Genomic DNA, 57,365 nt, shown 5'->3' with positions numbered 1-57,365 from the left:
GGCAGCGCGGCCGGTGGATCGCTTCTGAGCTCGGGCAGTGCCCGGTAGATCACGGCGGCGACCGGCACCGCCACCGCGGCCCCGGCGATGCCGGCCAGGATGCCGCCCACGGCCAGCACCAGGATGATCGCCAGCGGGTGGAAGCTCAGCGCCCGGCCGACGATCAGCGGCTGGAGCACGTGGTTCTCCAGCTGCTGCTCCACCACCAGGATGCCGAGGAAGATCAGGGCGTAGATCGGGCCCTTGGCGCCGAGCGTGACCAGGGTGGCGATCGCGCCGGCGAAGAAGATGCCGACGATGGGGATGAAGCTGGCCAGGAAGATCAACACTGCCAGCGGCGCCCAGAGCGGCACCCCCATCCCGGCGAGCACGATGCCCATGATCACACCGTGCACGGCGGCCACCGCCACCGTGCCCTGCACGTAGTGGGAGAGTGTCACCCAGGCGGCCCGCCCGGCCCGGTCGACGCGGGGCGCGGCCCCGCCGAAGCCCCCCAGGAACCACGACCAGATCCGGTCGCCGTCCTTGAGCAGGAAGAACATGACGAACAGCAGCAGCACGATGGAGGCCAGCACCTCCATCGCCACCGTGGCGCCGGTGAGCACCGTCTGGGTGATCTGGTTGCGCTGCGCGGTGACCTGCTGGGTGATCTCGTCGATCCACGTGGTGATCTGGTTCCGTTGCAGGTGCAGCGGCCCGGTGTAGAGCCACTGCTCCACGGTCTTGGCCGTCGCCCGCACCTGCTCGACCAGGCGCGGGAACTCGTCGTTGGCCCGCAGCCCGATGAACCAGCCGGTGCCGCCCAGCACCGCGAGCGCGACGAGCATGGTGAGCCACGTGGCGTAGATCGGCCGCATGCCCATCGCGCGGAGCCTGCGGGTGATCGGGAACAGCAGCGCGGTGAGCAGGAGCGCGACGGCCACCGGCAGGACCACGATGCGCAGCGTCGCGATGAACTGCGCGAAGTAGAAGACGGCCCAGCCGATGATGATCAGGCACAGGCACCATGTGGCCAGGCGGAGCAGAGTGCGCGGCACCAGCTGTGTCAGACGTTCCCGATCGGAGAGCACCCCTCCAGAGTGTCACGCCGCGGCCGACAACGCGCGCGGTTATCGGCCGGACACGGGAACGGGGACGGGAAAGGAGGGGCCGGCCGGGCGGCCGGCCCCTCCGCGACGCGTGGTCGCCCGGTCCGGGTCAGCGCTCTCCCGGTGGCCGGGAGAGCACCCTGTCGTCGAGGTAGCAGCTACAGCTGCCGCAGCCTGGAGTCATGCCCTGTCCTCCCCTCGCCTGTCGTGTCTCGACCGTACGGCAGGACCGTCCGACCGGAAGGACAGACTTGTGTGGGGTCAGGCGAGGGTGACCTCCACCCGCAGGTCGCCCTCGCCGTCCTGCAGCACGAACTCCTCGATGACGCCCGCACCGCACAGGTCGTCCTGCGCCTGCCGTACGAGGTCGGCCTGGGCGCCGGTGACGGTCAGCCGGGAGACCTCGCCGCGCATCGACAGCTTGGCGTCGGACTTGGCCTTGCGCACCCGGCCGAGGACCACCGCCACCACCGGGAGCAGCTCCGCCTCGCCGCCCCGCGCGGAGGCCGTGGGCCAGGGCGCCCGGTGCACCGACCCCGCACGCCACCAGGACCAGACCTCCTCGGTGACGAACGGCAGGAAGGGGGCGAACAGCCGGAGCATGACGTCGAGCGCCTCGCGCAGCGCCGCGTGGGCCGAGCGCGCGGCGCCGCCCTCGCCGTAGGCCCTGGCCTTGACCAGCTCCAGGTAGTCGTCGCAGAACTCCCAGAAGAACCGCTCGGTCCGCTCCAGCGCGCGGGTGTAGTCGTAGTCCTCGAACGCCTCGGTGGCCTCGCCGACCACCTGCGACAGCCGGGCCAGCATCGACAGGTCGATCGGCTCGGTGACCTCGCCGCCGTCCTCCCCCATGCCCAGCACGAACTTGGAGGCGTTCAGGATCTTGATCGCCAGGCGGCGGCCGATCTTGATCTGGCCGGTGTCGAAGGCCGTGTCGGTGCCCGGGCGGCCGTGCGCCGCCCAGTAGCGGACGGCGTCGGAGCCGTACTGCTCCAGCAGGCCGAGCGGGGTGACGACGTTCCCCACGGACTTGGACATCTTCTTGCGGTCCGGGTCGAGGATCCACCCGGAGATGGCGGCGTTGCGCCAGGGCAGCACGCCCCGCTCCAGGTGCGCCCGGACCACCGTCGAGAACAGCCAGGTACGGATGATCTCGTGGGCCTGCGGGCGCAGGTCCATCGGGAAGACCCGTTCGAACAGGTCCTCGTCCCGCTCCCAGCCGCCCGCGATCTGCGGGCTCAGCGAGGAGGTGGCCCAGGTGTCCATGACGTCCGGGTCGCCGGCGAAGCCTCCCGGCTTGCCGCGCTGGTCCTCGGTGTAGCCGGGCGGCACGTCCGTGGAGGGGTCCATGGGCAGCATGGACTCCTCCGGCAGGATCGGCGAGGAGCGGTCGGGCTCGCCCGCGCCGTCCAGCGGGTACCACACCGGGATCGGCACGCCGAAGAACCGCTGCCGGGAGATCAGCCAGTCGCCCGCCAGGCCCTCCACCCAGTTGTCGTAGCGGACCTTCATGTGGGGCGGATGCCAGGACAGCTCCTCACCGCGCGCCAGGAGGGCCTCCCTGAGCCCGCGGTCGCGCCCGCCGTTGCGGATGTACCACTGGCGGGTGGTGACGATCTCCAGGGGCCGGTCGCCCTTCTCGTAGAACTTCACCGCGCGCCTGACCTGCCGCGGCTCGCCCTCCATGTCGCCGGACCCGCGCAGCAGCTCCACGATCCGCTCGCGGGCGCCGTGCACGGTCCGGCCCGCCAGCTCGGCGTACGGCTCGGCGGGGACGCCCTCGGGCGCCTCGGGGAGCATCCGGCCGTCCCAGCCGATGACCGCCCTGGTGGGCAGGTTCAGCTCGCGCCACCAGGTGACGTCGGTGATGTCGCCGAAGGTGCAGATCATCGCGATGCCGGACCCCTTGTCGGGCTCGGCCAGGTGATGGGCCAGCACCGGCACCTCGACGCCGAACAGCGGTGTCCTGACCGTGGTGCCGAACAGCGGCCGGTAGCGCTCGTCGTCGGGGTGGGCGACCAGCGCCACGCAGGCGGGCATCAGCTCGGGGCGTGTCGTCTCGACCCAGACGCGGTCGCCGAACCCCGCGGCCCGCTGCTCCGGCGACAGCGTGAAGCCCAGCCGGTGGAAGGCGCCGGGCCACTCCCTGTCCTCCAGCTCGGCCTGGGCGACGGCCGTGCGGAAGGTGACGTCCCACAGCGTGGGCGCCTCCGAGAGGTATGCCTCGCCACGGGCCAGGTTGCGCAGGAACGCGCGCTGGGAGGCGGCCCGCGCGCCGCCGTCGATGGTGGCGTAGGTCAGCGACCAGTCCACCGACAGGCCCAGGCGGCGCCACAGCTCCTCGAAGGCCTTCTCGTCCTCGAGGGTGAGCCGCTCGCACAGCTCGATGAAGTTGCGGCGCGAGATCGGGATCTGCCGCGGATCACCCCCGCGGCCGCGGGGACGCTCTGCGGGCGGCTCGAACCCCGGATCGTAGGGGATGGACGGGTCGCAGCGCACGCCGAAGTGGTTCTGCACCCGGCGCTCGGTGGGCAGGCCGTTGTCGTCCCAGCCCATGGGGTAGAAGACCTCGCGGCCGCGCATGCGCTGGAAGCGGGCGACGGTGTCGGTGTGGGTGTAGGAGAAGACATGGCCGACGTGCAGGGACCCGGAGACGGTCGGCGGCGGGGTGTCGATCGAGTAGATCTGCTCCCGCGTGCGCGTCCTGTCGAAGCGGTAGGTGCCCTCGGTCTCCCAGCGGTCCACCCATACGGCTTCCAGCCCGTCGAGAGTCGGTTTCTCGGGCATGGGCGCATGGCGCAGTCGCTGTTGTGTCATGCCTCCCTATGGTATGGCTTCACGCGATGCGACGCTGGAGGGGACTAGTGTTCCTGTGCGGAGCGGAAGCGGAGAAAAGGGAGGGACCCATATGGCCGACAAGACCGAGAAGCAGGACATGGCGTGGCGGGCCATCGGCGGCCTGGTGGGGCTGGCCACGGCCTGGGCCGCCAAGAAGGTCATCGGGTTCGCCTGGGAGAAGGCCACCGGCAAGAAGCCGCCGGCCGACAGCGAGTCGCTGGACATCAGCCTCGGTGAGGCGATCGGCTACGCCGTGGTGATGGGGGTGGGCATGCAGGTCGCCCAGATCGTGGTCGGCCGCACCGCCAAGAAGCGCTACAACGCCTGGAAGGCCGTCAAGGACACGGCCAGGGAGGTCGCCTCCTGACCCGGCGGCGGGGTGCGCCCCGCCGCCGTCAGAGGCCGTGACAGGACCCCGGAGGCGCCCGGGACCCCGGAGGCGGCCGCCGCGCGGGCTCTCGGGACCGGGAGGCGGCCGGGCGCGCGGGCCCCGGGCCCCCGGAGGCCGCCGGTGCGGGCTCTCAGGATTCCCGGTGCGGGCTCTCAGGATTCGAGGGCGGCGAGAAACTCCTTCGCCCAGCGGTCCACGTCGTAGGTCGCCACCCGTCTGCGCAGCGAGCGCATCCGGCGCGACAGGTCGTGCGGCGTGGCCCGCATCGCGGTCAGCATCATCCGCTTGAGCCCGTCGATGTCGTAGGGGTTGACCATGAAAGCCTGCCGCAGCTCGTCGGCCGCCCCGGCGAACTCGCTGAGCACCAGGGCGCCGCGCAGGTCGTTGTGGCAGGCGATGTACTCCTTGGCGACGAGGTTCATCCCGTCACGCAGCGGCGTCACCACCATCACGTCCGCCGCCAGGTAGAGCGAGGCCAGCTCGTCACGGCCGTAGGACTGGTGCATGTACTGCACCGGCTGCAGGCCCAGCTCCCCCTGCTCGCCGTTGATCCGGCCGACCTGCAGCTCGATCGAGTCGCGCAGCCGCATGTATTCCTCGACCCGTTCCCGGCTCGGCGTGGCGATCTGCACGAACGCCGCCTCCCCGGGCTTGACCGAGCCCTCGCAGAGCAGCTCCTCGAACGCCTTCAGCCGCTGGCCGATGCCCTTGGTGTAGTCGAGCCGGTCCACGCCGAGCAGCATGCACTCGGGGTCGCCCAGCTCCGCGCGGATCTCCTTGGCCCGTTCGATGATGTGCGGCTCCCGGACCAGGGAGTCCAGCTCGCCGAAGTCCACCGAGATGGGGAAGGCCCCGGCCCGCACGACCCGGTCCTCCACGTATATCTCGTGCTTGTGGTGCTGGAGGCCGAGCAGGCGACGGCAGAGCCGGATGAAGTTGGAGGCGCCGCCGGGGCGCTGGAACCCGACGAGGTCGGCGCCGAGGAGACCCTCGACGATCTCCCGCCGCCAGGGCAGCTGCGAGAACAGCTCGACCGGCGGGAAGGGGATGTGCAGGAAGAAGCCGATGCGCAGGTCGGGGCGGAGTTCGCGCAGCATGGCGGGGACGAGCTGGAGCTGGTAGTCCTGGATCCACACGACCGCGTTCTGCGCGGCCTGCTCCGCGGCGGCCTGGGCGAAGCGCTCGTTGATCGTGCGGTACGCCTCCCACATGGCGCGCGAGTAGACCGGGGGGGCGACCACGTCGTGGTAGAGCGGCCAGAGCGTGGTGTTGGAGAAGCCTTCGTAGTAGAGCTCAACCTCCGACTCCGACAGCGGCACGGGGATGAGGTGCATGCCGTCGTGGTCGAAGGGTTCGAGCCGCTCGCCGGGGGCGCCGTGCCATCCGATCCAGGCGCCCTCCCGGCGCTGGAGGACGGGGGCGATCGCGGTGACGAGGCCGCCGGGGCTGCGCCGCCACATGTCCTCACCCACCCGGTCCACGGGGAGGCGGTTAGCCACGATCAGAAACGAGCTGCGGCCCTGCACAGATTCCTCCAGATAGTCGTCTTACCCATAACGACTACCCAATTCGGGCGTTTCTATGACTTTCCAGGTGGAAGTGCCCGATGGACCCTCAGATCGGCCCGGACGACGTCGGCGAGCTTCCGGGTGGCGGCGCGGTTGAGCGCGCCTCCGGCCACGGCGCCGGTGAGGAAGGGGCCGAGGGTGGTCAGGTGGCGCCCGAGGGTGCGCATCAGCCGGTTGCGCAGTGCGGTCTTGGTGGCGGCGCCCAGGGCGACGGTGACCGAACCGGGGGACATGGGGTCGACCCCGCGCTGCTTGGACCAGGCGGTCACGAAGGCCACGGCCCGCTGGGATCCGGTGCCCAGCACCGGCACGCCGTAGACCTCGTGGAGCTCGGCGATGAGCTTGACCTCGATCGCGGCGACCACGAGGGTCTCGGCCACGAGCTGGGCGGGGGCCGACAGCAGCAGGGGCGGGGCGGCGAACTCGGCCGCGGCGAGGGCGCCGCCGATCGCGCCGACCGTCATGGTGGCCTTGGAGGCGGTGCGCGCCAGGTCGTCGGCCAGGGCCTCGGAGGTGAGCCCGTGGTGGTGCTCGGAGAGGGTGGCGAGGTCGCGGATGGGGATGCGGGGGGCCACGGCCATGAACACGTCGGCCAGCCACCGGCCCCGGCCGACCCCGGACGACCTGGCCTTCTTCGCCCCGTCGGCCAGCGTGGCGGTCAGGCGGCCGAGCAGCCGTCGCCGCTCGGCGCCATCCAGGTCGCCAGGCTCGGCGAGCCTGCCGACGATCTCGGCCACTTCGTTCTCCGGTGTGCCGGCCGACTCCGCGGCCGTGGAGTCGCCCGGCTCGGCACCGGTCTGTTTGTTCTCTGACGTCATGTCTCGGAACCTCCTCAAGGCTTGTCCTGGGGCCCTCTACCCTTGCACCTGAGGGCACACATCGGACAGGCCATCGGAAACCATCGTCAGGCCGCGCACTCCCGGCAGATCTGCTGACCGTTCCTCTCGACGGCGAGCTGACTGCGGTGGTGCACCAAGAAGCAGCGTGCGCAGGTGAACTCGTCGGCCTGACGAGGGATCACCCGGAGCGAGAGCTCCTCGTTGGACAGGTCCGCACCCGGCAGTTCGAGCGACTCGGCGAGATCCGTCTCGTCGATGTCGATACTGCCCGAGGACTTGTCGGTACGGCGCGCCTGCAGTTCCTGAAGACTGTCCTCATTGAGGTCGTCATCGGTCTTGCGTGGGCTGTCGTAATCGGTAGCCATTGGTCTGCTCCATCCCCCTCATCTATCTGTCTGCGCCGGCTCGCGCGTGTGTAACGTCCGAGAGGCCCAACTTGTGCCCAATCCGACAGAGAGATTCCTGCTCGGTACCCTGCTGGAATGGTCGCTGAACCTCCCTACACGTGAGGGACCTACCGCCAATAGGCGCGGTTAGCCAAATATGGCGTAAACCACAGCATTGGCGACATGAACCACCGTGTTCGACGGCACATCCAACCACATGTACGGCGTGAACGAGACGCCCCCCGCCGGATCAACGTGATTGGAGTCTCACGGTCACCACGAGACCTCCGCCGTCCCTGGGGACGGCGGTCACGTTACCCCCGTGAGCGCGCACGACCGCACGGACGATGGACAGCCCGAGACCCGCCCCGCGGGCCGAATCGACCCGGTCGGCGTTGAGCCGCCGGAACGGCTCGAACAGGCTGTTCACCTCGTATGCGGGCACATGCGGCCCCGTGTTGGCCACCTGAACAACCAAGGCCCCCTCCACCATTCCCGTGCGCACCCACAGGCGCCCGGATTCGGGGAGGTTGTGCTTTATCGCGTTCTCCACCAGATTGGCCACGCAGCGCTCCAGCAGGACCGGATCGCCTTCCGTCTCGGCACTCTGGAGCTCGGTGGTCATGGTGACCCCCGCCTCCTCGGCACGCGAGGCGAGCTGCTCGACGGCGGTCTCGGCGACGTCCTTGACGTCCACCGGCTTGCGCACGCTCAGCTCCCGCTCGCTGCGGGCCAGCAGCAGCAGGCCCTCGATGAGCTGCTCGTTGCGGGCGTTGACCTCCAGGAGCGTACGGCCCAGCGCCTTGAGGTCCCCCGACGCCTCGGGGTCGCCCAGCGCGATCTCCAGGACCGTCCGGTTGATCGTCAACGGGGTGCGGAGCTCGTGCGAGGCGTTGGCCACGAACCTCCGTTGTGTGTCGAACGCCACATTGAGCCTGGTCAACATCGCGTCGAAGGTGTCGGCCAGCTCCTTGAGCTCGTCGTCGGGGCCCTTGAGGCCGATCCGCTCGTGGGCGAGCGTGGTGCCGGAGAGCTTGCGGGCCGTGGCGGTCATCTGCTGGATCGGCTTGAGCGCCCGGTCGGCGACGAGATAGCCGATGATGATCGCCAGGATGCCCACGCCCGCCAGGGCCAGCAGCGAGCGGCTGAGCAGGGCGTTGCGCGCCTCGTCGATCGCGGCGTGCTTCCACCCGAGCCACTCCTGCTGGAACTTCTGTTCCAGCACGGGCGAGACGTTCTGCAGGCTGACATCCGGCCAGGCCCCGTTGATGGCCCAGCCCACCATCATGTAGATCACGAACAGCAGGAGCATCCCGGCCACGAAGAACAGCACGCCGTAGGTGATGGTCAGCCGCCAGCGGATGCTGAGCCGGTCGATGGCCACCCTCAGCCGGTCGAGGGGCGTGGGGCTGACCGGGACGGCGCCCGCCGGGGGCGGGCCGTCCCACACCGGTGGACCGGAGGGCGGTGGCGGCTGGGCGCGCCCCGGAGCGCCGGGGGCGGGCCGGGCTCCCCTGGCCGCCCCCCTCTCGGAGTGCGGGCTGATCATCGGGTGGGTGGGCATGGACTCGCGCGCCTCACCGGCCGGGACGATGTCGGGCCGGTCCTCCCCCCTGCCTGCTGGAACACTCACAACTTGTATCCGACCCCGGGCACCGTCTCGATCACCTGAGGCTCGCCCAGCTTCTTCCTCAGGGTCATCATGGTGACGCGCACCACGTTGGTGAACGGGTCGATGTTCTCGTCCCACGCCTTGTCCAGCAGGTCCTCCTGGCTGACGACGGCGCCCTCGGCGCGCATCAGCTCCTCAAGGACCGCGAACTCCTTCTTGGTGAGCGAGATCTCCTCGCCGTCCCTGGTGACCAGCCGCTTGCCCGGGTCCAGGCGGACCCCGGAGCGCTCCAGCACCGGCGGCAGCGCCGGGGCGGAGCGCCGGCCGAGCGCCCGCACCCGCGCCACGAGCTCGACGAACACGAAGGGCTTGGCCAGGTAGTCGTCGGCGCCCAGCCCCAGCCCCTCCACCTTGTCGTCCACGTCGCCCGAGGCGGTCAGCATCAGGATCCGCGAGGCGGTCCGCTCGGCCACCAGGCGGCGGCAGACCTCGTCCCCGTGGACCTTGGGCAGGTCCCGGTCCAAGACGATCACGTCGTAGTCGATGTAGCCGGTCCGCTCCAGCGCGCCCGCGCCGTCGTAGGCGACGTCGACAGCCATGGCCTCGCGCCGGAGCCCCGTCGCGATCGCGTCGGCGAGCACGCGCTCGTCCTCAACCACAAGCACCCGCACGGCCTCTGGTACCTCCCGTGAGATATGGAAACAGCCGCTGGAACGGCTACCCATTGTCGCCACACCCGCCGTAAGCCGACGGTAAGGCGGGTGCCAGGATAGGCACTGTCCGTGATGTGTGACACATACAGGTTTAGCCGATACCCGACAGTGGGTAGAGCCGGAGCCAGCCCCCCGCAGCCCTACCTTCAGCCCCCTTTTTGAAAGAAGGTGAAATGGGCGAGTTCACGACCACGATCGGACACCGCCTCAACCAGGCTTACAAGAACCTGCAGGAGGCCAGATCCGCCGGCGACGACTACCTCGCCGACACCTTCACCGCCGAGATCGAGGACCTCCGCCGTCTGGCCACGGACAACGGCGTCTCCATCTAGCGCTGACGCGAGGGAGCCCCCGGCCGGCGGCCGGGGGCTCCCTCGCGTCAGGTGTCGCGCTCGGGGTCCAGCGGCGCCAGCAGCCCGTGCAGCTCCTCGAACAGGGCCGGCGCCGCGCAGAGTGTGAAGTCCGGGCTGGCCGGCCTGCCGTTCAGCCCGCCGATCACGGCCCCGGCCTCGGTGGCGACGAGGCCGCCGGCCGCGTAGTCCCACGCCTGCGGGCCGCGCTCGTAGTAGCCGTCCACCCGGCCGGCCGCCACCGAGCACAGGTCCGAGGCCGCCGAGCCGCCCCGGCGGATGTCGCGCACCCGCGGCACCACCTGGGCGAGCACCTCCGCCTGGACCGTCCGCCGGCCGACCTCGTAGCCGAACCCGGTGGCGATCAGGGCCCGCTCCAGCGGCACACCGGTGTTGCAGCGCAGCCGCTGCCCCGCCAGCCACGCGCCCTCGCCCTTGGCCGCGGTGAAGACCTCGCCCCGGGGCACGACGTTGACCACCCCGGCGACGACCTCGCCGTCGATCTCGACGGCGATGCTGACCGCCCACTCGGGCAGGCCGTACAGGAAGTTAACCGTCCCGTCGATCGGGTCGACGATCCAGCGGACCCGGCCGCCGCCGGTCGAGCCGCCCTCCTCGCCGAGGATCGCGTCGTCCGGCCTGACCGCCCGGATCCTGGAGCGGATCAGCGCCTCCGACGCCTTGTCCAGCTCGGTCACCACGTCGGTGGGGCTGGACTTGGTGGCCAGCACCTCCGGCCGGGCCGGCCGTTTGGCCACGAGCATCTCTCCGGCCTCCCTGGCGATCTCCTCGGCCAGGTGGGCGAAGACCCCTACCTTCTCCACGGTCTCCGCCCCCTCGTCGGCTCGGCCAAGGTCACGAGAGCGACTCCGGCCGCTTCCACTCCCGGCCGAGAACGTGCTGGGCCAGGAAGGCGAGCACGGTCTCGTACCAGACCACGGCGTTGCCCGGCTTGAGCACCCAGTGGTTCTCGTCGGGGAAGTAGAGGAACTTCGACTCCACGCCCGAACGCTGCAGGTCCCACCACAGGCGCAGGCCCTCGCCGATCGGCACCCGGTAGTCCTTGTCGCCGTGGATGACCAGCATCGGCGTGGAGATCTCCGCCAGCGACAGGTGCGGGGAGAGCTTGCCGTACAGCTCGCCGCCCAGGGCGCCGAACTCGCGCTGCCAGTACATCGGCCCGTCGGTGGTGCCGGAGAACTGGTCCAGGTGCCAGAGCGAGGCGTGGGTGACGATCGCCTTGAACCGGTCGGTGTGGCCGGCGACCCAGTTGGCCATGTAGCCGCCGAACGAGCCGCCCATGGCGGCGGTCCGGGTGGCGTCGACCTCCGGCAGTTCCAGGGCGGCGTCGGTGACCGCCATCAGGTCGGTGTGGGTGCGCGGGCCCCAGTCCGCCCATCCGCGCCGGATCATCTCGGGCCCGTAGCCGGTGGACAGGCACGGGTCGGGCAGCAGTACGGCGTAGCCGTGCTGGGCCATGATCCACGGGTTCCACCGCCAGGACCAGTCGTTCCAGCTCGACAGCGGGCCGCCGTGGATCCAGAGCAGGAACGGCGCCGGGTTCTCCGCCGAGGCCCCCTCCGGCAGCACCAGCCAGGCCCGGACCGTCGCGCCGTCGTCGGCGGTCGCGGTGACCTCGGTCAGGGTGCCGGGCAGCTCCAGCGCGGGGGCCGGGGAGGCCAGCTCCTCGACCGTGCCGCCGGCGGTGATCCGGACCGGCCCCGCGGCGCGGTCCACGGCGCTGCGCAGCGCGTAGAGCGTGCCGTCGGGCGCGACGTCGAGCGACAGGTAGGCGGCGTCGTCGGGCGTGAGCCGTACCGGCTCGGAGCCGTCGGCCGGGACCTCGAAGACCGGGCGGCGGCCCTGGTGGTCGGCGGCCACGTACAGGGAGCGCGAGTCCGGCGCCCAGACGACGTCGGCCGGCCACAGGTCGCCGCCGGCGGCGTGCCCCTCGCCGGTGACCAGGTCCACGATCCACATCGTGACCTCGGGGATCCGCGAGGTGTCGGCGTGGCGCTCGCGGACGCAGGCGACCAGGCGCCCGTCGGGCGAGACCTTGACCGGGCCGTTGAAGTCGTGGCCCTCCTGCTCGGCCACGACCCGCAGGGCCCCGGCGTCGGCGGTCTCGATGGCCACCAGCCGGGAGCGGAGCTCGCCCGCCGGCTGCGGCACCGACCAGGTCGTCACGACCGTCGCCCCGTCGGGGGTGACGTCGTAGGAGGCGTTGACCAGCGCCTTGCCCGGCTGCGGGGTGAGATCTCTGACCTGGGCCAGCCGGTCGTCGTCACCGAGGGTCCCGGCGAACAGCCGGGGCTCGCCGGGGCCGAGGTCGTGATCCCAGTAGCGCACCGGGGAGCTCTCGTGCAGGATCGCGCTGATCCCGGCGTCCTTGCGGGTCTTGCGCCGCTCCTCCTCGGTGGTCTCGTCACCGGGCAGGACGTCGGAGCCGAAGACCACGCTCCGGCCGCCGGTCGCGAACCCGGTCACGCCGCCGGGCCGGGAGGCGATCTGCCTGGCCTCGCCGCCCACCGCGGGCAGCAGCCAGAGTGCCGGGACCTCCTCGTCGGGCTCCTTCACTTCCGGGTCAGGGCGGCGCGAGCCGAAGATCAGGTCGCCCGAGGCGGTGAACTCCGCCCCGGCCTCGCCCTTGACGGACCTGGTCAGCCGGTAGGCCCTGCGCCCGTCGAGAGGGATCTCCCACAGGGACGTTCCGTAGGACTTGCCATCGGGGTTCAGCGCCTGCACCACGCTGACCAGGCGGGTTCCGTCGGGGGAGAGCCGCAGGGACGCCACCCGCGGTACGCCGACATAGTCACGAATGTCGTTGAAAGGGGTCACGACCCGAACTTACATCGGTCCTCACCCCCGGTCGCGCATCCGGGTCGACACCCGGATGCGGACAACCGGGGCGACCATGTGAGAGGAGCCTCCCGAATGCGGTTTGATGAATGCCATGGGGACTTACGACGCGTTGCTCGTCGTCTCGTTCGGAGGGCCGGAGAAGCCCGACGACGTGATGCCGTTTCTGGAGAACGTGGTGCGGGGCCGGGGGATCCCGCGCGAGCGGCTGCTGGAGGTCGAGGCGCACTACCAGCGCTTCGGCGGGGCGAGCCCGATCAACCAGCAGTGCCGCGACCTGATCGCCGCGGTCGAGCCGACCGTCGACCTGCCGGTCTACTGGGGCAACCGCAACTGGCACCCCTACCTGGAGGACACGCTCCGCCGGATGGCCGCCGACGGCGTGCGCCGGGCGGCGGCCTTCGTCACCGCCGCCTACAGCTCCTACTCGGCCTGCCGGCAGTACATCGACGACATCTCCCTGGCCAGGGCCGCGGTCGAGAACGCCCCGGAGATCGTCAAGCTCCGGCACTACTTCGACCACCCGGGCTTCGTCGCGGCCATGGCGGACCACACCCGTGAGGCTCTGGAGGAGCTGCCGGCCGAGCACCGCGACTCCGCGCGCCTGGTCTTCACCGCGCACAGCATCCCGGTCTCGATGGCCCAGACGGCCGGGCCGCACGGCGGGGCGTACGAGGCGCAGCTGCGCCGGACGGCCTCGCTGATCAGCGCCGAGCTGGGCGGCGACCGGCCGTGGGACCTGGTCTGGCAGAGCCGCAGCGGCGCCCCGCACATCCCGTGGCTGGAGCCCGACGTCTGCGACCACCTGCGCGAGATCGACGCCCCCGCGGTGGTGCTGGTGCCGATCGGGTTCGTCTCCGACCACATGGAGGTGGTCTACGACCTCGACGTGGAGGCCGCGGAGCTGGCCGCCGAGCTGGGCCTCCCGCTGGCCAGGGCCGCCACCGCGGGCACCCACCCCCGGTTCGTCTCGATGATCGGGGAGCTGCTGGCCGAGCCGGAGCCGGCCGCCTGCGCGGCCACCTGCTGCCCCGCCCCGCCCCGCCGCCGGGGCTGATCCGTCCCGGGCAGGGGACTGATCCGTCCGGGGCGGGCGGCGGCGTGGCCCCGCTCCGTCACGGGTAGGCGGCGGCGTAGCCCCGCGAGACGGACATGACCTTGCTGACGTACGACCAGGAGTGGTTGTAGAACCAGATGGCCTTCTCCAACTTCTTGCCGCCCTGCCCCGCGCCGTTGGCGCACAGGTAGTTGGCCGCCGAGGGGACGGCGTCGTAGGGGCTCCAGATGTCGGCGACGCCGTCGCCGTCACCGTCGACGCCGTAGGCCTTCCAGGTGGCGGGCATGAACTGCATCGGCCCCTGGGCGCCCGCCGAGGACGGCCCGTTGTTGCGCCCGTGCGAGCTCTCCACCTGACCGATCGCGGCCAGCACCGTCCAGGAGAGACCCGGGCAGACGGTGGCCGACCTGCGGTACAGCTCCAGATAGCTGCCGGGCCGACCGACCGCCACCTTCCGGGCCGCCCGCGGCCGCTCGGCGGTCCTGTCCTTGGCCTTGCCCGTGGTCCTGTCGGCGGTGGTCTTCCCGGTGGCGGTCCGGACCGTACGGCCGCCGCCCACGGTGATCACCTGCGCGCCCGAGCTCAGCAGCTTGCGCACCCCGGCGTTGAGGGCCGCCGCCGCCTTCTCCGGCCCGTGCACCAGCAGCGCCACGCCCGGCAGCAGCCCGAGCCGCCGCCCGGTCTCGGCGCCCACCAGGCCGTCCACGCCGGGCAGGCCGAAGGAGGCGGAGGCCGCGACCCGGAGCAGGGGGCCGCCGTCCACCTGGTAGTGCGAGCCGAGGACCAGCCCGAGGCGACGCACCGCCGAGCTGTCGGCGACGAACTCGCCCTTGGCCAGCGCGCTCCACACCGCGGGCTGCTGGGCCACGGCCTTCGGTGCCCAGGCGCGGAACCGGGCGGGGTCGACCGCGAGCAGGTTGAGCCCGGCCCCGGACACCTTCACCGCCCCGCCGTCGAAGGAGTCGATCTTCTGGACGTGCTTGAGCTGCGAGATGTCCTCCTTGGTCTGCTGGGGCAGGGTCGACTGGGAGATCACCAGCAGCCGGGGCGGGGTCAGGGTGATCCCGGGACCGCCGGTGGCCGAGGCGGCCGGGGTCGGGCCGACCGCCGGAGGGGTGGCCGGCGCGGCCGTCCCGGAGGCCGGAGGACTGGCCAGCGGGACGATCCCGGCCAGGTCCCGGACGTCGGACTCGGCGGCGGCGGCGCTGAGGGAGTCGGTGGGTCGGGTGGCGACGAACACCGCGCCGCCGACGACCGCGAGCGCGGCGACCACGGCCAGCACCGTGACGAACGCCCACAACCGGGGAAGATGCGACACCGCGCTCACGTTAGCTCCAAGAAGCCATGATGTGTGCCATTGCGCGGAAAATGGCTTGCCGGGTGGCGGTCCGGTAGGAAATGGTCGCTACGATCTACGCCGGAAGCGCGCGAGGGGGAGCTGTCAGTGGTCGGGCCGTACCGGGGGCTGTTCAGCACGCCCGGCGTCAAGGGTTTCGTCATCGCCGGGTTCCTCGGGCGGATGCCGATGTCGATGCTCGGCATCGGCATCGTCATGCTCATCGAGGCTCTCACCGACTCCTTCGCCATGGCAGGCGCGGTCGCGGCCACCGTCAACGTCTCCTACGCCGTCGCCGCGCCCCTGACCGGACGGCTGGTGGACAGGTTCGGCCAGGCCAGGGTAATCGTCCCGTTCACCCTGGCCCACGGCGCCGCGCTGGCGGGCCTGATGCTCTGCGCCGAGCTCCAGGCGCCCGTCTGGAGCCTGTTCGCCGCCGGTGTCGTGGCCGGCGCGAGCGCGGTGTCGCTCGGCTCGCTCGTGCGGGCCCGCTGGACGCACCTGCTGGCCGGGTCGGCCAAGCTGCACGCGGCGTTCTCCTTCGAGTCGGTCGCCGACGAGGTCATCTTCGTCGCCGGGCCCGCGCTGGTCAGCGCCCTGGCCACCGCGGTCAACCCCTACGCCGGCCTGATCGTCGCCCTGGTCTGCACGGTCGTGGGCACGATCGCCTTCGCGATGCAGCGCGGCACCGAGCCGCCGGTCCGCCGCGGCGAGAAGCACTCCGGCACCCCGATCACCATCCCCGGGATCGCCCTGCTGTCGTGCGTGTTCCTGGCGATGGGCGCGGTCTTCGGCTCGGTGGACCTGATCACGGTGGCGTTCGCCGAGGAGCAGGGGGCCAAGCCCGCCGCGGGGCTGCTGCTGGCCTCGGTCGCCGGCGGGAGCCTGGTCTCCGGCCTCTGGTACGGCGCGCGGCAGTGGAAGATCTCGCTGCGCCGCCGGTTCGTCCGCGCCCTCGGGGTGTTCGCCGCCGGGCTGACCCCGATCGCCCTGATCGGCGACGTCAAGATCATGGTCCCGGCGCTGTTCCTCGCCGGGCTGGCCATCTCCCCGACGATCATCACCGGTTACGCGCTGGTCGAGCGGCTGGTCCCGGCCCACCTGCTCACCGAGGGCATGTCGTGGGTCTCCACCGCGGTCGGCTTCGGCGTGGCGCTCGGCGCCTGGGCGGGCGGCCGGCTCACCGACGTCTTCGGCGCCTCCAACGCCTACGGGTTCTCCTTCGCCTGTGCCGTACTCGCCGTGATCATCGGCGTCGGCGGCTCCACCTGGCTGCGGACCCCTATCCCCCAGCAGTAATCATGAGTATTGTTCACATTCGCGAGCGGAGCGGGGGTGAACAGGTGCCCGCGGCGTAGGCCGAAGGCGCAGACCATGCGTGCTCCATGACGCCGACAGGCAGGAGCGTGCATGAGCGAGACATTCCGCAACTGGGCCGGGAACCAGTCCGCCACCCCGCAGGAGGTCCGCGTGCCCTCCTCGACGGAGGAGGTGGCGCGGGCCGTACGGGACGCCGCCGCCTCGGGACGCCGGGTGCGGATGGTCGGCACCGGGCACTCCTTCACCGGGGTCGCGCTGACCGACGGCCTGCTGCTGCGGCCGGAGGCCCTGACCGGCGTCCGCGAGACCGGCGACGGCTGGGTGACGGCGGCCGCCGGCACACCGCTCCACGTGCTGAACGAGGAGCTCGACCGGATGGGCCTGGCCCTGGCGAACATGGGCGACATCACCGCCCAGACCCTCGCCGGCGCCATCCAGACCGGCACCCACGGCACCGGCCGGGAGGTCGGCGGCCTGGCCGACCAGGTGACCGGGCTGGAGCTGGTGCTCGCCGACGGCGAGGTCGTCACGGTCACCCGCGGCGGCACGGGGAAGGTCCGCGACGGGGTGAGCGAGCAGGACCTGTTCGACGCCGCCCGGGTCGGCCTCGGCGCGCTCGGCGTGGTGACCGCGGTGACCTTCCGGGTGGAGCCGTCGTTCCTGCTGCGCAGCGTCCGGCAGCCGATGACGCTGACCGGGATCCTCGACTCGCTCGACACGATCACCTCGGACAACGAGCACCTGGACTTCTTCTGGCTGCCGCACACCGACACCTGCCTGACCAAGCGGAACAACCGGAGCGCGGGGCCGGCCGATCCGCCCGGCGCCTTCAGGCACTGGCTGGACAACAAGTTCCTGGAGAACACCCTGTTCGGCGCGTTGTGCGGGATCGGCGGGCGCTTCCCCGGCGCGATCCCCCGGCTCAACGCGATCTCGGCGGCGGCGCTGTCGGCCTCGACCCACACCGACACCTCGTACAAGATCTTCACGAGCGTGCGGGACGTGCGCTTCCTGGAGATGGAGTACGCGATCCCGCGCGAGCGCCTCGGCCAGGCCCTGCGCGAGACCCGCGACCTCGTGGAACGGCGGGACTGGAAGATCACCTTCCCGGTCGAGGTGCGGGTCACCCCGCCCAGTGACGCGTGGCTGTCCACCGCCTACGGCAGGGACTCGGCCTACATCGCCTGCCACATCTACCGGCCGACGCCGAACCCGGCCTACTTCGAGGGCGTCGAGGAGATCATGACCCGGCTGGGCGGCCGGCCGCACTGGGGCAAGCTCCACACCCGCGACGCGGCCTACCTGGCCACGGTCTATCCCCGGTTCGGCGACTTCCGGACGCTGCGGGACCGGCTGGACCCGCAGCGCGTGTTCACCAACGACTATCTGGACGCCGTCCTGGGCTGAGACGGCCCCTCAGCCGTCGCCGAGGACGCTCTGCCCCTCGGGCCCCTCGCTCTGCGGCCCGCTCTCGTCGGGAGGGGGCAGCTCACTCGGCGGCGGGCCGGTCGGCTGGTCGCTGGGCTCCGGCGACGGGTCGATCTGGGTGGGACCGGAGGTCGGCTCCGGGGTCGGGGTGCGGGTCGGAGTGGGCGAGGGGGTGGGCTCGGCGGGCGGCTCCGTCCCCGGCCGCTCGGGCTGCCCGGAGTCGGCGGTCGCGGTCGGCTCGGAGGTCCTGTCGGGGATCGCCGGCGGCGCCGGGCTGGCCGGCCTGGAGTGCTTGACCCGGTCGGGGCTCTTGTCCCGCTTGCCGGCGCCGGGGTTGAGGCTGGTGCCCGACCCCTTCTCCCCCCGGACGGTGCTGGAGACCGGCTGCCCGGTGAGCCCCTCGAACCCCAGGATGGCCCCCATGCCCAGCGCGAACGTCACCACCGCCGTCACCGCCAGCATCCAGACCCTGACGCGGGGGCCGTCGGCGTGGGTGCCGTCGGTGATCCTGGGCAGTTCGGCCGTGGCCGGGTCGACGTCCACCACGACGAGGCCGTCCAGGTCGTCGGCGCTCGGCGCCGCGCCGCCGCCGACGGCCGGGAGCACCGAGGTCGGGGCGTCGGGGTCCGCCGAGGCGGGCCTGCTCACCGGGAACGGCGAGGTCGGGGCGTCGGGATCCACCGTGCCGACGGCCGGGAGCACCGAGGTCGGGGCGTCCAGCTCCGCCGGGGCCGGCCCACCGGCCCACCGGGCCTGCGCCTCGCCCCGCACCGTGGCCCGCGCGGCCGTCGCCAGCTCGCCCTCGCCCTCCACCTTCCTGGGCGGGTCGTCGGCGGCCTCGTGTCCCCTGAGGAAGGTGAGCTGGGTGCCGGTGCGCTTGAGGTAGTGGGTGTATACGGCGCCGCCGACCGTGCTCCCGACGCTCATCACGGCCGCGCCGATCACCGTGCCGGCGACCCCCAGATACGATGCGGCCACCGCCGCCGTCATCGTGGCCAGAGCGCCCCCCACGATCTGCGGCATGCTCAGATCGAATCTCTGCTGGCCGCCCATTCCCCGAATCAGTCCCTTCTCACAAGCTTTCGGTAAAGGGGTGCGTAAAGGCTCCCTCGAAGAATGACGCATCCGCGTGTCCTGTTGTTCCTGTGACCTGTGCGACAGGCAGATTCGCAGACGCCCCGCGCCGCCCAACCCCGAGGGAGTACGCCGGAGATGACATTCTCCCGCCGTCCACATCGACCGCCGCTCCACGCCACACCGGCTGCCATGACCTCCGGCGACGGTGACGGCCCGGACCGCACCGGACCCCCGCCCCACGCCCCCGTGGCCGCGACACGCCGCCCGGGGACCGGCCGGCGGGTCCCGATGTCATCTCCCGGCTATTGGCCGAAGTCCACAACGGCACCCGGCGTTATTGGGGAGAATCCGTCGAGGACCCTGAACGTGCTGCTCCACACCGGTGCCTGCAAGTAGATGAATGGAGCAAATGTGACCGGCGTCACATCGCTGCGAGCCCCATCCAGGAAGGCGATGTTCGGACATGCCGGGTACGGTGCTGGCAGGCAACCGGCACACGCGAGAGACTCAAGGGTCCGGGGGAAGATTGAGCACGACGACGAAGGGACTCGCATGCAGGAGCTCCGACTCGTCGCGGTGAGTGAGGACGGGACCTATCTCGTGCTGGCGACAGCCGGCCGGGGGACCCGGTTCACGCTGCCCGTCGACGACCGGCTCCGTGCTGCCGTCCGCGGCAACTTCTCCCGTCTCGGCCAGTACGAGATCGAAGTGGAGAGTCCGTTGCGCCCCAAGGAGATCCAGGCCCGGATCCGTGCCGGCGAGACCGCGGAGGAGATCGCCGCCACGGCGGGCATCCCGGTCGAGCGGGTGCGGTGGTTCGAGGGCCCCGTGCTCCAGGAACGTGAGTACATGGCTCAGCAGGCGCAGCGCTGCGCCGTGCGGCTGCCGGGCGACTCCGCTCCCGGTCCCACCCTCGGCGACCTGGTCGCCGAGCGGCTGACCCGTCGCGGCGTGCCCGCCGACGAGATCGACTGGGACTCCGCCAAAAGGGACGACAACCTGTGGCGGATCAAGCTCGGTTTCGTTTGGAACGGTCACAGCCGCAACGCCGAGTGGATCTTCGATCCGCGACGGCGCCACATCACGCCGCACGACGACGAGGCCATGCGCCTGTCCGCCGGCGAATACGTCGAGCCGGTCGAGGACTCCATCGTCACGCCGTTCGTGCCGCGCGTGGCCAAGCTCGCACCGGTGCCGCCGCTGGCGCCCGAGCCGCTGAACCAGCCGCCGGTCTCGTTCCCCTCGGTGGTGCGCAACGAGCCCCCGGCCGCGCCGGCCCACGAGCGGCCCGAGCCTCCGGCCGCCTACGAGCAGCCCGAGTCCCCGGCCGCCTACGTGCAGCCGCCGATGCCCCCGCTCCCGGCCGGATACGAGGCGCCGAGGTCCTCGGTGCCGCCGCTGCGCGCCCCGGACCAGCCCGGTTACACACCGGCCAGGGCGCCGGAGCCGGTCAGGAGGCCCGAGCCAGCCGCCGTCCACGAGCCGGTCGAGCCCGCCCCACCGGCCGGCGCCGCCGGGCCGGAGCCGGCGGCCGGGACGGCACCGGCCGCGTCCGCGCCGGCCCGCCTCCCGGAGCCCGAGCCCGTAGCGCCGGCGGTGGCCGCCGCGCCCGAGCCGGCCGCCGTGGAGGAGCCGGTCGCCGGGCCGGAGCCGGTCGTCGCGGAGGTTCCCGAGACCACGCCCGAGCCGGCCGCGCCGGAGCCCGTCCGGGAGCAGGTCGCCGAGCAGGAGACGGCACCCGAGGCGGCCGCGGCGGCGCCCGACACCGAGGAGCCCGAGGCCGACCCGGAACCGGCCCGGGAGGCCCCGATAGCCGTGCCGGCGGCACGCGTCAGCGCGGACGAACGGCCTGCTCCGGCCGGCCCGGTCAAGGAAGGGGCGCGGCAGCCGGACAAGCCCGCGGCGCAGGAGCCCGAAGCCGCCAAACCTACGGTGGACAAGCCTGCCGAGGCGCCGAAGCCCGCGGAGCCGCCGAAGCCGGCACCGCCCCCGGCACGGCCGGCGAAGAAGGCCCGGGGACGGCGCGCGTCGGTGCCGACCTGGGACGAGATCATGTTCGGCGCCCGCCGCCAGGACTGACCACACCGCGGCGGAGCGGGGGTGACCGGAGGACCGGTCGCCCCCGCTCCGCCGTGTGGACGGGTCACGGACCCGCTCCGCGCGGAGCATGGAGCGCCTGGAGCACCCGCCACACGGAGCGGTCACGACCGCCTACCGCACGGGCAGATCACAGCGCCCCGCCGTACACGTGGCAGTCACGACCGCCCACCGCACGGAGCAGTCACGGCCATCCACCGCACGGGCAGGTCACAGCGCCCCATCGTACGGAGGGATCATGACCGCCCACCGCACGGGCAGATCACAGTGCCCCGCCGCACGGAGGATCATGACCGCTCCGCCGGTCAGGCGGGTCAGGGCCGGGTAGTGACTCCGTCAGTGCTGAACGGGGCGAGCCAGCCGGGCGTGACCTCGGCGGCGAAGGCCACGCCCTCGGCCTCGCCGACGTCGATCGCCTCGTAGCCGCCGGTGCCCGCGCCGACTCCGGCGACCACGGTCAGCACTCCGGCACGCCGCTGGAACCATGTCTGCCGGAGGGTCCAGCCGACCACGGCCCGCTCCTCCACCACGGCCTGGGAACGGCGCAGCGACCCCGATCGCACCGACAGGCGGGCCCCGTCGTAGGTGTGGCCGAGAGAGCGGTAGCGGTCCAGGCCGAGCGGGACGCCCAGCGCCGCCAGGAGCAGCGCCGGCAGCGCGAGCCCCCACCAGAGCGGGGACCACGTCACGGCGGCCGCCGCCGCGCAGGCGGCGACCACCAGCCACGGGAAGACCGCCCGGAACAGCCGGCGCCTGCGCGCCGCCGCCGGATGGGGCCGCAGCCCGGTGGCGATCGGGCCGATCGCCTCACCCACCACGTCGAGCACGATGGCCCGTGGCACCACCGGCATCAGCTGCCCCCGGGTCTCGGAGTCGCCGAGACCCGTCACGATCGCCCACGCGCGGGCGAGGCCCGCCCATCGTTCGGCCGGCCCCTCCACCAGCTCGAACCCGCGCACCCTGCGCCGCTCCAGCGACACGCTGCGGCGGGTGACCAGGCCACGCTCGGCGATGAGATAGCCCTCCCTGGCGCGCAGGGTGAAGTCCCAGTTGAACACGGCGTACATGATCGCGCCGACGACCGGCATGGCGAGCACCAGCAGCACCAGTGCGCCGACGAGGAGGGCGGGGTGCCCCCAGAGCCACTCCCCCGCGCTCACCACGGCCCGTCCGTCGATCTTGAGCTCCGAGCCCCACTGGAAGGCCAGGCCCACGGCACCGGCCACCAGCGCGAACGGGGTCAGCAGGTAGGCCCCCGACAGAGGGCCGTAGGCGAGCCACTTGCGCGGCACCACGAAGAACACCCGCTCGGGAGTCGTCTCACCGACCTCGTGACGGACCGTGGCGGGGACGGCGGTCCCCGTGGGCGCGCCGGGGTCCGTCACGGCATCGCCGGCCGGGCCGGGTCCCGGGAGCGCGGGATCCGGCCCCGCGGCCGCCCGGGCGGCCTCCTGCGCCTGGGCCCGCCGCGCCATCCGGGCGCGGGCGTGCCACAGGAGCACGGCCTTGAGCCGCTCGGCCTCCTCGACGGTCACCCCGTCGAGCTCGCCCTCCTGCTTCTCGTCACCGCCCGCTCCGGTGTCGATCCTCAGCACCGCGATGCCGAGCAGCCGGTGCAGGGGCGGGTTGCTGACGTCGACGCCCCTGATCCGCTCCAGCGGGATCGTCCGTACCGACCTGCTGACCAGCGCCCGGGTGAGCTCCAGCCGGTCGCCGACGACCTGGTAGGTGAAGGTGGCCCAGCGGACGGCGGCGTAGACGACCGAGCCGATGACGCCGAAGGCCGCCCACCCGAACGAGCCCGGCGAGAAGCCGCCGATGAACAGGACGCCGGCCAGCGGCAGGAAGAGCGAGGGCAGCATCCGGATCGGATCCGTCAGCAGCACCTTGGGGCTGAGCCGCAGCCTGGGGCCGGTCGGCGGGCCGTACTCCCCGGCCTGCGGGCCTGGCGGCGGGCCACCGGGCACAGGGGGCGCGGCCTGCGGACCTGTCGACGGGTCACCGGGGACGGCCTGCGGCTCTGGCGGCGGGCCACCGGGCACGCGGGGCGGCTCCGGGCCGGAGTCACCCGGCACGGGGTACGGGGCCCGCGGGCCTGGCGGCGGGCCACCGGGGGCGGCCTCGGAGGGGGCCTCGCCCCGCGCATCCGGCTCTCCCGGAGGGCCCTGCCGCCCTGGAGGCGCCACGGGCCGCCCGGGAGGCGGCGCGGGAGGACTCTGCCGCTCGGGGGGTTCGGTCATGTGGCGTCGTCCCTCAGCTCCTCGGCCCGCCGGGCGAGCTCCTCGGCCAGGGCCGCGGCGACCTCGTAGTCGAGGCCCTGGATCGTGGACGACCCCGCGTGGGAGGCCGTGCGGATCTCGACCGTGGCCAGCCCGAGCGTCCGCTCCAGCGTGCCCTGCGTCTTGTCCACCGTCTGGATCCGGCTGACCGGGACGAAGGCCCACTCCCTGCTGATCCACCCGGACCGGGCGTAGACCACGTCCCCGCTGAGCTCCCACCGGTGCACGGCGTAGCGCCAGAAGGGCTCGACGATCGCGGCCGGCACGACGAGCACCGCCACCACGGCCGGCAGCCACCAGACGCCGTCCAGTGCCCAGCCGGGCAGCCAGGACCACCGGCCCCCGTCGGCCCACCGGGCCAGCAGGAAGGATCCGCCCACCAGCACGACGGCCCAGAACGCCTGTTCCAGCAGCCACAGCGTGACGGCCTTGCGGGAGACCGGGTTGGCCGGGGCGCGCAACGGGACGCGATCGCCTCCCGGGGGCCGCGCACCCGCCCCGCCTGCCGCCGGGGCGCCGTTCGTGACATCCCTGTGCTCATCGGCTCGGTCGCTCACGCTGTCAGCCTAGAGGGTCCCGGCCGGCGGCCCCTCGTGTCAGCGATCTGTCAGCGGCCCCCACCGGGGTCAGCGGGCGATCAGGGAAGTGTCAGTGGGGCCGTGCACTCTGGTGGCCCGATCACTAGGAAGAGGTGCCGATCATGCGATACGCCATTCAGGCGGAGGGTCTGGTGAAGCGTTACGGGGAGACCCGCGCCCTCGACGGGGTCGATCTCCTCGTGCCGCAGGGACGGCTGCTCGGTGTCCTGGGGCCCAACGGGGCGGGCAAGACCACCGCCGTGCGGATCCTGGCGACGCTGCTCCGCCCCGACGGGGGCAGGGCGTCGGTCGGCGGGTTCGACGTGACGGAGCAGGCCCACCAGGTGCGGTCGCTGATCGGCCTCACGGGACAGTACGCCGGGGTCGACGAGACGCTCACCGGCGTGGAGAACCTGGTGATGCTCGGCCGCCTGCTCGACCTGTCACGGGCCGACGCCCGAGCGAGGGCGGCCGAGCTGCTGGAGCGGTTCGAGCTGACGCACGCCGGGAGCCGGGCTGCCAAGACCTACTCGGGCGGCATGCGCCGCCGCCTCGACCTGGCGGCCAGCCTGGTGGGACGGCCCCAGGTGCTGTTCCTCGACGAGCCGACCACCGGCCTCGACCCGCGCAGCCGCACCGAGCTGTGGAGCGTGGTGCGCGACCTCATGGCCGACGGGGTGACGGTGCTGCTCACCACCCAGTATCTGGAGGAGGCCGACCAGCTCGCCGACGACATCGTGGTGTTCGACCACGGCAGGGTGATCGCCTCGGGCACCTCCGACGAGCTGAAGGCGACCACCGGGGCGCAGGTCCTGGAGGTCCGGCCGCTCCGGCCCGACCAGCTCGACCTGGTCGTCCAGGTCGTCGCCGACGTCGTCGGCGACACCCCGGCGCAGGCCGGCGGGAAGGTCGTGGCGTCGGTGCACGACCCCGCGGTGGTGCCCGCGATCGTGCGGCGGCTGGACGACCTCGGGGTCGTCGCCTCCGAGCTCGCCCTGCGCAAGTCCAGCCTCGACGAGGTCTTCCTGGCCCTGACCGGTCACCCCGCCGAGGACGAGCCCGCCGGAACCATGAAGGACGAAGAGGTGTTCGCATGACCACGACGACCGCACCGGTCCCGGCCGCGGCCAGGCGTCCCGGCCTGTCGGCCGGGTTCCGCCAGACGATGACGCTCACCTGGCGCAGCCTGGTGCAGATCAAGCACAACCCCATGGAGCTGCTCGACCTGAGCGTGCAGCCGGTGATGTTCCTGCTGCTGTTCACCTACGTGTTCGGCGGCGCCATCGCCGGGAGCACGGGAGACTACCTGCAGTTCGCGCTGCCCGGCCTGATCGTGCAGAACGCGCTGTTCGCCACGTTGACCACGGCGATCGGCCTCAACACCGACATCACCAAGGGCGTCTTCGACCGGCTGCGCAGCCTGCCGATCGCCCGCACCGCGCCGCTGGCCGGCCGGATCGTCGCCGACACCGCCAAGCAGCTCTGGGCGCTGTTCCTGTTCCTCGCGATCGGCACGATCCTGGGCTTCCGGATCCAGACCGGGGTGACCGGCGTGCTGGGCGCGGTGGCGCTGCTGCTGGTCTTCGCGCTGGCGATGTCCTGGATGTCGGTGCTCATCGGCCTCAAGGCGAAGGATCCGGAGAAGGTGCAGATCTTCGCGTTCTCCCTGATGATGCCGTTGACGTTCACCAGCAACGCGTTCGTGCCGACCGACACGATGCCCGGCTGGCTGCAGGTGTGGGTGAACGTCAACCCCGTGACGCAGCTCGCCGACGCCGTCCGCGGGCTGCTGCTCGGCGGCGAGGTCGCCGGACCGGCGGTCAGCTCGCTGCTGTGGGCCGCCGCACTGGCGGCGGTCTTCGCTCCCCTGGCGATCCGCGCGTTCCGCAGCCGGGCCTAATCTGTCGGGACGCCGCGGACAGCCGAAGGCGGCCCGACCGCCGCGGAGACATATCGAAGAGAACCGGAGTGATCGCGTGTTGGTGGTTCACGGCGCATGGGTGGACGGGCGGCTGGGGGTCTGGGCGGAGGACACCGCCCGGGCCCCCGGCCCCGCCTCCCGGGCCACGCTCCGTCCCCATCCGTTCGCGGCCCCCGCGGCCGTCCTGGCCACGGCTCTCGGCGTGACCGGCCCGGGCGCGACGGCCGCCGGGGAGACCTCCGCCGGAGGCGGGACCGGGACCGGGACCGAGGTGGGGCGCGGGGCCGAGGAGCGCGAGCTGACCATCCTGCTCCCCGGCTCCACCAGGGGCCCGCTGCCCTCGCCCGAGTCCGGGCTCACGGGCTCGGCGCGCAACCCGAGGATCTCCGCCTGGCGCGTCCCCGCACTGCTGCTCCCCCCGGCCGGGGCGCTCCGCCTGCTCGGCTCCCTGTCCGGTCCGGAGGCGGGCGCGAGCCGGTCCGGCCTCGGCTCGGAGGAGACGGACGGGGGCGCGCAAGGGCTCGAATGGGGTCCCGGGCTCTCCCTGCGCTACTTCGCCGTGGTCGCCGAGCACGCGCGCGCCCTGGTGCGGCGCGGCCGGATCCTGCCCCAGCTCGTCCTGGAGGACGGCGGCCGGGCCGCCCGCTGGCGGCCCGTGCTCACCGGCGCCGACCCGGCGGCGCTCGGCGACCTCGCCGCGGCCATGCCGCCGGTCTGCAGGGCGGTGGCCGGGGAGCGCCCGGCCAAGGACGTGCTGTACGAGGCCCTGGGCGGCCTGGTGGACGGCGCGGCGCGCCTGGCGCTGCCCGACCGTCTCATCCTCGGCCACCGGCCGGGGGCCAAAGCCCCCCTGCCCGACCGCTGGCTGTACGCGCTGACCGGCGAGGACGCCGCGCTCCCCGGCGCCAGGCCCGCCGAGGTGACGCCGCTCGCCGACGCGCTCGACGCGTGGTACGCCTCGGCGCACGAGCTGGACGGGCCGGTCCGGGCCTGCTTCCGGCTCATCGAGCCCGCCGGGGAGGGCGCGTCCTGGAAGGTGGAGTTCGGCCTCGCCCCCAACCCCGCCGGCCCCGGCGACGCGGACGGGGCCGGAGAGGCGGCCGGTTACCTGTCCGCCGACCGGATCCGGGCCGGGGAGCGGGCCCCCTGGCTGCCCGAGCGACCGCAGGAGGTCCTCCGCGCCGACCTGGCCCGGGCCGTCCGCCTCCACCCCGACCTCTACAGCGCGCTGCGCGACCCCGAGCCGTCCGGCCTGGCGGTCGAGACGGCCTGGGCGTTCTCGTTCCTGCGCAACGGCGCCCCCATGCTGAGGGCCGCCGGCTACGGCGTGCTGCTGCCGGCCTGGGCGGGGCGCCAGGGGCTGGGCCTGAAGCTGACCACGCGGACGGTCGCCGGCGAGGAGGGGGCCGGCCTGGACCGGCGGGTGAGTTTCCGGCTGGACGTCGCCATCGGCGACCACACGATCACCGAGGAGGAGCTGGCCGGGCTGGCCCGGCTCAGGATCCCCCTGGTCCAGGTCAGGGGCCAGTGGATCGAGCTGGACGACCAGCAGCTCAAGGCGGCGCTGAAGGTCGTCGAGCAGCGCGGCGGCGGCGAGCGGACCGTGGGCGAGGTGATCCGTGAGGTCGTGGAGGGCGGTGACGAGGACCTGCCGCTGGTCGCGGTGGACTCCGACGGCCTCCTCGGCGATCTCCTCTCCGGCGAGGCCGAGCGCCGTCTCACCCCTGTCGGCGTGCCCAGGGGCCTGAAGGGGACGCTCCGCCCCTACCAGGAGCGCGGCCTGTCATGGCTGAGCTTCCTGTCGGATCTGGGGCTGGGCGGCATCCTCGCCGACGACATGGGGCTCGGCAAGACCGTGTCCACCCTCTCCCTGCTCCTGTCCGAACGCGAGGGCGGCACGCCCCCTCCGACGCTGCTGATCTGCCCGATGTCACTTGTCGGCAACTGGCAGAAGGAGGCGGCCAGGTTCGCCCCCTCGCTGCGGGTCCACGTCCACCACGGCGGCACGCGCAAGCGGGACGGCGAGCTGGCGGCGGCGGTGCGGGAGGCCGACCTGGTCGTCACCACCTACGGCACGGCACTGCGGGACCTGGGAGCGCTGGCGGCCCTGGAGTGGGGCAGGGTGGTCTGCGACGAGGCCCAGGCGATCAAGAACAGCGGGGCGCAGCAGTCGCGGGCGGTGCGGTCGATCCCGGCCCGCACCCGCCTGGCGCTGACCGGCACCCCGGTGGAGAACCGCCTGTCGGAGCTCTGGTCGATCATGGAGTTCTGCAACCCCGGGCTGCTCGGCCCGGCCAAGCGGTTCCGCAAGCGCTACCAGGAGCCGATCGAGACACGGCGCGACGAGCACGCCACCCGGGCGCTGAAGCGGGCCACCGGGCCGTTCGTGCTGCGGCGGCTCAAAACCGACCGGTCGATCATCTCCGACCTGCCGGAGAAGCTGGAGATGAAGGTCTGGTGCACGCTCACCCCGGAGCAGGCGGCGCTGTACAAGGCCGTGGTGAACGACATGCTGGACAGGATCGACGGCTCCCGGGGCATCGAGCGCCGGGGCAACGTGCTGGCCACGATGACCCGGCTCAAGCAGATCTGCAACCACCCCGCCCATCTGCTCAAGGACGGCTCGCGGCTGGCCGGCCGGTCGGGGAAGCTGGCCCGCCTGGAGGAGCTGGCGGAGGAGATCGTCGAGGAGGGGGACAAGGCTCTGGTGTTCACCCAATACACCGAGTTCGGCTCCCTCCTGCAGCCCTACCTGGCCGCCCACCTGGACCGACCGGTGCTGTGGCTGCACGGCGGGCTGTCCAAGAACCGGCGGGAGGAGCTGGTGGAGCGCTTCCAGCGCGACGACGAGCCGATGCTGTTCCTGCTGTCGTTGAAGGCGGCCGGCACCGGCCTCAACCTGACGGCCGCCAACCACGTGATCCACGTGGACCGCTGGTGGAACCCCGCGGTGGAGGACCAGGCGACCGACCGGGCCTTCCGGATCGGCCAGACGAGGAATGTCCAGGTCAGGAAGTTCGTCTGCGTGGACACACTTGAGGAGCGGATCGACGAGATGATCGAACGGAAGAAGGCGCTCGCCGAGAGCGTGGTCGGCACCGGCGAAGACTGGATCGCCGACCTGTCCACCGAGCAACTGCGCGAGCTGTTCCAGCTCGGCCCCGGGGCGGTGAGCTGACATGACCGACGGCGACGACGCGCTCTCACCGGCCGGACCGGCACCGGCCGCCCCCTGCGACGGACCCGGCCCCACCGCCGGACCGGCGCCGGAGGCGCTCTCCGACGGACCCGCCCCCGTGACCGCCGGACCGACCTCGGAGGCGCTCTCCGACGGACCCGCCCCCACCGCCGCTCCGGAGCCGGAGGCGCCCTTCGACGGGCGGCCGGCCGGCTTCTACTCCCCCGGCGTCTCGCTGAGCCGGCTGCGGCCGCGGCCGGACGCCGCGGCGGCCCCCACGGACCTGCTGCTGCGGGCGCTGGAGCCGCCGCCGGTCAAAGTACGGCACATCCCCCTCCTCGACCTGTTGCGGAGGCACTACCGGGAGCTGGGCGGCGAGTAGGGCGCCCCGCCGCCGCGCGCCTGACCCGCGCGACGCCTGACCCGCGCGACGCCTGACCCGCGCGGCGGCTGACCCGCGCGGGCGGCGCGTCTAGCCCGCGAGGGCGATGATCTCCTCCCGGGACAGCAGGCGGCCGCGCTCGTAGCAGCGGGAGTATTCCAGCCGGCCGAGCGCGGCGACCGTGCGCTCGGTGATCCGCACGTGGTCGAAGTCGACCACCGCGTCGATGCCCCGGACCGCCGCGGCGCCGCCCAGGAGCACGGCCGCGGTGGCCGGGGCGCCCTCCGACAGCACCAGTCCGGCGCAGCCGATCAGCACCAGGCCCAGTACGGCCACCTCCCGCGTCTCCGCGGCCTGCGCCAGCGCGGTGCCGAGCAGCCGCCGGCCGCGGACCAGGTCGCCCTCCTGCTCGGCCAGCAGGCCCAGCGCCGTGTTGATCGAGGCCCGGGCGTGCAGCGGGATGCTGGGGGTCTCGTCGATCACGCGCATGGCCTCGGCGTAGTAATGCCTGGCCTCGTTGAGCTTGCCGTCCTCGCGGGCGAAATCTCCCCGGGCGCTGAGCAGGTTCAGTGCGGCGATCCGGTCCCCGTTGCCGATGGCGGCGCGGAGGGTCTCCTCCAGGAGCTCCTCGGCCGCCGCCCGGTCTCCCGCGAGGTTGAGCCCGAGCGCCAGGCGCCCCCGCATGTAGGCGACCTCCTCGACCGCGCCGAGCTCCTCCATCAGGGCGAGCGCCTCGTGGACCTCCTCCAGCGCCCGTTCGGGCTCACCGTGCAGGAAGTCCAGATCCGACAGGGAGGCGAGCACGTTGGCGACGCCCCAGCGGTCCCCGATGGCCCGGAAGTCGCGCAGAGCGGTGGACAGCTCGGTCCTGCCCTCGGGGATACGGCCCGCGAACAGGTGCTCGAACCCCCGGAACAGCCGCGCCGAGGCGATCACCCAGGGGGCGGGGTGGGCGAGCATCTCGTCGAGACAGAGGTCGTTGTCCGTGTTCAGGCCTGAGAACAGCGCGAGGACCGGGCCCGCCATCACGACCAGGGGGTGCCACGGCCGGGGCAGCGTCTCGGGCGCCAGCCGTACGACCTCCTCCAGCTCGGCCCGCGCCGTGTCGAGCTCGATCCCCGCGCCCACCGCGTTGGACCCGTAGGAGGCCCGGGCCAGGGCCAGCGAGGCGGGGTCGGCGCCGTCCCCGGCCAGCCTGAGCACCTCCCGGGTGCGGTGGGCGCCCTCGACCCGGTAACCGCGCAGCCACCAGTACCATCCCAGGGCGCCGACCAGCCGCAGCGCCAGGTCGGTCCGGGCCGCCTCGACGGTCCAGCGCAGCGCGGCCGTCAGGTTGTCGTGCTCGGCGGCCATCTGGGCGATGACGGCGAGCTGCCGGTGATCGCGGAGGCCGGGATCCGAGGTCTCGGCCAGCTCGGTGAAGAACATCGCGTGGGCCAGCCGCACGCGGCCCTGCTCGCCCGACTCGGCCAGCCGCTCGGCGGCGTAGGCGCGGATGGTCTCCAGCATCCGGTAGCGGACGACGGTGCCGTGGCTGTGGGCCACCACCAGGGACTTGTCCACCAGCCGGGCCAGCACGTCGAGCACGTCGGCCCGGTCCAGGCCCTCCCCCGAGCAGATCTCCTCGGCGCAGTCGAGAGCGGCGCCCCCGGCGAAGACGGACAGGCGGCGGGCCAGCACCCGCTCCTGCCCGTCCAGCAGGTCCCAGCTCCATCCGACCACCGCGCGGAGCGTCTGGTGGCGGGGCAGCGCCGTACGGCTGCCGCCGGTCAGCAGGCGGAAGCGGTCGTCGAGCCGGTGCGCGATCTGTTCGGCCGACAGCGAGCGGAGGCGGGCGGCCGCCAGCTCGATGGCGAGCGGCATGCCGTCGAGCTCCCGGCAGATCCGCACCACCGCGCCGGCCTCGTCCTCGGGCCGGTAGCCGGGCCGGACGGCCGCGGCGCGCTCGGCGAACAGGCGGACGGCCGGGTAGCCGAGGGCCTCGCCCGGGTCCTCGCCGCTCGGCGGGAGTCCGAGCGGCGGCACCGGCCAGGTCAGCTCTCCGGTGATGCCGAGGGGTTCGCGGCTGGTTGCCAGGATGCGTACCCCGGGACAGCTCGCCAGCACCCGGTCGGCGAGCTCCGCCGCTGCCTCGACCACGTGCTCGCAGTTGTCCAGGACGATCAGCAGCCGTTTCCCGGTGAGTCCCGAGACGAGTCGGGACAGCGGATCGCGGGGGGCGGGCACGGGGATCGCGCCGTGGCCGGCGGCGGACGCCGGCGGCGGAGGGTCGCGCAGCTCCAGCGCCGAGAACACGGTCTGCGGGACCTCCGACGGCTCGGCCACCGGGGCGAGCTCGACCAGCCACACCCCGTCGGGCATCCGGCCGGCGACCGCCTCGGCCGATTCGACGGCCAGCCTGGTCTTGCCCGCGCCGCCGGAGCCGAGCAGGGTGACCAGCCGGTTCTCGGCGAGGAGTCCGGCCGTCCGCGCCAGGTCGCGCTCGCGGCCGACGAAGCTGGTGAGCCTGGCCGGCAGGTTGCCCCGCCACGGGGCCTCGCCGGGCGGTGGGAGCCCCGGACCGCTCCCGCCGGGCGGCGGGGCCTCCGGGCCGCTCCGGACCGGCGAGCCGCCTCCCGCGGACGGCGGGCGCCGGCCGTCCTCGACCGGCGGCCGGGAGCCCGGACCGTCCTCGTCGGGCGGTGGGGCCTCCGGGCCGCTCCGGGCCGGAGGCCGGGGCCGCGGGCCGCTCTCGGCCCATTCGCGGCGCAGCATGGCGAGGTGGAGGTCGGCCAGCTCGGGTGAGGGGTCCACGCCGAGCTCGCCGGCGAAGACCAGCCGGGCGTCCTCGTAGGAGGCCAGAGCCTCGACATGGCGGCCCGAGCCGTACAGGGCGCGCATGAGCTGGCCGCGCAGCCGCTCGCGCAGCGGGTGGGCGGCGATCAGGGCGGGCAGCTCCGCGGCGGCCTCGGCCTGCCGTCCGAGCAGCAGGTCGGCCTCGAGGCGGTCCTCGACGGCGGCCAGGCGGAGGGTCTCCAGCCTGGTGATCGCGGCGGCGACGGCGTCGTTGCCCGCCAGGTCGGCCAGGGCGGGCCCGCGCCACAGTGCGAGCGCGGCCCGGAGCGCGGTCGCGGCGTCGGCCGGGGCGCCCGCCCCGAGGGCCGCGCGGCCCTCGGCGGCCAGCCGGGCGAACCGGTGGGCGTCCACCCGGTCAGGATCGACGGCCAGCCGGTAGCCGGCCGCGTCGGCCTCCACCAGCCCGCGCTGATCGCCCAGCGCGCCGCGCAGCCGGGAGATCAGGGCCTGCAGCGCGTTGCCCACCGCGTTCGGCGGGCGCTCCTCCCACACTCCGGCGACCAGCCGGCCGACGGGCACGGTCCGGCCGGCGTCGAGAAGGAGCAGGGCGAGGAGGGTCCGCAGGCGCTGCCCGGCGATCTCCGCCGCCTCTCCTCGCCGGCGGATCTCCAGGGGGCCGAGGATGGCGAAGGTCATTTCCGCGTCCAACCTCACCCCCTCCATCCTTCGATTCTGTCCGATTCCCGGGCATTTCCGAGCCATGGAACCTCGCGATCCGGTCTGCGCATCTTCCAGACCCGCGTAGCATCATCGGGCATGGGGCAGCCGAATACGTCTACGCGCCGCCCGCGGCGGACCGTCGGAACGGTGCTCGCCGCGGCGTTCGTCGTCGTCTCCTCCGGCTGTGGGATGGTGGGCAGCTCCGCCTCGGCCGACAGGCTGCAGCTGGAGCCGATCAACGTCTCGAGTCCTCGGTTGAAGGACGGCGCTCCGCTGCCGTCCGACTACTCGTGCAACGGCTCGGTCGGCAACCCGCCGCTGCGCTGGTCGGGGGTGCCGGACAGCACGAAGTCCGTCGCGATCGTGGCCGACAACAACGCGCGCGCCGGTGGAGAGGTGAACTGGGTCGTGTTCGACATCGACCCGCGTACCAACGAACTGGCCGAGAACAGCGTCCCGGTGGGAGCTGTGGAAGGAAGCACGACAGGCGGCAAGGTGGGCTACTCCCCTCCATGTCGCGCCCGGGAGAACTATCGTTTCACTGTCTACGCGCTCGACGGCAAGGTCGACCTCAAAAAGGGCGCCTCCCTCGACAAGACCTTGAAGAGCATCGCGGACAAGACGATCGCCTGGGGACGGCTCACCACGGCGCACATCGAGTGACAGGCCAAACACCGGAGGTATTAATGGTTACCAATTCTTCACTTAGGGTGTGACAACGCTCATAGTGGTCCGACACAATCAGATCCAATGTCCGTGCGCAGGTGATGCAAGGGGGCAGGTCGCGTCGATGGCCGCGCGACCTCACCGGCGCCGCTGGAAGGCCATGGCCTTGAGGGTGGTGCAATGATCGCGGTCGTAGTAAGTCTGGTCGCCGTCGTGCTCCTCGTGCTCGTCGTCGTGGCACTGGGAATGCGGTCGATGAACCGCAGGGAGAGCGCGCTCCCTGCGGAACGCCTGCGCGAGATGGCGGAGAAGGAGGCGCAGACCCCCACCACGTCCATCGACGACTTCGCCACGCGTGAGCCGAAGATGAACCATTTCTCGCCCGACCTCACCCCGTTCGACGAGCCCAAGCCGCCGCGCCCGCCGCGCCCGGCGGGCTCGCGCGGCAAGCGGGGCGTGAACGAGTTCGGCCAGGCCGACGACTACGACGACGACTACTGGACGCGGCTCCAGGCTGACGAGGGCGGTTTCGGAGGGTCCTTGGCAGCTCGGATGGGCGCCAGCCGTCCCGTCGGCGAGGACGGCCCGCCCCGGGCGGACGCCGAGGCGACCATGCAGGTGCCGCTGCCGAACCGCTCCCAGACTCCCCGGGCGGACGCCGACGCGGTGACCGTGCAGGCCCCGCTGCCCAACCGGACGCCGCCGTCCCGCCCCCCGGCCGCGCCCGCGCCGGCCGTCGCCTCCTCCTCCCTGCCCTCGGGCCTGGCCGACCTGGTCGGTCCGGTCCAGCCGGAGCCGGCCCCCACGACCGCCGCGCTCGCCGAGCAGAAGACGGTGACCTTCGCGGCCCCCACGCCCGGCGCCTTCGGCGAGGGCCGCGCCCCGCGCCCGAACACCCCGCGCTCCCGCAGGAGCAGCCGCGGCTCCGCCTCGGGCGGCGCCCCCGGCAAAGGCACGCCCTCCCGGCCCGACCCGTTGAGCGACCCGCTGGGCGGCTCCTACCCGCGCGGCACCGGCCCGGTGGCCTCCAGCGGCTCGATGCCCGCCCGCGGCGCGACCGGCGGGCCCCTCGGCCCCGAGGCCGGCGCCGGACCGCTCCCCCCGATGCCTCCGATGGGCCCCACGACCAGCGGCGGTTTCCCCGCGTCACCGAGCGCGGACCCGCTCGCGGCGCCGTACGGCGCGGCGCCCGAACCGCCCAGGCCCGTCTCCGACAACCCCTGGGCCCAGGCCACCGCCCCGGGCTCCGGAGGGTGGCCGGCCGCCAACACCGCCGACATCCTCGACGACCCGGCGCCGTCCTACAGCTCCTACCAAACGCCGGTCTACAGCGCTCCGCCCGCGGCCTCCTACGAGGTCAGCTCCGGCTGGGCCACCATCGACGACGACGCGCTCACCGGCCCCACCCCGGCGCTGTCGACCCCGACGGGCCCCTCCCGCAGCGTCTCCCCCTACGACGACCGCACGGCCGAGGCACGACCGGGGCCGGGCTACGGCTACGATCCCGCCCAGCGCGCCACCCCGGCGGCCCCGGCCGCCTGGCCGGAGCCCGCCTCCGGCGGCGGTGACGGCGCCAACGCGGCCTGGCCCAGCTACGGCGATCTCTACGGCACCGGTCCCACCGGGAGCGCCGCCGTCCCCGAAGATCAGGGCCGCGGCTCCCGGGGCAACCACCACCGGGCACAGGAGCCGGACTACCCCGACTATTACCGCTGATTTCTCCCGCTCTATGTAAAGGCCGCTGATAACCGCCCAGGCGGAGGGGGCCGACACCATAAGGTCTGCCCCATGGGGACGGACACGAAGAGTTACACGCCACTCACAAGCAGTGGCATTGCATCCGTGCTACGGCACGACCTGCCCGCCTCCCTGGTGGTCTTCCTGGTGGCGGTGCCCCTCTCGCTGGGCATCGCGGTGGCCTCAGGAGCACCACTGGCGGCCGGGCTCATCGCGGCTGTGGCGGGTGGCGTGGTGGTGGGCGCCCTGGGCGGTTCGACCGTCCAGGTGAGCGGCCCCGCCGCCGGTCTCTCACTGGTGGTCGCCGAGCTGGTCATGAGATACGGCTGGCGCGCCACCTGCATGATCACCTTGATGGCGGGCGCCCTGCAGCTCCTGCTGGGGCTGTTCCGGGTCGCCCGGGCGGCGCTGGCGGTCTCCCCCGCCGTGGTGCACGGCATGCTCGCCGGGGTCGGCGTGGTGATCGCCCTCTCCCAGCTGCACGTCGTGCTGGGCGGCAGCCCGCAGCGCTCGGCGGTCGGGAACCTGATCGAGCTGCCCCAGCAGATCGCCGACAACCACAGCCACGCGGTCTTCACCGGCCTGCTCACCATCGCGGTCCTGGTCGGCTGGGCCCGCCTGCCGCAGCGGCTGCGGATCGTCCCGGCGCCGCTGGCGGCCCTGTTCGCCGCCTCGGTGACCGCCGGGACGCTCGGCTGGGACGTCACCAGGGTCGACCTCTCCGAGAGCCTGAGCGGGTGGACCGCGCCGCTGTGGCCGCGGGACGACTGGCACGGGATCATCGGAGCGGTGCTGCTGGTGGCGCTGCTGGCCGGGGTGGAGTCGCTGCTGTCGGCGGTGGCCGTCGACAAGCTGCACAGCGGCAGGCGGGCCGATCTGGACAAGGAGCTCACCGCCCAGGGCGTGGCCAACATGGTGACCGGCGCGCTGGGCGGGCTGCCCGTCGCCGGGGTCATCGTGCGCAGCACCACCAACGTCCGCGCGGGGGCGCGCAGCCGCTGGTCGACGGCCATGCACGGTCTCTGGATCCTGGTGTTCGCGCTCTGCCTGGGCTGGACGATCAAACTGATCCCCATGGAGGCACTGGCCGCGCTGCTGGTCTTCATCGGCGTCCAGATGGTCAACGTGGGGCATCTGCGCAACCTGCGCGGCCACGGCGAGGTCCCCGTCTACGTCGTCACCATGGCCGGGGTCGTGCTGATCGGCCTCGCCGAGGGCGTGCTGATCGGCCTCGGCCTCGCCGCCCTGTCGGCGCTGCGCCGCCTCACCTGGATCAGCGTGCGGGCCAGGCCCGAGTCCGACGGCCGCTGGCACGTGCTGATCGGCGGCTCGCTGACCTTCCTGGGCGTGCCGCGGCTCACCTCGGAGCTGCGCGCCGTACCGGCCGGAGCCGCGGTGGAGCTGGACCTGAACATCGACTTCATGGACAACGCGGCCTTCGAGGCCATCCACACCTGGAGGCAGGACCACGAGCGCGGCGGCGGCACCGTCGACATCGACGAGATCCACGACGAGTGGTACGCCATGGCCGCCAGCGGCGCCCGGATGTTTCCGGCCAAGACCCCGCCGCGGGCGCCGGAGCGCTGGTGGCTGCCCTGGGCCCACCGGCGGCGGAGGCGGCCCGCGCCCACGGGCCCGCTGGTCCCGGCCCGGCCCACGACGGCGGGGGACAGCCCCGCCGTGCCGGACCTGCTGGCCGGGGCGCGGGAGTTCCACCGTCGCACGGCCCCGCTGGTCCAGCCGTTCCTGTCGGCGATGGCCCGCAAGCAGGAGCCCTCGCACCTGTTCATCACCTGCGCGGACTCCCGGATCGTGCCGAATCTGATCACCGCCAGCGGCCCCGGCGACCTGTTCACCGTCCGTAACATCGGCAACCTGGTGCCGCGGCTGGACTCGGCGCCGCCGGACGACTCGGTGGCGGCGGCGATCGAGTACGCGATGGGCGCGCTCGACATCCGGACCATCACGGTCTGCGGCCACTCCGGCTGCGGGGCCATGGCCGCGCTGCTGGAGGGCGGCGAGAAGATCCACGAGCTGCCCGCGCTCGGCCGCTGGCTCCGCCACGGCGACCACAGCCTGGCCCGGTGGGCCGCCTCCGGAGGCGACGACGGCGGACCGCTGGACCGCCTGTGCAGGTCCAACGTGATCCAGCAGTTGGACAACCTGCGGACCTACCCCCAGGTGGACCGGCTCGTCCACGCCGGGCGCCTGCAGCTGGTGGGCCTCTACTTCGACATCGGCACGGCCCGGGTCCATGTCCTGCAGCAGCCCCCGCTCACGGCCAGCCCGCTGTGAGCGTACGGCTCGCGCCGGGGGTGAAGGCGCGTGATCCCGGCCGGGACGGGACTCCGGCGCGCACGGCTCCGTCCGGGCGCGGCATGATCCGCCCGGTACGGGACCGTCCGCCCGGCCCGGTCCGGACGTAGGATCCGTCCGAGCGCGGGAAGGGCGAGGCTCCTGGAGGTCGGCGATGACTGACTGGCGTGAGCTGCGGGAGGAACTGGTCGCGCAGGTGTGCGAGCGCGGGATCAGCCGGGCCGTGGCCGGTGCGCTGCGGGCGGTGCCCCGGCACGTGTTCCTGCCGGAGGTCCCCCCGCACACCGCGTACCGGGATGACGCCATCGTGACCAAGCGCGATGCGGAGGGCAGGCCGATCAGCTCCTCCTCGCAGCCGGCGATCATGGCCCTGATGCTCGACCAGCTCGGCCTGGAGCCGGGACAGCGGGTGCTGGAGATCGGCGCGGGGACGGGCTACAACGCCGCGCTGCTGTCGCACCTGGTGGGGCCGGAGGGCCGGGTCGTGAGCGTCGACATCGACGCCGACCTGGTCGCGCGGGCCCGGGAGCACCTGGACAGGGCCGGCTGCGCGGGGGTGAGCGTGGTGTGCGGGGACGGCGCGGAGGGATACGCGCCGCAGGCGCCCTACGACCGGGTGATCGCCACCGTCGGGGTGTGGGACCTCGCCCCCGCCTGGCTGGAGCAGCTCGGGCCCGGCGGGCGCATCGTCGTCCCGCTGGACCTGCACGGCGTGCAGCGCTCGGTGGCGCTGGAACGGGCGGACGGGCACTGGACGAGCCGGTCGGTGGTGCCCTGCGGGTTCATGCGGATGCGGGGTCCCTTCGCCGGCCCGGAGACGGTCCGGGTGCTGGACCAGGGGTCCGACCTCACGATCTCGCTGCCGGAGGGAGGCGAGATCGGCGATGTCCTGGCGGCCCTCGACGGTCCGGTCACCGAGCTGCCCACCGGGGTGGACGCGGGCCACGCACAGCTCGTCGACGGGCTGAGCCTGTGGCTGGCGGTGCACGAACCCCGCTGGTGCGCGCTGTCCGAAACACAGCCGGGGCGGCTGGCGTCGGGCCTCCTCGACCATCGGGGGTTCAAGACGGTCGTCGGGATCATCGAGGGCGACAGCCTCTGCGTGCTGGAGCCGGACACCTACGACGCGCCGGCCGTGCGGGCCTTCGGACCCGGCCGCGTGAGGCTCGGCGCCGATCTCGTCGCCCACGTCCAGGCGTGGGACGGAGCGGGCCGGCCGATGACGGCCGGGCTGCGCGTCGACGCCCACGTCGCGACCGTGCCCGCCGGCGGGCTGCTCATCCCCAAGCGGCACACCACGCTCGCGCTGTCCTGGGACGCCGGCGGTTTCCGCCGGGGAGACGATTGATCCTCCGCGGGCGGGGAAGCGAGAGGGGAAGAGAAGGGGCTCCGCTATGACTGATGCTCTGCGCCTGCGGGTGAGGTCCGACGGCACGACGATGGTCCTGCGGCCCGAAGGGGAGCTGGACGTGAACACCGCGGCGCAGTTGCGGGTCTGGGTGGACGACTATCTCACCGGCGATTCCCGGCCCGCGACCCTGGTGGACCTCTCCGGGCTCACCTTCATCGACTCCCCCGGGCTGGCCGCGCTGCTGGCGATGCGCAGGCGGCTGGCCGACGGCGACGCGGTCGTCGTCTACGCCGATCCGACCCCGCAGCCGGCGCGGCTGCTGCGCATCACGGGCCTGGCGGCCCGGCTGCCGGTCTTCGGCACCCTGGACGAGGCGCTGCGGTCGCTGGCCGCCCGCTGACGGCCGGACCCCTCAGGGCCGGAGGGGGACGGCCGGACCCCTCGGGACCGGCGGGGACGGCCGGACCCCTCGGGACTGGTAGGAAGGTACACGCCTGCCCTGAAGCCCGCAGGCGTGAGGAGCTCATCATGTTGTTCGGGGCCGGACATGGCTCGGCATTCACCATCTCGTGCGACCTCCATGAGGGCGCGGCCGTCATCCGCGTCGGCGGAGAGCTCGGGTTCCACTCCGCCCCGCTCCTGCGAGAGCAGTTGCACCGCGTCTGGGACGGGCCCGGCACGCCCCTCCTCATCGTGGACCTGACCGAGGTCACCTTCTGCGACTCGGTGGGACTGAGCGAGCTGGTCTCGGCACTGCAGCACGGCGAGGCGACCGGCACCCGATTCGTGCTCAGCGGCGTCCACGGACCGCTGGCACGCGTGCTGACGATCACCGGCCTCCGCAAGGCCTTCGAGATCCACCCCACGGCCGACGACGCGCTCCGCCAGGCGGCCCCGGACCGGCGGGACCGGCCCGGGGGCGGGTGAGCCGTTGCAAGGACTCCCAAGTCACCTGCAAGCCCGCTGCCCTATCTCTTGACGGGCAGACAACTCCCACCTTCTTCAGGCTTCAGGAGACAGACCCATGCGTGGCGCCCTGCGCTTCTCACTCGGACTCACCACCGCCGCCGTCGTGGCGCTCGGCCTGCCGTCCGCCGCCACGGCGTCCACCGCCGTGACCACCCCGGGGGTCTCCGCGGCTGCCGGAGTCTCCGCGGCCGGGACCCGGCACTGGGGACCGACCGCCTCCTCCGACACCAAGGGCTGGGCCGGCGGCGCCGTCCGGAGCACCGGCTCCGGCCTGCGGATCTCCGGCGATCTGTACGACGGCGGAGGGGCGCGCACCTGCTCGTGGCTGAAGATCAAGTGGCTTACGGACAGGGGCAGGCACCGCACCGCGACCTTCAAGAACTGCTCGCAGTCACGGACCCTCGCCTTCCGGGTGAACGCCGGCTACATGCTGTCCGCCCAGGCCAAGGTCTGCCGGGGGACCTCGACCAGGGTCACCGGCAGGTGCTCCGGCTGGGAGGGCGTCTGGTCCCAGGGCGGCTGAGCCCGGCCCACGGCCGGTGGAGCCGGCCCGTGGGCCGACTCCCGGCCTCCCCCAACGGTCCGGAATCGATCCTCTAAAGTGTGCGGGCATGACCACCCAGCCTTACCTGTCCGAACTGTTCTCCCTTGACGGCCGGGTCGCCATGGTGACCGGCGGAAGTTCCGGCATCGGCCGCGCCATAGCCGAGGCACTCGCGCGCGCGGGGGCGAGTGTCGTGGTCGTGGCGCGCAAGGAGGCGGACCTGATCGCCACGGTCGACGACCTGACGGCCCACGGCTGCCGTGCGGCCTGGGTGAGCGCGGACCTGAGCACACGCGACGGTGTGCGCCTGGCGGCCGAGAAGGCGGTCGAGGCGTTCGGAGAGCCCGACATCCTCGTCAACAGCGCCGGGATCAACCTGCGCCCGCCGATGGGCGAGCTGGGCGAGGACGTGTGGGACGTCACGATGGCGGTGAATCTGGAGGCGCCCCACCTTCTGGGACAGCGGTTCGGCCCCCGTATGGCGGAGCGGGGGTTCGGGCGGATCATCCACATCAGCTCCCAGCAGGCGCACCGGGCGTTCGTGCAGAGCGGCGCCTACGGCGTCTCCAAGGGAGCGCTGGAGTCACTGGCGCGCTCGCAGGCCGAGGCGTGGTCGTCGAGCGGCGTCACCTGCAACACGCTCGTGCCGGGATTCGTGATGACGGCGCTCAACGCACGGCTGTCGTCCGACCCCGAGAAGGTGGCGGCGCTGGCCGCGCGCACGATGGTCGGACGCAACGGTCTGGCCGAGGACTTCGCGGGCGCGGCGGTGTTCCTGGCGAGCCGCGCCTCCGGTTACGTCACCGGGCAGTCGATCTTCGTCGACGGCGGATTCTCCGTCCACTGAGTCCACCGCGGGAGCATGGGCGAGGGCCGCAGCGGCGGCACCCTGGACGGCGACGGCCGTGCTACTCGAAGCGGGACGGGTCTCCGGCGCCCCTGCGGAGGATCTCGGGTCCGGCCTGTGAGAAGTCGACGACCGTCGTCGGCACGGCGCCGCACTCACCGGCGTCGATCACCGCGTCCACCACGGGGTCGAGCCTTTCCTTGATCTCCCAGCCCTGGGTCATGGGTTCGGTCTCGTCGGGCAGGAGCAGGGTGCTCGACAGCAGTGGTTCGCCGAGTTCGGCCAGCAACGCCTGCGTGACGGCATGATCGGGGATCCGGACGCCGACGGTCTTCTTCCTGGGATGCAGCAGCCGTCGCGGCACCTCCTTCGTCGCCGGCAGGATGAACGTGTAGCTGCCGGGAGTCGCCGCCTTGATCGAGCGGAACAGCGCGTTGCTGACGTGGACGAACTGGCCGAGCTGCGCGAAATTCCGGCACACCAGGGTGAAGTGGTGGCCGCTGTCGAGACGGCGGATCTCCCTGATCCGGTCGATGCCCTCCTGGTTGCCCAGTCGGCACCCGAGCGCGAAGCACGAGTCCGTCGGGTAGGCGATCAGCCCGTCCGCGCGGACGAGGTCCGCCACCTGACGGAGGGCCCGAGGTTGCGGGTTGTCCGGATGCACGTCGAAGTACCTTGCCATGCATGGGAGCTTAGAAGCGGATGCTCCTCACCACGATCCGTGGGGCCGCGCGGTCCGTCCACAGCAGCCACCGGATGGCTGACGGGACGGCCTGGACGGTGGAACGGGGGCTTCCGCCCCAACTGCCGTATGGCTACTATCGGGCAACCAATCGCCTACTTTGGCGATTTTTGTCATAGACGTACCGATCGATGAGGAGAGTGTCCTGCACGTGGCCAGGTTGGGCAGGGTCGGGCGGCGAAGAACGGAAATCGTGGGCGACGGGGACGGGCTGCCGGGGGCGACCGGCGGCCGGCCGCGGCGGCTGGCCGGTGCCCGCCGACTGCCACTGCGCACCGTGCTGATCATCATCGTTTTCGTACCGAGCATCACCTTCACCCCACTGCTGGGTTCGGGCATGTACCAGCTGTCCTCTCAGTGGCGGACGGAGAAGGTCCAGCTGGACCTGGCCACCACGACTGTCGGCAGCCCCGCGGCCGACCTGTTCTTCAGCCTTGACAAGGAGCGGCAGCTCACCGCGGAGATGCAGGCCGGCCCCCGCAGCACCACCCGCGACAAGCTTGCCGAGCAGCGCGTGCTGACCGACCAGGCCGTGAGCGCCTTCCGTCCGCTGACCGCCCTGGACACCACCGACGCGCAGGAGGGGCTCGCCGACGCCATCGCCCGTACCGGACGCGGCCTCGAACTCCTCGACCAGCAGCGCCAGGCGGTGGACGCCGGTTGGTCCAGCGAGCAGAAGGCGTTCGACTACTACAGCGGAGTCATCGAGTCGGACCTCAGCGTGTTCAGCGCCCTCAGCCAGACCGATCACGCCGAGGTGACCAGCAAGGCGCAGACGCTGGTCGACCTCTTCTGGGCCGTCGACATGATCGGCCGCCAACACGCCGTTCTGGCCCGCGGCTGGGAGAAGGGGCGCCTGACGAGGGAGGAGTACGGCCTCGTCGCCGACGCCCTCGGCACCAGTAAGCACCTCCTGCGGTCCCGGGTGATCCCCAGTCTCACCGGCAACGAGAGCAAGTACGCAACGCTGACGGCCAGCAAGGCGTGGGAGACCATGACCGCCCTGGAGGGGCGGCTGGTCACCCCCGGGACCGGCGCCGAGAGCAGCCCGGTGACACTCCGCGAGGTCGGCCCCGTGTGGCGCGCCGCGGTTGACACGGTCACCGAGCAGCTGATGCAACTCCTCAGCCTCCGGCTCGAGAACGTCGCCAGGATCGGCTACGGCCACGCCAACCAGCTCTTCGTGATCTTCATCGGCATCACCGCCGTGGGCGTGCTCGCCCTGGGCCTGGTCATCGTCACCAGCTGGCGTCTCACCGCCATTCTTCGCCGGCGCATCCTCCACCTGCGCGAGGAGGCCCACGAACTCCAGGAGCGGCTGCCCGATGTGGTCGCCCGGCTGGAGCGCGGCGAGGACGTCGACGTGGACGCGGAGGTGCACCTGGTCGAGCCCACCCCCGACGAGCTCGGCGAGCTCGGGCAGGCCCTCAATCTGGCCAGCCGCAGCGCTGTCCTCACCGCCGTGCGGCAGGCCGAACAGCACCGCGGCTTCCAACGCATGCTCCAGCGCATCGCCCGCCGTACCCAGATCCTCATCGGCCTTCAGTTGAAGAAGCTGGACGAGCTGGAGCGCAGGCACGAGGACCCCGAGGTGCTGGAGGGCCTGTTCGACCTGGACCACCTCACCGCCCGGCTGCGCCGCTACGAGGAGAACCTGGTGATCCTCGGCGGCGGCCAGCCTCAGCGCCGCTGGCGCAAGCCGGTACGCCTGCTCGACGTACTGCGCGCCGCGCAGGGCGAGGTCCAGGACTACCGACGGATCTCGATCGACGTCGAGGGCGACCCCTGGGTGGCCGAGCGCGGGGTGGGACCGCTGGTCCACGTCCTGGCGGAACTGATGGAGAACGCCACCGCCTTCTCCAAGCCGGTGACCCCCGTCGAGGTGCGGGCCGCACCGGTCAGCCGGGGCCTCGCCGTGGAGATCGAGGACCGCGGTCTGGGCATGGAACCCGAGCAGTACGCCGCCGCCAACGCCCTGATGCAGTCGCCGCCGCAGCTCGATGTGATGACCCAGGCCGACGATGTGCGTCTCGGCCTGTACGTGGTCGCCCGGCTCTCCGCGGGCCTGGGTCTCCAGGTGGAACTGCGGCCGTCGGCCTTCGGCGGCACCCGGGTCATCGTGCTGCTCCCGGAATCGCTGGTGGTGGACCGCCCCCGCGCGGTACCCGGGCCGGCCGCGGCTCCCGAGGATGTCCCCCGGGACCCCACCGGTCCGCGACCCCACCCGCAGCAGGACGCGGCCGGTCCCCGCCCGCCCCACGAGGACACGCAGTTGCCGACCCGCTCCAGGGGACGCGCGATGGCGTACGTGACCGCGCCCGCCGCCGGATCACCGGATCGGGACGCCGCGCCCCTGCCGTCCGGCCGCGACCCGCTGCCCCAGCGGGTGCGCCAGGCCAACCTGATCACCGAGCTCAGGGTCCCGGCGGACGGGGACGGGCAGGCCGGCCAGGAGGCCTGGGCCGTACGCGACCAGCCCGGCCGGTCCAGCGCCACGATCGGCGCGTTCCAGCGGCAGTCCCGCAGGCGCCGGACCGGTGACGACGCCTTCCAACCCCGGCCGGACGGATCCCCCGAGCCGAGCTCCCCTACGACGGAAGATCGAAGATGACGCAGCGAACCACCGCCACCGACACCGACCTGGACTGGCTCCTGGACGGTCTGGTCGATCAGGTCGCGGGCACCCGGCACGCCATCGTGCTGTCCGACGACGGTCTGTTGATCAGCCGGTCCCGGACCATCGAGCGCTCGGACGCCGAACGCCTCGCCGCGATCGCCACCAGCCAGCAGAGCCTGGCCCGCGGTGTCGGGCAGCTCTTCAGCGGCGGACCGGTCCACCAGGTCATCATCGAGATGGCCGACCTGTGGCTGTTCGTCACGGCCGCGGGCCGCGGCACCCATCTGGCCGTGGTCGCCTCCCAGGAGGTCGACGCCGAACTGATGAGCGTCGCGATGCACACCCTGGTCCAGCAGGTGGGCCAGAAGCTGGGGACCGACGCGCGCACCCCGCAGACCGAGGACGCGGGGAGACACAGATGAAGCACTGGACGGAGGGATTCGACGACGACCACGCCGACGAATCCCTCGTCCGTCCCTACACGATCACCGGCGGACGGACCGCCCCCGAGCGGGACGATCTGACGCTGATCACCCTGGTGACGACGGTCTCCGCGGCCTCCGCGGAGACCGGACACGGTCTGCGGAGAATGCAGCCGGAGCACCGCACCATCCTCGCTGTGTGCAAGCGGCCCATGGCGGTGGCCGAGGTCGCCGCCGCGCTGAACCTCCCGGTGTCGGTGACCAAGATCCTCATCGGCGATCTGATCGAGGCCGGTCAGATGCGGGCCCGACCACCGCTGGCCTTCGCACAGGCAGGCGGCTTCCCCGGTATGACGATCCTTGAGGCGGTGAGGGATGGACTACGCAATCTCTGACCACGGGGACGCCGCTCCCCTGGCAGTGAAGATCCTTGTCGCCGGTGGTTTCGGCGTCGGGAAGACGACCCTGGTCGGCGCGGTGAGCGAGGTCGCCCCGCTGCGGACCGAGGAGTACCTGACCCATGCCAGCGTCGGCGTGGACAATCTGGAAGGGGTGGGCGGCAAGTCCACCACTACCGTCGCGCTGGACTTCGGGCGCATCACCATCAACAGCGAACTCGTGCTCTACCTGTTCGGCACCCCCGGGCAGGAACGCTTCTGGTTCATGTGGAACGACCTTGTCAACGGAGCGATGGGCGCGGTCGTCCTGGTCGACACCCGCCGGCTGGACGTGAGTTTCGCGTCGATCGACTTCTTCGAGAGCCGCGGCATCCCCTTCGTCATCGGCGTCAACTGCTTCCACGGTGTCAGGGACCGGACACAGGAGGAGATCCGCAAGGCACTCGATCTCGATCCGCAGGTGCCGCTGGTGCTCTGTGACGCCCGCGACCGGACGGCGGTCCGCGACGTGCTGCTGGCGCTCATCGACCACCTGATGGCCGCTCAGTCCCGCACCGCACCGCACCCCGTGGCCTGACCGGGCCGTCCCAGGACCGGGCCGGGTCGTCGGCGACAGGCCCGGTCGAGGCCGGGTCCCGTCGGCTGAAGTGATCAGAGTGCTCCCCGTCTGGAATGATCAGAATGGTCCCGTCGTCTCTCGGTATCGCAGGAGCACTCTTGTTCAAGCGTCGTGGTTTGACCCTGTCGGCAGCCCTCATCGCGGTGTCCGTGTGCGTCGCCGGCCCCGGGGCGGCGGCGGGCGAGACGGCTGATCCGACACATCCGGGGCCGGTTTACAAGACGGTCACCGACCGGAGCGGGCTGCTGTCGTTGCAGACCAATGGGCGTCCGGACGGGCAGGACATGGTCTTCCGGATCTCGGGAGCCGTTTACGCCAACATCGAGGGCAACGCTCACGACCCGCAGCTGCGCCATGGCCAGAAACTGTTCAACATCGAGGGCTACAACATCCGGCGGCTGTATCGGGTGCCCGGCACCACTCAGCTCTACCAGCTCTCCCGTGAGATCGTCTTCTACACCGACCCCACCGACCCGACGAAGATCCTGCGGGAGTGGAAGAACCCGATCGACCTCAAGACCTACCCCGTCATCCCCATCAACAACGACGCGGTGAACTTCGGCCCGTTCAACGTCACCCCCTCCTACGTCGGCCCGCCCCTGCGGCAGATGCACGACGAGACCGAGTGGACCAGCGACATCCCGGTGCGCACGGACCTCAAGGCCGCGTTGGGCGATCCGTTCGGGCTGGTGAACGGCGTCTACGCGGCCCAGGAGATGTTCGACTTCTACGTCGACGATCGTGAGGTCGCGACCCGCACGGTCGCGGGCACCGTCCCCAAGGGTGCGATGAAGACCAAGATCAGCTGGGCGAGGACGAGCCCGTGGGCGCCGTTCATGTGCCTGCCGGAGACCGACGTCCGCGGGCAGCTCACCTACCACGCCCGCAGCTGGTCGCTGCAGTCCTACAACGACCTTGAGCCGTGGCTGCGCGCGGAGGTCGACGCCGCCTACCCGCTCTTCGGAGCCGCTCCCACCGCGCCCGGCCCGAGCGAGAACTCCTGGACCTCCTTCTACAACAAGCAGCTGGGCAAGGGTGCCACCACGTGGGCCGGCTGGTGCGCCGCCAACGGGAAGGCCTGACGGCCACACATGAGGTCGTCGCCGGCGGACAGGCCGGCTTGAGCGGCGGTTCAGGCCGAGGCCGCCTCGGTCCCGGGACCGGCTCCGGCTCCTGGACCTGGACCGGCTCCTGGACCTGGACCTGGACCGAGGTCGGGACCGGCTCCGGTTCCGGGACCTGGACCGGGATCAGCTCCGGTTCCGGGATCGGCTCCGGGACCGGGCAGCACATCGATGTCCGTGGCATGCATCGGCTTGTCGCATACCGAGCAGTGCAGTTCCACGTGGCTGATCTGACCGCAGGCGTGGTGCCGGTAGAGCACGGGCGGGCCTGACGCCCCGGCGGTCCACCGGTCGCCCCAGCGCACCAGCACCAGCAGCACATCACACAGCTCCCGGCCTTTGGCGGTGAGCGTGTACTCGTGGCGCGGCGGGCGGTGCGAGTATTCCCGGCGCTGCAGCACGCCGTTGTCGACCAGCCACTTCAGCCGCGCGGCGAGCACCTTGCTGGAGATGCCCAGGTCCTGCTGGAGGTGCTCGAAGCGGGTGATGCCGACGTAGACGTCGCGCAGGATCAGCGGAGACCACGGCTCGCCGATGACGTCCAGGGTGCGGGCGATGGAGCAGGCCATGTCGCCGAACCGGGTTCGCTGCATGCGGCCATCCTACCCAAGTCCCTTCCCTCAAGAAAGTGACTCGGCTATGGTGCGGACTGACGCCCTACGGCCGAGAGCCTGTGAGGTCTCGCCCTGAGGGCGGCCGCGGACCCGGCCTACAGCCGGTGGCGGCCGCACGACGGATACGCCGCACGACGGATGCAACGCCGGAATACCTGCCGTGACCCGACCGAAGGGAACACCCGACATGACCGATCCGATGCCTGTCGCCGAGCTGCTGTTCAGCGAGGCGGACGCGACACCGATGAGCACCGACACGGCGACGGTGAAGCCATGGAGCCAGGCGTCCGCGTGCTTGCAGGCGGCGTCGAAGGCGTGGCTGTCGACGGTGCGGCCCGACGGACGCCCGCACGCCATGCCGGTGATGCCGGGCTGGGCGGACGAGACGCCGTACATCGCCACCCGCCCGGCCTCCCGTAAGGCCAGGAATCTCGACGGCAACCCCAATTGCGTCCTCACCGTCGCCGGCGCGGACCTCGACCTCGTGGTCGAGGGCACCGCCACCCGGGTCCAGGACCCGGACCGGCTCCAGCAGGTGGCCGACGCCTTCATGGCGAAGTATCAGTGGCGGTTCACGATCCTTGACGGCTCCGTCTACGACGGCAGCCTTCCCGGCCCACCCGAGTACGCCTTCTACCGGGTGACGCCCGTGCGTGCCTTCGGGTACGGCCCGGACGGCCTGACCGCGACCCGCTGGCGCTTCTGACGGACCGGGCGCCACACCGGCCGGCCTCGCCTGCCGCGGCGGCGGCGATCCAGCGGACCGGCAGGAGGAGCGCCGCCACCGCGGCGCCGGCCCTCCTGCCGGTCGCTCAAGCCTGCCGGTCGCTCAAGGCCGCCGGTCGCTCAAGGCTGTCCGGCATCGAGTGTGAGCTCACCCGCGGATCTGCTCGGCGGGCCGGCCCAGCAGCACGGTCCGGGCCGGCGTCAGGGTCGCCACGTACGCCAGCCCCATCGTGGCCGCCACCATCGCCGCATAGGCGACGGACGGCACGTGCGGCAGCGGCGAGCCGGTCACCCCGTAGCTGAGCGCCATCAGCGTCGGCGCCGCGATCAGGGTCCCCGTGATCACCGCGAGCCCGCCGACCAGCAGCGCCTCCCAGCGCACCATGCCGCGCACCTGCCGCCGGGTGCCGCCGATCAGGCGCAGCAGCGCGAACTCCCGAGTCCTCGCGCCGGTGGCCGTCACCAGCGTGTTGACCACCGAGATCGCGATGAACACGATGATCAGCCCGAGCACCAGGAGGTTGATCCAGTCACTGAACTCCTGCGCCGCGTTGACCGCCGCGCCGGCGCCCGCCCGGTCCAGGACCGTCAGGCCGGGGGCCAGCGCGGTGAGCCGTTCCGCCGTGCCGCCCGTGACGTACACCCGGCCGGCCATCCCGGCCTCCGAGTGGTCGCGCACCAGCGGGTACGGCAGGGCGACGTCGCCGTACCCGAGACCGCGCTCGTAGAGGGCCACCACGGTCAGCTTGACGGGTGTGCCGTCGCCCAGACGCAGCCGGACCGTGTCTCCCACCGAGGCGCCGAGGCTGCCGGCGGTCAGCGTGCTCAGCGCCACCCTGTCGCCGCGCAGCCGGTCCAGCGAGCCGGACGTGACGCCGAGGTCGATCCCGTGCGCGGGGACGGTCAGGCCGATCGCGTCCAGCGGCTTCAGCGTGCGTGATCCCATTTCGTCCGTGTCGGCGATCACCGTGGTGCCGATCGTCTCGGTCACCCCCTTGACGCCGGGCAGGTCCCGTGCGGCCCGGACGACGTCGGGGGGCAGGCCCGGTCCGGCCGACTCCAGGACGTAGTCGGCGCGGTTGCCCTCCAGCGCCTGCTGGGTGGCCGCGTGGCCCAGGGTGGATTGGGCGAAAAGGGTGGTCGAGGCGAAGGCGAACATCAGGATGAGCGGGGTGGCGACGGCCGCCAGCCGCTTGGCCGCCGTCCTGGTGTTCGCCACGGCCAGGTAGCCGCTGACCGGCGAGGTGCGGCCGACCACGCCACCTGCCAGGCGTACGGCCAGTTGTACCAGCCAGGGGCCCAGGAGGGCGGCCGCGGTGATGAGGAGGAGCACGATCGCGCCGGCGCTCGCCGCGGCCGTCTCCCCGGCCGCGGCCACGGACAGGCCCGAGGCGGACGCGCCCAGGGCGAGGAAGACCAGGCCGACGATCATCCGGCCGCGGCCGAGCTCCCTGCGTTCGACCGCGGCCTCGCCCAGCGCCTCGGTCGGCTTGATACTGGCGGCACGCCGTACGGCGCCGCGGGCGGCCAGCCAGGCCGTGACCAGCCCGACCCCGGCCGCGACCAGCATCGGGACGGGACCCACCACCGGCGTGAACCCCTCCGGCACCATGCCCCGCGCGACGAACTGGTCGAACAACCACCGCCCCACCGCGACTCCCAGCGGCAGCCCCGGCACGGCGGCCACGGTCCCGACGGCCAGCGCCTCCCGCCCGATCATGGCGCGGACCTGCTTGGGCGTCGCCCCGATCGCCCGCAGCAGCGCGATCTCCCGGTCCCGCTGCCGGACTGCGAGCCCGAACGCGCCGGAGACCACCAGCACCGCCACCATGACGATCACGCCGCCGAGGCTGCCGCTGAGCGCGATGAGCATCTCCCGGCCCTCCCGCGCCGAGGCGTTCTCAGCCAGCCCGCGCTGGTCTCCCGCGTACACCGCCACGGAGTCGCCGAGCGCCCGCTCGACCCGCTCCGCCAGCCGCTCGCCCTCGCCGAACACCCCGAACGCCGACACCTTGCCGGGGCGGGCGAACAGCTCCTCGGCGCGCTCCCCGGTGAAGAACACCGACGCCTGCCGGGCCAGGCCGGGCCCGGCGACCCCGGTCACGGTGTATTCCCGGACACCGTCCCGGCCGGCGACGCGCGCCTTCTCACCCACCTTCCGGCCCAGCGCGACGTCCACGACGATCTCCCCCGCCGTGGCGGGCGCCCGGCCCTCCCGCAGGGTGTACGGCGTGAGCCCCGCCGACCCCCAGGAGCGCCCGATCACACGCCCGTCGGCGCCCGTCAGCCCGACCGGGAAGCTGGTCTCGGGCACGACCCGGGTGACACCGGGCACCTTGGCGATCTTCCTGGCCAGGACGGCCGGGATCGCGACCGGCTCGGACAGCGACTGCCCCAGGTCAGGCTCCTCCGTGTCGAGGGTGACCTGCTGCTGTCCCGCCACCACGACCGGGGCCGCGCCGTACCGCTCGGCGGGAACGCGGGCGCGCAGGCCGCTGTCCATGAGCAGCCCGCACGAGGCGACCAGGGCCACGGCGAACAGCAGCGCGACGAACGGGCCCGCGAGCGAGAGCAGGCGGCCTCGCGAGGTGGCCAGGGCGAGCCTCAGCATCGCACGGCCTCCGGGCGTCCGAGCACGGCCATCCGCCGCGCGATCGTCTCCGGCCCGGCCGCGTACACCTCGTCCACCAGCGCGCCTCCGGCCAGGAACAGCACCCGGTCGGCGTACGAGGCGGCCACCGGATCGTGGGTCACCATCACCACGGTCTGGCCCGTCGTGTCCACCACCTGGCGGAGCAGGGCGAGCACCTCGGCGGCGGTCTGGGTGTCCAGCGCGCCCGTCGGCTCGTCGGCGAAGACCACCTCCGGCCTGGTCACCAGCGCGCGGGCGATCGCCACCCGCTGCTGCTGCCCGCCGGACAGCTGGGACGGCCGGTGCCGCGCGCGCTCGCCCAGTCCGACCCGCTCGATCACCTCGGCCAGCCAGGCGTGATCGGGCCGCGTGCCCGCGAGCCGGAACGGCAGCAGGACGTTGTCGACCACGCTGAGCGAGGGGATCAGGTTGAACGCCTGGAAGACGAAGCCCGCCTTCTCCCGGCGCAGCTCGGTGAGCTGGGTCTCGTTCATCCGCGACAGCTCCGTCTCGCCTATGTGGACCGTTCCCGAGGTGGGCGTGTCCAGCCCCGCGGCGCAGTGCAGAAAGGTGCTCTTACCGGAACCCGACGGGCCCATGACGGCGGTGAAGCCGCCGCGGGGCAGGTCGACCGTGACTCCGCGTAGCGCGTACACCTCCTTCCCGTAAGTCTTGGTCACCGCGTTGAGGCGCACCGCGTGCGTCGCCACCTGTCGTCCCCCGTTTCAGGATCCACTGTTTGCTCGGATCCCACGCTAGAGACTCGGACATTCCGGGCGCGAGCCAGTAAGCCCCCATCCGTTGGTAGGGCTAGCTGTACTGAAGGGGCTCGATGATCTCCGATGCGTGATCAGGCCGCCTGCGGAAACAGCTCGATCATGAGGATGGGCAGAGATTACGCTTACGGGCATCTCACGTCGCTTCTCGCCGCTTCCGGTGCCCCTACGGAACAGCGACGGAACAGAGCAGAAGCTTGGAGGCGCCCGTGACGATGCCCAGAAAGGGCTCACGGCCCATCACCGTCGACGGCACCGCCTTCCGCTGGCGTATCGGGCACAGGCCCACCTACTCCCAGGGCAACGGCTGGACTCCCCTCACCGTCGCCGTCGAGCGGGCCGAGGCGCCGGGGCGCGTTCTCGTGGTGTCGCTCCCCTGCGCCCGGCCGGACAACTGGGACGGGGAGCGCACGATCGCGGTCCGGCCCGTCCTCGTCGCCGGCTGCATCCGGCGGGCCCTCGAACAGGGCTGGGACCCCGGGCAGCGAGGCCCGGCATTCGCCCTCGCCGTCACCGAGAACGAACTGGCCGTGCTCCTGGGCGGACCACCCCAATACCTGATCCCCTTCCTCTGGGGCATGATCCCCGAAGGCGGAGGCATCGAAGACCTCCCCCGATGCACCGAAATCTGGAGCCGCGACAGACAGGACACCAGCCGGCCACCTGCTCGCCCCTGACCAGCAGGAAAGGACAGGCGCCCGATCAGCGCCCCTCCGCCCCGGCCGGGCGGTGGACGGGGGCGGTGACGTGTGATCGTGTATCGAGACCCCGGGCCGCCTCCCCGCCCGTACGTAGCGGCCCCGGAGCAGGTGGACGCCGAGCCCGCTGTGCTTATGCCGCTGACGGCACCCGCCCTCGGAACCAAAGATCGGAAGCGAGCCGCGTCGGTACCGGAACGTACGCCGACGCCTCCGCGCACGCCTTATCCGGTGCCCCAGACCTGCGGGAATGCGCTTACCCTACGGAACGGCCCCGCTGCAGGTCCACCCCCGTCTTCCCCTCGCGGGTGTCCATTGCACTCGTCCGAACGGAGCGACCGGCGAGTGTTCGCCCCCCCTCAGGCCTCAGGGGAGCCGGTTCCGCCATTCGCGGTCCCACAGAAGTTGCAGGAGTGCACTCACAGCCTACTGAAATCTTTCATTCAATTATTGCAATCGCCCAAAACATGGGGGTAACGTTCCAGCGCGTCAGGCCAATCGCACGCACCCCCCAGGAGGCCGCACATGGCCCACCTCGACCGCCGCCGTTTCCTCCAGCTCGGCGCCTTGGCCGCCGGGAGCACGGTCCTCACCGCCTGTGGCGCGGGCTCCACGGCCGCCCCCGCGCCCGTCGGCCCGACCGGCACCGCCGCCACCGGTGAAATCACCGTGTGGAGCTGGCAGGGCCCCGCCGCGATGATGAAGGCGCTGGTGCCGGACTTCACGAAGGAGTTCCCCGGTATCAAGGTCGACGTCCAGGACATCGGCAACCCGGCCATCTGGGACAAGATCACTTCGGGCCTCGCGGCCGGTGGTCAGGGGCTGGGCGACGTGCTTCACATCGGCGTCGACTACCTGCCCGCCTACATCGAGAAGTTCCCGGGCGGCCTGGCCGACCTCGTGCCGCTCGGCGCGGACAAGCACAAGGGCAAGTTCGCCCAGGGCATGTGGGAGACGGTGAGCCGTGACGGCAAGGTCTACGCCCTGCCGTGGGAGGCGAACTCGGCCGGTTTCTACTACCGGGCCGACCTGTTCGAGAAGGCCGGTGTCGACGTCGAGGCCCTGCGGACCTGGGACGAGGTCATCGAGGCGGGCATCAAGCTCAAGGAGAAGACCGGCGTCCAGCTGATCGGCATCGACAAGCCGGCCTCGGTGGGCGACTCGGCCGGCTTCTTCCAGACGCTCCTGCAGCTCCAGGACAGCTTCTACTTCGACATGCAGGGCAACATCACGCTCGACACGCCCCAGGCGATCACCGCCATGACGATCATCAAGAAGCTGAACGACGCGGGCCTGGTGGCCGACACCGCGGGCGGCTGGAACGCGATGATCAGCTCGATCAAGAAGGGCGCCGTCGCGGTGCAGGCGATGCCGACCTGGTTCGGCGGCATCATCGAGGAGACCGTGCCCGGTGAGAAGGGCAAGTGGAAGGTCCGTCTCCCTCCGGCGGTCACTCCCGGCGGCAAGGTCTCCGCGACCGTCAACTCCACCCACCTGGCCGTCGCCAACACCAGCAAAGCCAAGGCCGCCGCGTTCGCCTTCGCGGAGTACGTGCTGACCAGGCCGGAGTCGCAGGTGAAGATCTACAAGGAGAAGGGCATCGCGCCCGCCCTCCTGGCCGCCTACGACGACCCGGTCTTCCACGAGGAGTCGGCGTTCTTCAGCGGCCAGAAGAAGGGTGAGATCTTCCTCGACGCCCTCAAGCAGCCGTCCTACGTGACGAACTACACCGCCGACTACTCCCGCGCGCTGAAGGCCGTCACCGACGCGCAGAGCAAGGTGCTGCTCAAGGGCGCGGACCCGGCCACGGTCCTCAAGGAGGCGGCGGACCTGATCGCCCAGCAGACCGGCCGCACGGTCCTGCGATGACGGCGGGGAAGCCAGGGTGGGTGAGCGGCTGATGAGTACGGAGCGGACCCGGCGCAGTGAGCGCGGTGGCCGGCCGAGGGACGGGGCCGTCCGCGGAGCGGATGAGGAGTGGTGAGCGACTGATGAGCACAGTGGTCTCCGAGCGGGCCACCGCCGGGGCGTCCGCCAAGACGCCCCGGCGGGTGCGCCGCCCGGGAACGAAGGCCGCCCCCTACCTGTTCGTGCTGCCCGCGCTCGCCCTGTTCGCGGTCTTCAAGCTGTACCCGATCGCGTGGTCGTTCTGGCTGAGCCTCTTCCGGACCGACGGGGCGCTGCAGAGCTTCGCCGGGACGGCCAACTACGAGCGGCTCCTCAGAGATCCGCTGTTCTGGACCGCGTTGCGCAACACCGGCGTCATCCTCGTCGTCCAGGTGCCGCTGATGCTGGCCATCGCGATCGGACTGGCTGTGGCGTTCGGTTCGGCGCTGCTGAGGTTCCGCGCCTTCATACGGCTCGGCTTCTTCCTTCCGATGGTGACGGGGCTCGTGGCATACGGCGTCCTCTTCGCCGTCCTGCTCAACCCGCAGTCCGGCCTGGTCAACTGGTTCCTCGGGCTCGCCGGCATCCCGGCGGTGCCGTGGCTGGCCGACACGCTCTGGGCGCGGATCGCCCTGGGCCTGGCCCTCACCTGGCACTACACCGGCTACAACGCGGTGATCTTCCTGTCGAGGCTGCAGGCGCTGCCCAGGGACCACTACGACGCGGCTGCCGTGGACGGGGCGAACGCGTGGAAGAGGTTCAGGCACGTGACCCTGCCGGGATTGCGCCCGGTCGTCCTGCTCACGCTGGTCATGTCCACGATCGGCACGTTGCAGCTGTTCGACGAGCCGTACGTCCTCACCAACGGCGGCCCCGACAACAGCACGCTGACCCTGGGTCTCTACCTCTACAACAACGGTTTCAAGTTCTTCGACTTCGGCTACGCCTCGGCCATCGCCTACGCACTCGCCGTGATCATCGGGTTCCTCGGCATCGTGCAGTTCCGCTTCCTGGGAGACAAGTCGTGAACCGCAGAAACGCGGTGGGCGGCGTCATGCTGACGTCGTCGCTGCTGATCGCCGTCACCGTGGTGCTGGTGCCGTTCTACTGGCTGGTCGTGGGCAGCACGCACAGCACGGCCGAGGTCTTCGACAGCCCGCCGCCGTTGCTGCCGGGTGGGCACCTGCTGGAGAACCTCGCCAATCTGGAGGCCAGCATCGGCTTCAGCCGGGTGGTGCTCAACTCGGTGCTGATCTCCACGATCTACACGGTGCTGGCCGGCCTGGTGTGCACGATGGCGGGGTACGGCTTCGCCAAGTACGACTTTCGCGGCAAGGAGTTCCTCTTCGGCCTGCTGATGCTCGGCCTCGTCATCCCCAGCCAGGTCACGCTCGTACCACTGTTCAAGATGATGCTGGCGCTCGACTGGCTCAACACATACCAGGCGATCGTGCTGCCCAACCTCGCGCTGCCGTTCGGCATCTTCCTGATGCGGCAGTCGATGTCCGCGCTGCCCGACGAACTGCTGGCCGCGGGCCGGGTCGACGGCTGCGGGGAACTGCGGCTGTTCGTCCGCGTGGTGCTGCCGCCGATGCGACCGGCTCTCGCCGCTCTGGGCATCTACCTGTTCCTCTACCAGTGGAACGACTTCGTCTGGCCCTTGATCGCGCTGCGGACCCGGGACGCCTACACGATCCCGCTCGCGATCGCCTCCCTGCAGGGCGCCACCGAGACCGACTACGGCCAGATCCTCGCCGGAACGGCCGTCGCCGCGCTCCCGATGGCCCTGCTCTTCCTTCTACTTCAACGACACTTCGTGTCCGGACTTCTCGCAGGAGCGGTGAAAGAGTGAGTGTCACGACCGCCGGGCTCGCGCCCGCGCCAACCGAGCACCTGCTCGACGACGTACGGCTGGCCGTTCTGACGCATACGCCGGGCGCGTCGGCGAGCTGGGAGCTGACCGCACAGCAGGACGGCCCCGACCTGCTGGAGGTCCGCTCCGACGGGGAGACGGAGATCCGGCTCTCGGTCCCGCTGGGCGACACGGTGGGGTTCTGGCACCCCACCCGCTCCTGGAGCCGCCCGCTCGTCGCCGACTGGGCGGGCCTGGCGCACGTGTCGCTGGTCGAGGGGGCCGCCGCGGGCTGCCTGTACGACAGCGCCGGCCGCACGCTGCTCGCCTTCGCCGCCGTCGATCCGGTTCCGGAGACCGTGATGCGCTTCGGCGTCTCCGAGGAGAACAAGACCTTCGTCGTGCACCTGACCGTGCCCGCGAGCGCCTCGCCGTACAAGATGGTCTTCGCCAGGACGGCTCCGTCTGTCGCGGCGGCGATGCGCGGGCTGCGGACCTGGCTGGGGGCGGGACCGGCGCCCGTGCCCGAGGCCGCGCGGCTGCCGGTCTACTCCACCTGGTACAGCTTCACCCAGGACGTCGAGGAGTCGGCCATCGAGGCCGAGGCGGCGCTGGCGGCGGAACTGGGCTGCGGCGTGATCATCATCGACGACGGATGGCAGGAGCTGGGGAACGGGCGAGGCTATCCGGGCGTAGGGGACTGGCGTCCGGACAAGACGAAGTTCCCGGACCTCGCGGGACACGTCGCCCGAGTTCGGGAGTTCGGGCTGAAGTATCTCCTCTGGGTCGCCCCGCTGCTCCTGGGCCCGGAAGCCGAATGCTTCCCAGAACTGTCGCCCTACGCTCCGGCTCCGGCCGGTGTGCCGGGCGCGCAGGTGCTCGACCCGCGTAGGCCCGAGGTCAGGCGGCACGTGGTCGAGCTGTGCGCCTCGCTGGTCGCCGACCACGGGCTCGACGGACTCAAGATCGACTTCTTGGACGAGGTCATGGTCTACGCGGGCGCGCCCGCACACGGCGCGGACATCCCCGACGTCGGCAC

At 72.2% G+C, this 57,365-nt stretch carries 47 protein-coding genes (2 of these 47 only partly in view); 29 read left to right on the top strand and 18 right to left on the bottom strand.

What is annotated here, in order from left to right:
• Nucleotides 1–1,037, bottom strand: the 5' portion of a protein-coding gene (locus tag J2S55_RS29255; RefSeq protein WP_306867576.1) for an AI-2E family transporter. 202 nt of this gene lie to the left of the window's left edge; 1,037 of the gene's 1,239 nt are visible here — the first part of the coding sequence; the start codon lies at nt 1,035–1,037; the stop codon falls past the left edge of the window.
• A gap of 312 nt (nt 1,038–1,349) precedes the next feature.
• A complete protein-coding gene (gene valS, locus J2S55_RS29250; RefSeq protein ID WP_306867573.1) occupies nt 1,350–3,902 on the bottom strand; it encodes a valine--tRNA ligase in 2,553 nt (850 codons plus the stop codon).
• A gap of 91 nt (nt 3,903–3,993) precedes the next feature.
• Between valS and J2S55_RS29245 the strand changes: the two genes are divergently transcribed.
• The gene (locus J2S55_RS29245) at nt 3,994–4,290 is read left to right on the top strand and encodes a DUF4235 domain-containing protein (protein ID WP_306867571.1); all 297 of its coding nucleotides are present in this window, start codon (nt 3,994–3,996) and stop codon (nt 4,288–4,290) included.
• 176 nt (nt 4,291–4,466) lie between these two features.
• Here J2S55_RS29245 and J2S55_RS29240 read toward each other — a convergent pair whose 3' ends face one another.
• From J2S55_RS29240 to J2S55_RS29220, 5 genes are all read right to left on the bottom strand, one after another.
• Entirely contained in the window at nt 4,467–5,840 is a 1,374-nt protein-coding gene (locus tag J2S55_RS29240) for an alpha,alpha-trehalose-phosphate synthase (UDP-forming) (protein ID WP_306867568.1), read from the bottom strand.
• A gap of 53 nt (nt 5,841–5,893) precedes the next feature.
• Nucleotides 5,894–6,700, bottom strand: a complete 807-nt coding sequence (locus J2S55_RS29235; protein ID WP_306867566.1) for a hypothetical protein — start codon at nt 6,698–6,700, stop codon at nt 5,894–5,896.
• Nucleotides 6,701–6,786: 86 nt separating this feature from the next.
• Complete coding sequence (locus J2S55_RS29230; RefSeq protein WP_012893211.1) at nt 6,787–7,086, bottom strand: DUF4193 domain-containing protein; 300 nt, start codon at nt 7,084–7,086, stop codon at nt 6,787–6,789.
• A 271-nt stretch (nt 7,087–7,357) separates the two neighbouring features.
• The gene (locus J2S55_RS29225) at nt 7,358–8,656 is read right to left on the bottom strand and encodes a sensor histidine kinase (RefSeq protein ID WP_306875610.1); all 1,299 of its coding nucleotides are present in this window, start codon (nt 8,654–8,656) and stop codon (nt 7,358–7,360) included.
• 80 nt (nt 8,657–8,736) lie between these two features.
• Nucleotides 8,737–9,390 (bottom strand): response regulator transcription factor, encoded by a 654-nt coding sequence (locus tag J2S55_RS29220; RefSeq protein WP_306867559.1) that lies wholly within the window; start codon nt 9,388–9,390, stop codon nt 8,737–8,739.
• A gap of 215 nt (nt 9,391–9,605) precedes the next feature.
• Here J2S55_RS29220 and J2S55_RS29215 point away from each other — a divergent pair, with 215 nt between their 5' ends.
• Nucleotides 9,606–9,764, top strand: coding sequence for a hypothetical protein (locus J2S55_RS29215; RefSeq protein ID WP_306867556.1), 159 nt, complete (start codon nt 9,606–9,608; stop codon nt 9,762–9,764).
• A 47-nt stretch (nt 9,765–9,811) separates the two neighbouring features.
• On the opposite strand, the gene J2S55_RS29210 is transcribed toward J2S55_RS29215, so the two are convergent.
• Nucleotides 9,812–10,546: an inositol monophosphatase family protein gene (locus tag J2S55_RS29210; RefSeq protein WP_370879801.1), complete on the bottom strand. Its 735-nt coding sequence runs from the start codon at nt 10,544–10,546 to the stop codon at nt 9,812–9,814.
• Nucleotides 10,547–10,637: 91 nt separating this feature from the next.
• Entirely contained in the window at nt 10,638–12,620 is a 1,983-nt protein-coding gene (locus J2S55_RS29205; protein ID WP_306867551.1) for a S9 family peptidase, read from the bottom strand.
• 115 nt (nt 12,621–12,735) lie between these two features.
• On the opposite strand from J2S55_RS29205, the gene J2S55_RS29200 reads away from it, so the two are divergent.
• Nucleotides 12,736–13,698 carry a ferrochelatase gene (locus J2S55_RS29200; protein WP_306867547.1) on the top strand — a complete coding sequence of 321 codons (963 nt, stop codon included), beginning with the start codon at nt 12,736–12,738 and terminating at the stop codon, nt 13,696–13,698.
• A gap of 58 nt (nt 13,699–13,756) precedes the next feature.
• Here the strand turns inward: J2S55_RS29200 and J2S55_RS29195 are convergent, their stop codons facing one another.
• Nucleotides 13,757–15,016, bottom strand: coding sequence for a lytic transglycosylase domain-containing protein (locus J2S55_RS29195; RefSeq protein ID WP_306867544.1), 1,260 nt, complete (start codon nt 15,014–15,016; stop codon nt 13,757–13,759).
• A gap of 126 nt (nt 15,017–15,142) precedes the next feature.
• Here J2S55_RS29195 and J2S55_RS29190 point away from each other — a divergent pair, with 126 nt between their 5' ends.
• Nucleotides 15,143–16,333, top strand: a complete 1,191-nt coding sequence (locus tag J2S55_RS29190) for an MFS transporter (protein ID WP_306867541.1) — start codon at nt 15,143–15,145, stop codon at nt 16,331–16,333.
• Nucleotides 16,334–16,444: 111 nt separating this feature from the next.
• Nucleotides 16,445–17,761 carry a D-arabinono-1,4-lactone oxidase gene (locus J2S55_RS29185; protein WP_306867538.1) on the top strand — a complete coding sequence of 439 codons (1,317 nt, stop codon included), beginning with the start codon at nt 16,445–16,447 and terminating at the stop codon, nt 17,759–17,761.
• A 9-nt stretch (nt 17,762–17,770) separates the two neighbouring features.
• On the opposite strand, the gene J2S55_RS29180 is transcribed toward J2S55_RS29185, so the two are convergent.
• Nucleotides 17,771–18,805 (bottom strand): hypothetical protein, encoded by a 1,035-nt coding sequence (locus J2S55_RS29180; RefSeq protein ID WP_306867536.1) that lies wholly within the window; start codon nt 18,803–18,805, stop codon nt 17,771–17,773.
• A gap of 606 nt (nt 18,806–19,411) precedes the next feature.
• On the opposite strand from J2S55_RS29180, the gene sepH reads away from it, so the two are divergent.
• Nucleotides 19,412–20,938 (top strand): septation protein SepH, encoded by a 1,527-nt coding sequence (gene sepH, locus J2S55_RS29175; protein WP_306867533.1) that lies wholly within the window; start codon nt 19,412–19,414, stop codon nt 20,936–20,938.
• Nucleotides 20,939–21,270: 332 nt separating this feature from the next.
• On the opposite strand, the gene J2S55_RS29170 is transcribed toward sepH, so the two are convergent.
• Together J2S55_RS29170 and J2S55_RS29165 are read right to left on the bottom strand one after the other, a co-directional pair.
• Entirely contained in the window at nt 21,271–22,923 is a 1,653-nt protein-coding gene (locus J2S55_RS29170) for a PH domain-containing protein (protein WP_306867531.1), read from the bottom strand.
• Between the two features lie 269 nt (nt 22,924–23,192).
• Entirely contained in the window at nt 23,193–23,792 is a 600-nt protein-coding gene (locus J2S55_RS29165) for a PH domain-containing protein (protein WP_370879709.1), read from the bottom strand.
• Nucleotides 23,793–23,935: 143 nt separating this feature from the next.
• Between J2S55_RS29165 and J2S55_RS29160 the strand changes: the two genes are divergently transcribed.
• The 4 genes from J2S55_RS29160 (at nt 23,936) to J2S55_RS29145 (ending at nt 29,294) form a co-directional block, all read left to right on the top strand.
• Entirely contained in the window at nt 23,936–24,910 is a 975-nt protein-coding gene (locus J2S55_RS29160; RefSeq protein WP_306867529.1) for an ATP-binding cassette domain-containing protein, read from the top strand.
• Entirely contained in the window at nt 24,907–25,713 is an 807-nt protein-coding gene (locus tag J2S55_RS29155; RefSeq protein WP_306867527.1) for an ABC transporter permease, read from the top strand. The genes J2S55_RS29160 and J2S55_RS29155 overlap by 4 nt, the downstream gene beginning before the upstream one ends.
• Before the next feature lie 76 nt (nt 25,714–25,789).
• The gene (locus J2S55_RS29150; RefSeq protein WP_306867524.1) at nt 25,790–28,912 is read left to right on the top strand and encodes a DEAD/DEAH box helicase; all 3,123 of its coding nucleotides are present in this window, start codon (nt 25,790–25,792) and stop codon (nt 28,910–28,912) included.
• A 1-nt stretch (nt 28,913) separates the two neighbouring features.
• Complete coding sequence (locus tag J2S55_RS29145; protein WP_306867522.1) at nt 28,914–29,294, top strand: hypothetical protein; 381 nt, start codon at nt 28,914–28,916, stop codon at nt 29,292–29,294.
• A gap of 90 nt (nt 29,295–29,384) precedes the next feature.
• Here the strand turns inward: J2S55_RS29145 and J2S55_RS29140 are convergent, their stop codons facing one another.
• Nucleotides 29,385–32,765 (bottom strand): AfsR/SARP family transcriptional regulator, encoded by a 3,381-nt coding sequence (locus tag J2S55_RS29140; RefSeq protein WP_306867519.1) that lies wholly within the window; start codon nt 32,763–32,765, stop codon nt 29,385–29,387.
• A gap of 120 nt (nt 32,766–32,885) precedes the next feature.
• Here J2S55_RS29140 and J2S55_RS29135 point away from each other — a divergent pair, with 120 nt between their 5' ends.
• The 8 genes from J2S55_RS29135 to J2S55_RS29100 all read left to right on the top strand — a co-directional run bounded on the left by J2S55_RS29135 (nt 32,886) and on the right by J2S55_RS29100 (nt 41,219).
• Nucleotides 32,886–33,452, top strand: coding sequence for a YbhB/YbcL family Raf kinase inhibitor-like protein (locus J2S55_RS29135; RefSeq protein WP_306867516.1), 567 nt, complete (start codon nt 32,886–32,888; stop codon nt 33,450–33,452).
• A gap of 183 nt (nt 33,453–33,635) precedes the next feature.
• Nucleotides 33,636–35,171, top strand: a complete 1,536-nt coding sequence (locus J2S55_RS29130) for a hypothetical protein (RefSeq protein WP_306867514.1) — start codon at nt 33,636–33,638, stop codon at nt 35,169–35,171.
• 72 nt (nt 35,172–35,243) lie between these two features.
• Complete coding sequence (locus J2S55_RS29125; RefSeq protein WP_306867511.1) at nt 35,244–37,487, top strand: SulP family inorganic anion transporter; 2,244 nt, start codon at nt 35,244–35,246, stop codon at nt 37,485–37,487.
• 175 nt (nt 37,488–37,662) lie between these two features.
• Nucleotides 37,663–38,856, top strand: a complete 1,194-nt coding sequence (gene fxlM, locus J2S55_RS29120; RefSeq protein WP_306867508.1) for a methyltransferase, FxLD system — start codon at nt 37,663–37,665, stop codon at nt 38,854–38,856.
• A gap of 46 nt (nt 38,857–38,902) precedes the next feature.
• A complete protein-coding gene (locus J2S55_RS29115) occupies nt 38,903–39,259 on the top strand; it encodes an STAS domain-containing protein (RefSeq protein ID WP_306867506.1) in 357 nt (118 codons plus the stop codon).
• A 128-nt stretch (nt 39,260–39,387) separates the two neighbouring features.
• Nucleotides 39,388–39,786, top strand: a complete 399-nt coding sequence (locus J2S55_RS29110) for an STAS domain-containing protein (RefSeq protein ID WP_306867504.1) — start codon at nt 39,388–39,390, stop codon at nt 39,784–39,786.
• 97 nt (nt 39,787–39,883) lie between these two features.
• Nucleotides 39,884–40,351, top strand: coding sequence for a hypothetical protein (locus J2S55_RS29105; RefSeq protein WP_306867501.1), 468 nt, complete (start codon nt 39,884–39,886; stop codon nt 40,349–40,351).
• 88 nt (nt 40,352–40,439) lie between these two features.
• Complete coding sequence (locus tag J2S55_RS29100; protein ID WP_306867498.1) at nt 40,440–41,219, top strand: SDR family NAD(P)-dependent oxidoreductase; 780 nt, start codon at nt 40,440–40,442, stop codon at nt 41,217–41,219.
• 61 nt (nt 41,220–41,280) lie between these two features.
• On the opposite strand, the gene J2S55_RS29095 is transcribed toward J2S55_RS29100, so the two are convergent.
• Entirely contained in the window at nt 41,281–41,901 is a 621-nt protein-coding gene (locus tag J2S55_RS29095; protein WP_306867496.1) for an L-threonylcarbamoyladenylate synthase, read from the bottom strand.
• A gap of 253 nt (nt 41,902–42,154) precedes the next feature.
• Here J2S55_RS29095 and J2S55_RS29090 point away from each other — a divergent pair, with 253 nt between their 5' ends.
• The 5 genes from J2S55_RS29090 to J2S55_RS29070 all read left to right on the top strand — a co-directional run bounded on the left by J2S55_RS29090 (nt 42,155) and on the right by J2S55_RS29070 (nt 47,099).
• The gene (locus J2S55_RS29090; protein WP_306867494.1) at nt 42,155–44,572 is read left to right on the top strand and encodes a sensor histidine kinase; all 2,418 of its coding nucleotides are present in this window, start codon (nt 42,155–42,157) and stop codon (nt 44,570–44,572) included.
• Nucleotides 44,569–45,000 (top strand): roadblock/LC7 domain-containing protein, encoded by a 432-nt coding sequence (locus tag J2S55_RS29085; RefSeq protein WP_306867492.1) that lies wholly within the window; start codon nt 44,569–44,571, stop codon nt 44,998–45,000. The genes J2S55_RS29090 and J2S55_RS29085 overlap by 4 nt, the downstream gene beginning before the upstream one ends.
• Nucleotides 44,997–45,395 (top strand): DUF742 domain-containing protein, encoded by a 399-nt coding sequence (locus tag J2S55_RS29080; RefSeq protein WP_306867490.1) that lies wholly within the window; start codon nt 44,997–44,999, stop codon nt 45,393–45,395. Before J2S55_RS29085 ends, J2S55_RS29080 begins: the two co-directional genes overlap by 4 nt.
• Nucleotides 45,376–45,975, top strand: coding sequence for a GTP-binding protein (locus J2S55_RS29075; protein ID WP_306867487.1), 600 nt, complete (start codon nt 45,376–45,378; stop codon nt 45,973–45,975). Before J2S55_RS29080 ends, J2S55_RS29075 begins: the two co-directional genes overlap by 20 nt.
• Before the next feature lie 140 nt (nt 45,976–46,115).
• A complete protein-coding gene (locus J2S55_RS29070; protein WP_306867484.1) occupies nt 46,116–47,099 on the top strand; it encodes a DUF1838 family protein in 984 nt (327 codons plus the stop codon).
• 50 nt (nt 47,100–47,149) lie between these two features.
• Here J2S55_RS29070 and J2S55_RS29065 read toward each other — a convergent pair whose 3' ends face one another.
• Entirely contained in the window at nt 47,150–47,734 is a 585-nt protein-coding gene (locus J2S55_RS29065; RefSeq protein ID WP_306867481.1) for a winged helix-turn-helix transcriptional regulator, read from the bottom strand.
• Between the two features lie 208 nt (nt 47,735–47,942).
• Here J2S55_RS29065 and J2S55_RS29060 point away from each other — a divergent pair, with 208 nt between their 5' ends.
• Entirely contained in the window at nt 47,943–48,461 is a 519-nt protein-coding gene (locus J2S55_RS29060; protein ID WP_306867479.1) for a pyridoxamine 5'-phosphate oxidase family protein, read from the top strand.
• A 168-nt stretch (nt 48,462–48,629) separates the two neighbouring features.
• On the opposite strand, the gene J2S55_RS29055 is transcribed toward J2S55_RS29060, so the two are convergent.
• Both J2S55_RS29055 and J2S55_RS29050 read right to left on the bottom strand, forming a co-directional pair.
• Nucleotides 48,630–51,092, bottom strand: a complete 2,463-nt coding sequence (locus J2S55_RS29055) for an ABC transporter permease (RefSeq protein WP_306867476.1) — start codon at nt 51,090–51,092, stop codon at nt 48,630–48,632.
• Nucleotides 51,086–51,823 carry an ABC transporter ATP-binding protein gene (locus J2S55_RS29050; RefSeq protein WP_306867473.1) on the bottom strand — a complete coding sequence of 246 codons (738 nt, stop codon included), beginning with the start codon at nt 51,821–51,823 and terminating at the stop codon, nt 51,086–51,088. The genes J2S55_RS29055 and J2S55_RS29050 overlap by 7 nt, the downstream gene beginning before the upstream one ends.
• A gap of 275 nt (nt 51,824–52,098) precedes the next feature.
• On the opposite strand from J2S55_RS29050, the gene J2S55_RS29045 reads away from it, so the two are divergent.
• The 5 genes from J2S55_RS29045 to J2S55_RS29025 all read left to right on the top strand — a co-directional run.
• Nucleotides 52,099–52,566, top strand: a complete 468-nt coding sequence (locus tag J2S55_RS29045; protein ID WP_306867470.1) for a hypothetical protein — start codon at nt 52,099–52,101, stop codon at nt 52,564–52,566.
• Between the two features lie 546 nt (nt 52,567–53,112).
• Nucleotides 53,113–54,456 (top strand): ABC transporter substrate-binding protein, encoded by a 1,344-nt coding sequence (locus J2S55_RS29040; RefSeq protein WP_306867467.1) that lies wholly within the window; start codon nt 53,113–53,115, stop codon nt 54,454–54,456.
• 122 nt (nt 54,457–54,578) lie between these two features.
• A complete protein-coding gene (locus J2S55_RS29035; RefSeq protein WP_306867464.1) occupies nt 54,579–55,502 on the top strand; it encodes a carbohydrate ABC transporter permease in 924 nt (307 codons plus the stop codon).
• Complete coding sequence (locus tag J2S55_RS29030) at nt 55,499–56,326, top strand: carbohydrate ABC transporter permease (protein ID WP_306867462.1); 828 nt, start codon at nt 55,499–55,501, stop codon at nt 56,324–56,326. The genes J2S55_RS29035 and J2S55_RS29030 overlap by 4 nt, the downstream gene beginning before the upstream one ends.
• Nucleotides 56,323–57,365 carry the 5' portion of a glycoside hydrolase family 36 protein gene (locus tag J2S55_RS29025; protein WP_306867458.1) on the top strand. Its footprint extends 706 nt past the window's final position, so 1,043 of the gene's 1,749 nt are visible here — the first part of the coding sequence; the start codon lies at nt 56,323–56,325; its stop codon lies off the right edge, out of view. The genes J2S55_RS29030 and J2S55_RS29025 overlap by 4 nt, the downstream gene beginning before the upstream one ends.

Source organism: Streptosporangium brasiliense (assembly GCF_030811595.1).
Lineage (GTDB): Bacteria > Actinomycetota > Actinomycetes > Streptosporangiales > Streptosporangiaceae > Streptosporangium > Streptosporangium brasiliense.
Note: the sequence above shows the minus strand (reverse complement) of the source record. Positions and strands in the feature narration are given on the sequence as shown.

Excerpts from the sequence above, each read along its gene's own strand:
- J2S55_RS29155 (WP_306867527.1), top strand. The coding sequence starts at position 24,907 with ATGACCACGACGACCGCACCGGTCCCGGCCGCGGCCAGGCGTCCCGGC.
- J2S55_RS29180 (WP_306867536.1), bottom strand. The coding sequence starts at position 18,805 with ATGCCGCAGATCGTGGGGGGCGCTCTGGCCACGATGACGGCGGCGGTG.
- J2S55_RS29160 (WP_306867529.1), top strand. The coding sequence starts at position 23,936 with ATGCGATACGCCATTCAGGCGGAGGGTCTGGTGAAGCGTTACGGGGAG.
- J2S55_RS29200 (WP_306867547.1), top strand. The coding sequence starts at position 12,736 with ATGGGGACTTACGACGCGTTGCTCGTCGTCTCGTTCGGAGGGCCGGAG.
- J2S55_RS29115 (WP_306867506.1), top strand. The coding sequence starts at position 38,903 with ATGACTGATGCTCTGCGCCTGCGGGTGAGGTCCGACGGCACGACGATG.
- J2S55_RS29110 (WP_306867504.1), top strand. The coding sequence starts at position 39,388 with ATGTTGTTCGGGGCCGGACATGGCTCGGCATTCACCATCTCGTGCGAC.
- J2S55_RS29065 (WP_306867481.1), bottom strand. The coding sequence starts at position 47,734 with ATGCAGCGAACCCGGTTCGGCGACATGGCCTGCTCCATCGCCCGCACC.
- J2S55_RS29100 (WP_306867498.1), top strand. The coding sequence starts at position 40,440 with ATGACCACCCAGCCTTACCTGTCCGAACTGTTCTCCCTTGACGGCCGG.
- J2S55_RS29245 (WP_306867571.1), top strand. The coding sequence starts at position 3,994 with ATGGCCGACAAGACCGAGAAGCAGGACATGGCGTGGCGGGCCATCGGC.
- J2S55_RS29145 (WP_306867522.1), top strand. The coding sequence starts at position 28,914 with ATGACCGACGGCGACGACGCGCTCTCACCGGCCGGACCGGCACCGGCC.
- J2S55_RS29040 (WP_306867467.1), top strand. The coding sequence starts at position 53,113 with ATGGCCCACCTCGACCGCCGCCGTTTCCTCCAGCTCGGCGCCTTGGCC.
- J2S55_RS29075 (WP_306867487.1), top strand. The coding sequence starts at position 45,376 with ATGGACTACGCAATCTCTGACCACGGGGACGCCGCTCCCCTGGCAGTG.
- J2S55_RS29105 (WP_306867501.1), top strand. The coding sequence starts at position 39,884 with ATGCGTGGCGCCCTGCGCTTCTCACTCGGACTCACCACCGCCGCCGTC.
- fxlM (WP_306867508.1), top strand. The coding sequence starts at position 37,663 with ATGACTGACTGGCGTGAGCTGCGGGAGGAACTGGTCGCGCAGGTGTGC.
- J2S55_RS29135 (WP_306867516.1), top strand. The coding sequence starts at position 32,886 with ATGGGGCAGCCGAATACGTCTACGCGCCGCCCGCGGCGGACCGTCGGA.
- J2S55_RS29140 (WP_306867519.1), bottom strand. The coding sequence starts at position 32,765 with ATGACCTTCGCCATCCTCGGCCCCCTGGAGATCCGCCGGCGAGGAGAG.
- J2S55_RS29035 (WP_306867464.1), top strand. The coding sequence starts at position 54,579 with ATGAGCACAGTGGTCTCCGAGCGGGCCACCGCCGGGGCGTCCGCCAAG.
- J2S55_RS29185 (WP_306867538.1), top strand. The coding sequence starts at position 16,445 with ATGAGCGAGACATTCCGCAACTGGGCCGGGAACCAGTCCGCCACCCCG.
- J2S55_RS29130 (WP_306867514.1), top strand. The coding sequence starts at position 33,636 with ATGATCGCGGTCGTAGTAAGTCTGGTCGCCGTCGTGCTCCTCGTGCTC.
- sepH (WP_306867533.1), top strand. The coding sequence starts at position 19,412 with ATGCAGGAGCTCCGACTCGTCGCGGTGAGTGAGGACGGGACCTATCTC.
- J2S55_RS29215 (WP_306867556.1), top strand. The coding sequence starts at position 9,606 with ATGGGCGAGTTCACGACCACGATCGGACACCGCCTCAACCAGGCTTAC.
- J2S55_RS29055 (WP_306867476.1), bottom strand. The coding sequence starts at position 51,092 with ATGCTGAGGCTCGCCCTGGCCACCTCGCGAGGCCGCCTGCTCTCGCTC.
- J2S55_RS29230 (WP_012893211.1), bottom strand. The coding sequence starts at position 7,086 with ATGGCTACCGATTACGACAGCCCACGCAAGACCGATGACGACCTCAAT.
- J2S55_RS29085 (WP_306867492.1), top strand. The coding sequence starts at position 44,569 with ATGACGCAGCGAACCACCGCCACCGACACCGACCTGGACTGGCTCCTG.
- J2S55_RS29095 (WP_306867496.1), bottom strand. The coding sequence starts at position 41,901 with ATGGCAAGGTACTTCGACGTGCATCCGGACAACCCGCAACCTCGGGCC.
- J2S55_RS29210 (WP_370879801.1), bottom strand. The coding sequence starts at position 10,546 with ATGCTCGTGGCCAAACGGCCGGCCCGGCCGGAGGTGCTGGCCACCAAG.
- J2S55_RS29235 (WP_306867566.1), bottom strand. The coding sequence starts at position 6,700 with ATGACGTCAGAGAACAAACAGACCGGTGCCGAGCCGGGCGACTCCACG.
- J2S55_RS29080 (WP_306867490.1), top strand. The coding sequence starts at position 44,997 with ATGAAGCACTGGACGGAGGGATTCGACGACGACCACGCCGACGAATCC.
- J2S55_RS29060 (WP_306867479.1), top strand. The coding sequence starts at position 47,943 with ATGACCGATCCGATGCCTGTCGCCGAGCTGCTGTTCAGCGAGGCGGAC.
- valS (WP_306867573.1), bottom strand. The coding sequence starts at position 3,902 with ATGACACAACAGCGACTGCGCCATGCGCCCATGCCCGAGAAACCGACT.
- J2S55_RS29225 (WP_306875610.1), bottom strand. The coding sequence starts at position 8,656 with ATGATCAGCCCGCACTCCGAGAGGGGGGCGGCCAGGGGAGCCCGGCCC.
- J2S55_RS29125 (WP_306867511.1), top strand. The coding sequence starts at position 35,244 with ATGGGGACGGACACGAAGAGTTACACGCCACTCACAAGCAGTGGCATT.